We start from the raw sequence: 56,213 nt of genomic DNA, 5'->3' as shown, positions 1-56,213 counted from the left end.
ACCGAGACCGAATGGCTGGACGCGCTGGCCGGCGGGGTCGGCCTGGACGAGGCCGGCGCGCAGGCGTCCGAGGCGCTGCGCACCGAGGGCGCGGTGATCGTCGTAGGCGAGCGGCTGGCCTCGGTCGCGGGCGGACTCACCGCCGCCGCGCGGGCCGCTACCGCGACCGGCGCCGAACTGGTGTGGGTCCCGCGCCGGGCGGGGGAGCGGGCCGCCGTGGAGATGGGCGCGCTGCCGTCGCTGCTGCCGGGCGGACGTCCCGCGACCGACCCACGCGCGCGTGAGGAGGTCGCCGCCGTCTGGGGCCTGGCCGATCTGCCCCTGCGCTACGGCCGTGACACCGGCCAGATCGTCGAGGCCGCCGCGACCGGCGAACTCCAGGCCCTGCTGGTCGCGGGCGTCGAGGTCGTCGACCTGCCCGACCCGGCACGCGCGCGTGAGGCGCTCGGCGAGGTCGGCTTCGTGGTGTCGCTGGAACTGCGGCCAGGCGAGGTGACCGAGTTCGCCGATGTCGTGCTGCCGGTCGCCGCGGTCGCCGAGAAGGCCGGCACCTTCCTCAACTGGGAGGGCAGGGTGCGCTTCTTCGAGGCCGCGCTCAAGCCCGACCAGATGATCCGCCGACTGGCTCCGACCGACGCGCGCGTGCTGCAGATGCTGGCCGACGCCATGGACGTACACCTGGGCCTGCCGGATCTGCGCACCACGCGCGCGGAGATCGACCGGCTCGGATCGTGGGACGGACAGCGGGCTACCGAACCCCTGGAGATCGCGGCCCAGTTGCCGCGACCGGCCGTCGGTGAGGCCGTCCTCGCCGGGCACCGCCTGCTGCTCGACCAGGGCCTGCTCCAGCAGGGCGACGAGGCGCTCGCCGGGACCCGGCACGCAGCCCACGCGCGCGTGTCGGCCGCCACGGCCGCCGAGGTCGGTGTGAAGGACGGCGACCTGCTCGCCGTCACCGGACCCGCCGGAGTCGTCGAACTGCCACTCCGGATCACACAGATGCCCGACCGGGTGGTGTGGCTTCCGCTGAACTCCGTGGGCGGCGGCGTTGCCTCCGACGCCGGGGCGCTGCCCGGCTCACTCGTCCGTATCGGCCCGGCGACGCTCGCGTCCGAGGCCCCCGAGGAGGTGGAGGCATGAGCCCTTTCCTCGCCGCTGAAGACCTCTCGATGTTCGGCCGCGACCCCTGGTGGCTGGTCGTCATCAAGGCGGTGTTCTGCTTCGCCTTCCTGATGGTGACCGTACTGTTCTCCATCGTCTGGGAACGCAAGGTCGTCGCCTGGATGCAGCTGCGCATCGGGCCCAACCGGCACGGCCCCTGGGGCATGCTCCAGTCGCTCGCCGACGGCATCAAGCTGATGCTGAAGGAAGACGTCATCGTCAAACGCGCGGACAAGGTCGTCTACGTCCTCGCACCGATCGTCGCGGCCATCCCGGCCTTCATGGCGATCGCGGTGATCCCCTTCGGCCCGGCCGGCAACGAGATCTCGATCTTCGGCCAGCGCACCACGATGCAGCTCACCGACCTGCCGATCGCGATGCTCTACATCCTCGCGGTCGCCTCGGTCGGCATCTACGGCATCGTGCTGGCGGGTTGGAGTTCCGGATCGACGTATCCGCTGCTCGGCGGCCTGCGTTCGTGCGCGCAGATGATCTCCTACGAGATCGCGATGGGCGCCGCCTTCGCCTCGGTGTTCCTCTACTCCGGCTCGATGTCGACCTCGGCGATCGTCGAGGCGCAGCAGGACCGCTGGTACATCGTTCTGCTGCCGGTGTCCTTCCTGATCTACATCGTGACGATGGTCGGTGAGACCAACCGGGCCCCGTTCGACATGCCGGAGTCCGAGGGCGACCTGGTCGGTGGCTTCAACACCGAGTACTCGTCGATCAAGTTCGCGATGTTCATGCTCGCCGAGTACGTGAACATGGTGACGGTCTCGGCCGTGTCGGCGACGCTCTTCCTGGGCGGCTGGCGGGCCCCGTATCCGGTCAGCGCCTTCTGGGAGGGCGCGAACCACGGCTGGTGGCCGCTGCTCTGGTTCGTGATCAAGGTCCAGCTGCTGCTGTTCTTCTTCATCTGGCTGCGCGGCACCCTGCCTCGCGTCCGCTACGACCAGCTGATGAAGCTCGGCTGGAAGGTCCTCATCCCGGTCTCCGTCGTCTGGCTGATGCTCGTCGCGACCGTGCGGACCCTGCGCAACGAGAACTACGACTTCGCCGACATCGCCCTCTACGTCGGCGGCGGTGTCCTCGCGCTGCTCCTGCTCTCCTTCGTCGTCGACATGTTCCGCGAGAAGGCGAAGGGGGCCGAGAAGGCCGCCGAGGAACCGGCCGTGTTCGACGCGATGGCGGGCGGATTCCCCGTGCCGCCGCTGCCGGGACAGGAGTTGCCTCCGGTGCCGAGGCGCCGCTCGCACCGCGAGCGGGAGCTGATTGTCAGTGGCGGGCCCGATACTCAGAGTGACGGATCTCTGGATGGAAAGGAGGCGTCCGATGGCTGAGGAGCCCAAGGAGACCAAGCCCGGTTTCATGAACCCCGTCGCAGGCTTCGGCGTGACCTTCAAGGCCATGTTCAAGAAGCGGCTGACCGAGCAGTACCCGGAGCAGCAGAAGACCACCGCTCCCCGCTTCCACGGACGGCACCAGCTCAACCGCCATCCGGACGGCCTGGAGAAGTGCGTCGGCTGCGAGCTGTGCGCCTGGGCCTGCCCCGCCGACGCCATCTATGTGGAGGGCGCCGACAACACCGACGAGGAGCGCTACTCGCCGGGCGAGCGGTACGGGCGCGTGTACCAGATCAACTACGCCCGCTGCATCCTGTGCGGCCTGTGCATCGAGGCGTGCCCCACGCGCGCGCTCACGATGACCAACGAGTTCGAGCTGGCGGACTCCAGCCGCGCCAACCTCATCTACACCAAGGAACAGCTGCTCGCCGGTCTCGAGGACGGCATGGTCGACAGCCCCCATGCCATCTACCCGGGGACGGACGAGCAGGACTACTACCGGGGACTGGTGACGGAGGCCGCGCCGGGTACGACCCAGCAGGTGGCGCTCTCCAAGGGCGAGGTCCCGCAGGAGTCCGCCTCGACCTTCGGCGAGGACGAACCGGCGTCGGGGAAGGTGATCGACCGATGACCTCGCAGCTCGCCGCCTACTCCACCTCCACCGGAGAGGCCTTCCAGTTCTGGATCCTCGGCACCGTCGCCGTCATCGGCGCCCTGGGCACCGTCTTCATGAAGAGGGCCGTGCACAGCGCGCTCTGTCTGGCCGGGACCATGATCATCCTGGCCGTGTTCTACCTCGCCAACGGCGCCTATTTCCTGGGAATCGTGCAGATCGTCGTCTACACCGGCGCGATCATGATGCTGTTCCTGTTCGTGGTGATGCTCGTCGGCGTCACGGCCGCGGACTCACTGAAGGAGACCATCAAGGGCCAGCGCTGGCTGGCCCTTCTGTGCGGGCTCGGGTTCGGCATCCTGCTGATCGCGGGAATCGGCAATGCCTCCCTGCAGGAGTTCAACGGCCTCGCCCAGGCGAACGCCAACGGCAATGTGGAGGGCATCGCCGTCCTCCTCTTCACCAAGTACGTCTTCGCCTTCGAGATCACCGGCGCCCTGCTGATCACGGCCGCCATCGGCGCCATGGTCCTCACACACCGTGAGCGCACCGAGCGGGCCAAGACACAGCGCGAGCTGTCCGAGGAGCGCATCCGGGAAGGCAAGCACATCCCGCCGCTGCCGGCCCCCGGCGTGTACGCCCGGCACAACGCCGTGGACATCGCGGGCCTGCTGCCCGACGGCAGCCCGTCCGACCTCACGGTCAGCAAGACGCTGCGCGAGCGCGGCCAGATCCGTGATGTGTCCACCGAGGCGCTCAACGACCTGCGGGCGCTGGAACAGCGCGCGGAGGAGCGGCTGGAGCGGACCGCGATCGAGCCGTCGACCTTCAAGCGGCCCGAGGAGGCGTCGAAGTGAACCCGGTCAACTACCTCTATCTCGCGGCTCTGTTGTTCACGATCGGCGCCACCGGCGTGCTGATCAGGCGCAACGCGATCGTCGTCTTCATGTGCATCGAGCTGATGCTCAACGCGTGCAACCTCACGCTGGTCGCGTTCTCCCGGATGCACGGCAATCTCGACGGCCAGATCATCGCCTTCTTCACGATGGTCGTCGCCGCCGCGGAGGTCGTCGTCGGGCTCGCGATCATCGTGTCGCTGTTCCGTTCCCGCCACTCGGCCTCGGTCGACGACGCCAGCCTGATGAAGCTCTGAGGGGTCGGAAAACGTGGAGAACCTGATTGCGCTGCTGATCGCGGCGCCCTTGCTCGGAGCGGCCCTCCTGCTGTGCGGTGGCCGGCGTCTGGACGCCGCCGGCCAGTGGATCGGCACGCTCCTGTCCTTCGTGTCCTTCGTGTTCGGCGTGATCCTCTTCGCAGACCTGCTGGGCAAGGCCGCCGAACAGCGGACGCTCACACAGCACCTGTTCAGCTGGATCCAGGTCGAGGGCTTCCAGGCGGACGTCGCCTTCCGACTGGACCAGCTGTCGATGACGTTCGTGCTGCTGATCACCGGCGTCGGCTCGCTGATCCACCTGTACTCGGTCGGGTACATGGAGCACGACGAGCGGCGCCGCCGCTTCTTCGGCTATCTGAACCTGTTCCTCGCGGCGATGCTGCTGCTCGTCCTCGCCGACAACTACCTGCTGCTGTACGTCGGCTGGGAAGGCGTCGGTCTCGCGTCCTACCTGCTCATCGGCTTCTGGCAGCACAAGCCCAGCGCCGCCACGGCCGCGAAGAAGGCCTTCCTGGTCAACCGCGTCGGCGACATGGGTCTGTCGATCGCGATCATGCTGATGTTCTTCTGGTTCGGCACCTTCGCCTTCGGGCCGCTGCTCGGCGGCGAGGGGGAGCCCGGCCTGGTCGGTGAGGCGAGCGAGGGCAAGCTCACCGCGATCGGACTGATGCTGCTGCTCGCCGCCTGCGGCAAGTCCGCCCAGGTGCCGCTGCAGTCCTGGCTCGGGGACGCGATGGAGGGCCCGACCCCGGTCTCGGCCCTCATCCACGCCGCGACGATGGTGACCGCGGGCGTCTATCTGATCGTCCGCTCCGGAGCGATCTTCAACGCGGCGCCCGACGCACAGCTGGTCGTCACCATCGTCGGTGCCGTCACACTCCTCTTCGGTGCGATCGTCGGTTGCGCGAAGGACGACATCAAGAAGGCGCTGGCCGGCTCGACCATGTCGCAGATCGGCTACATGGTCCTCGCCGCGGGCCTCGGCCCCATCGGCTACGTCTTCGCGATCATGCACCTGGTGACGCACGGCTTCTTCAAGGCCGGTCTGTTCCTCGGCGCCGGCTCGGTGATGCACGGCATGAACGACGAGGTCGACATGCGCAAGTACGGCGGCCTGCGCAAGTACATGCCGATCACCTTCGTCACCTTCGGCCTCGGCTACCTCGCCATCATCGGCTTCCCGGGTCTGTCCGGCTTCTTCTCCAAGGACAAGATCATCGAGGCGGCGTTCGCCAAGGGCGGCACCGAGGGCTGGATCCTCGGCGGCTGCGCGCTGCTGGGCGCGGCCATCACGGCCTTCTACATGACGCGCGTGATGCTGATGACCTTCTTCGGCGAGGAGCGCTGGCGCCACACCGCGACCGCCTCACCGGCCGAGCCCAGTGTGGAGCCCGCCGCCGAGACCCACGGCGAGCACGCGGAGCCGCACCCGCACGAGTCGCCGAGGGTCATGACGATCCCGATGATCGTCCTGGCTGTCGGTTCGGTGGCCGGTGGCGCCTTCTTCAGCATCGGCGACCGCTTCCTGCACTGGCTGGACCCCATCACCGGGCACGACCACGGTCACGCGCCACTCAGCGCGGGAGCGATCACCGGCGCGACCGTCGCGTGCATGGTCATCGGCGTCGCCATCGCCTACGGCCAGTACGGCCGCCGCCCGGTCCCGGCTGTCGCCCCCCGCGGGTCGCTGCTCACCCGGGCTGCCCGCCGCGACCTGTACCAGGACGACTTCAATCACGTCGTCCTCGTCCGCGGCGGCGAGCACCTCACGCGCTCCCTGGTGTACGTCGATCACACCCTGGTCGACGGCGTCGTCAACGGCACGGCGGCCTCGGTGGGCGGCCTGTCCGGACGGATGCGCAGGCTGCAGAACGGCTTCGCGCGGTCGTACGCGGTCTCGATGTTCGGCGGTGCGGCGATCCTCATCGCCGCGACCCTGCTGATGAGGGCGGTCTGATACCGATGTCCTTTCCTCTGCTGACAGCCACGGCGGTGCTCCCGGCGATCGGGGCGATCGCCACGGCCGCCGTGCCGGCCGCGCAGCGCACCGTAGCCAAATGGCTGGCGCTGCTCGTCTCGCTCGCCACGCTGGGCCTCGCGATCACCGTCCTGGTCCGCTTCGACCCGGACGGTGACCGATACCAGCTCACCGAGTCCCACTCCTGGATCGCGGATTTCGGGGTCCGCTACGAACTCGGTGTGGACGGCATCGCGGTGGCGCTGATCGCGCTGACGGCGCTGCTGATCCCGTTCATCATCCTCGCGGGCTGGCACGACGCCGATCCGCTGGAGACCGGAAGCACGCGCTGGCGGCCGACGCAGGGCTTCTTCGCCCTGATCCTGGCCGTCGAGGCGATGGTGATCCTCTCCTTCGAGGCCACCGACGTCTTCCTCTTCTACATCTTCTTCGAAGCCATGCTCATCCCGATGTACTTCCTCATCGGCGGCTTCGGGGACCGTGCCCACGAGCACGGTGAGAAGGCGGCGTCGACGCAACGGTCGTACGCCGCCGTGAAGTTCCTGCTCTACAACCTGGTCGGCGGTCTGATCATGCTGGCCGCGGTGATCGGCCTCTATGTCGTCGCCGGAAACTTCAGCCTCCAGGAGATCGCCGAGGCACGCGCCAACGGCACGCTCGACATGGCGACGAACACCGAACGCTGGCTGTTCCTCGGCTTCTTCTTCGCCTTCGCGGTGAAGGCCCCGCTGTGGCCGCTGCACACCTGGCTGCCCAACGCGATGGGGGAGGCCACCGCACCGGTCGCCGTCCTCATCACGGCGGTGGTCGACAAGGTGGGCACCTTCGCGATGCTCCGCTTCTGCCTCCAGCTCTTCCCGGAGGCGAGCAAGTGGGCGACGCCGGTGATCCTCGTCCTGGCGTTGATCAGCATCGTCTACGGGGCGCTGCTCGCCGTCGGCCAGCGGGACATGAAGCGCCTGATCGCCTACGCCTCGATCTCGCACTTCGGCTTCATCATCATGGGCATCTTCGCGATGACCAGCCAGGGCCAGTCCGGCGCGACGCTCTACATGGTCAACCACGGCATCTCCACGGCCGCGTTGATGCTGGTGGCCGGATTCCTGATCTCGCGGCGCGGCTCGCGGCTCATCGCCGACTACGGCGGTGTGCAGAAGGTCGCCCCGGTGCTCGCCGGCACCTTCCTGATCGGCGGACTGGCGACCCTGTCGCTGCCTGGCCTCGCACCGTTCGTGAGTGAGTTCCTGGTCCTGGTCGGCACGTTCACGCGCTACCCGGTGATCGGCATCATCGCCACCTTCGGCATCGTGCTCGCCGCGCTCTACGTCCTCGTTCTCTACCAGCGGACGATGACGGGCCCGGTGAAGCCGGAGGTGTCCGCGATGCCCGACCTCAGGGTGCGCGAACTCGTGGTCGTCGCCCCGCTGGTCGCACTGCTGATCTTCCTGGGCGTCTACCCGAAGCCCGTCACGGACATCGTCAACCCGGCGGTCAAGCAGACCATGTCCGACGTACAGAAGAAGGATCCCCAGCCCGAGGTGGAGGCGGCCAAGTGAGCGCATCAGCTGTCCACAGCCTGTGGACAACCGCGGCCGACCCGATCTCGAAGATCGACACGCCGAAGATCGAGTACGCACAACTGTCGCCCACGCTGATCGTCGTCGGCGCGGCGATCATCGGGGTGCTGATCGAGGCGGTCGTGCCGCGCAAGGCGCGCTACTACGCGCAGGTGTTCGTCGCCGCCGTGGCACTCGTCGCGGCCTTCGCCGGGGTCGTGGCGCTGGCGGCCGACGGGTATGCCACGACCAAGTCGGGCATCGCCGCGATGGGCGCGATCGCCGTCGACGGACCGGCCCTGTTCCTTCAGGGCACGATCCTGCTGGCCGCCCTGGTCGGCCTGTTCACCTTCGCCGAACGGCGGCTCGACCCGGCCGCGCACGGCAACCGGGTCGACTCGTTCGCCGCTCAGGCCGCGTCCGTACCGGGCAGCGACAGCGAGAAGGCCGCGGTGAAGGCCGGGTTCACCACCACCGAGGTGTTCCCGCTGCTGATGTTCGCCGTCGCGGGCATGCTGATCTTCCCGTCGGCCAACGATCTGCTGACGTTGTTCATCGCCCTGGAAGTCTTCTCGCTGCCGCTGTACCTGATGTGCGCGCTGGCCCGCCGCAAGCGGCTGATGTCGCAGGAGGCCGCGGTCAAGTACTTCCTGCTGGGCGCCTTCGCCTCCGCGTTCACGTTGTTCGGCATCGCGCTGCTGTACGGGTACGCGGGCTCGGTGTCGTACGCGGCGATCGCGCAGGTCGTCGACGGCACGGTGCCGGAGGTCAGTCCGGCTCTCGCGGACACCATGGGCAACGACGCGCTGCTGCTCGTCGGCGCCGCGATGATCGTCATGGGCCTGCTGTTCAAGGTGGGCGCGGTCCCGTTCCACATGTGGACGCCGGACGTGTACCAGGGTGCTCCGACGCCGGTGACCGGCTTCATGGCCGCTGCGACGAAGGTGGCCGCATTCGGTGCCCTGCTCCGCATCCTGTACGTCGTGCTGCCCGGCCTGCGCTGGGACTGGCGGCCGGTCATGTGGGGCGTGGCGATCGTCACCATGCTGGGCGGTGCGATCGTCGCGATCACACAGACCGACATCAAGCGGCTGCTGGCGTACTCGTCGATCGCGCACGCCGGATTCATCCTCGCGGGTGTCATCGCGACGACGCCGGACGGGGTGTCCTCGGTCCTCTTCTACCTGGCCGCGTACTCGTTCGTGACGATCGGGGCGTTCGCGGTGGTGACGCTGGTGCGCGACGCCGGCGGCGAGGCTACGCATCTGTCCAAGTGGGCCGGTCTGGGCCGCCGTTCGCCGCTGGTCGCGGCCGTCTTCGCGGTGTTCCTGCTGGCCTTCGCCGGCATTCCGCTCACCTCCGGCTTCGCCGGTAAGTTCGCCGTGTTCAAGGCGGCGGCGGAGGGCGGGGCGGGTCCGCTGGTCGTGGTCGGTGTGATCTCGTCGGCGATCGCGGCGTTCTTCTACATCCGGGTCATCGTCCTGATGTTCTTCAGCGAGCCGAAGCCGGAGGGGCCGACGGTCGCCGTTCCGTCGCCGCTGACGATGACGGCGATCGGGGTGGGCGTGGCGGTCACGCTGGTGCTGGGTGTGGCGCCGCAGTACTTCCTGGATCTGGCGAGCGACGCGGGAGTCTTCGTGCGCTGACGCGGCGCTCCCCGGCACGGCGGCGGCCCGGCTTCTCTCGGAGGGAAGCCGGGCCGCTCTGATGTTGCGGGGCGCGAGCCTGTGGATAACTCCGGGGCTGTCGGTGCGGGCCCCTATCGTGGAGGCAGTGGTCGAGGGACGACATACGGGGGACACGGCGATGGGTGTGACGGGTGGGATCAGGGAGATGCCAGGGGTGACCGAGGCGACAGGCCCGGCGGGCAATGAGGCGCTGGCCGCGCTGAACCGGGTCTTCGGGTACGAGGCATTCCGGGGCGAGCAGGAAGCGGTCATCGAGCATGTGGTGGGCGGCGGCGATGCCGTCGTGCTCATGCCGACCGGTGGCGGGAAGTCGCTCTGCTACCAGATCCCGTCCCTGGTCAGACCGGGTACAGGAGTGGTCGTCTCGCCGCTCATCGCGCTGATGCAGGACCAGGTGGACGCGCTTCGGGCGCTCGGCGTGCGCGCCGGGTTCATGAACTCCACGCAGGACTTCGACGAGCGGCGGGTGGTGGAGGCGGAGTTCCTGGCGGGCGAGCTGGACCTGCTCTATCTCGCCCCGGAGCGGCTGCGGCTCGACTCGACGCTGGACCTCCTGTCGCGCGGCAAGATCGCCGTGTTCGCGATCGACGAGGCGCACTGTGTGTCGCAGTGGGGCCACGACTTCCGTCCCGACTATCTGGCCCTGTCGCTGCTCGGCGAGCGCTGGCCGGACGTCCCGCGGATCGCGCTGACGGCGACGGCCACACGTGCGACGCACCAGGAGATCACCCAGCGGCTGAACATGCCGACGGCCCGGCACTTCGTGGCGAGCTTCGACCGGCCCAACATCCAGTACCGGATCGTGCCGAAGGCGGACCCGAAGAAGCAGCTGCTGAGCTTCCTGCGGGAGGAGCACGCCGGCGACGCGGGCATCGTGTACTGCCTGTCGCGCAAGTCCGTCGACGCCACCGCCGAGTTCCTGACCCGCAACGGCATCGAGGCAGTGCCCTATCACGCTGGCCTGGACGCGGGCACGCGCGCGGCGCACCAGTCCCGGTTCCTGCGTGAGGAGGGGCTGGTCGTGGTGGCGACCATCGCCTTCGGGATGGGCATCGACAAGCCGGACGTGCGGTTCGTCGCCCACCTCGACCTACCCAAGTCGGTCGAGGGCTACTACCAGGAGACGGGCCGCGCCGGCCGTGACGGCCTGCCCTCCACGGCCTGGATGGCCTACGGCCTCAACGACGTCATACAGCAGCGCAAGCTGATCCAGTCGGGCGAGGGCGACGAGGCGTTCCGGCGCCGGGCGGCCTCGCACCTGGACGCGATGCTGGCGCTGTGCGAGACGGCCCAGTGCCGCCGCGGCCAGCTGCTCGCCTACTTCGGTCAGGACCCCGACCCGGTGGGCTGCGGCAACTGTGACACCTGCCTGACGCCGCCGGAGACCTGGGACGGCACGATCGCCGCGCAGAAGGCGCTGTCGACGGTGGTGCGGCTGCAGCGGGAGCGCGGGCAGAAGTTCGGCGCGGTGCAGATCGTCGACATCCTGCTGGGCAAGCGCACCGGCAAGGTGATCCAGTTCGACCATGACCAGCTGTCCGTTTTCGGCATCGGCCAGGAGCTGGACGAGGGCGAATGGCGGGGCGTCGTCCGGCAGTTGCTGGCGCAGGGGCTGCTCGCGGTCGAGGGGGAGTACGGGACTCTCGTGCTCACGGAGGCCAGCGGGTCGGTGTTGCGGCGGGAGCGGGAGGTGCCGCTGCGGAAGGAGCCGAAGAAGCCGGCGACCTCGCGGTCGGGGTCGGGTTCCTCGGGGTCCGGGCGCGGAGAGCGCAAGGCGAAGGCCGCGGTGGCCGAGCTGCCGGAGCAGCTGGTGCCGGCCTTCGAGGCGCTGCGGGCCTGGCGTGCCGAGCAGGCTCGGGAGCAGGGAGTCCCGGCGTATGTGATCTTCCACGACGCGACGCTGCGGGAGATCGTGACCGTGTGGCCCACGTCCGTGCGGGAGCTCGGGAGCGTCGGCGGGGTCGGGGAGAAGAAGCTGGCCACATACGGGGAAGGCGTGATCGGGGTGCTGGCCTCGGTGCGCGGGGAATCCGGTGCGGGGGCGGCGTCCGAAGCGGATCCCGGACCCGATCACGGGGTGGACGACTGGGCCGAGGCGGAGCCTGAGCCGGAGGACTGGGCCTAGGGGCGTCGTTCTAGGGGCGTCGTTCAGGGGCGAAACGGGGCCGGGGCCTGGAGTCCCGGTGCGACGGTCACGCCAATGCTGTCAGTCCCGGTGCGAAGGTGATCAGCAGCGGGAGCAGGGGAACCAGCGCGGCCAGTGTCGTCGTGAGCGCTCGGCGTCGGCGCCCCAGGCGTGGCGGGGGCTCTAGGAGGCGGTTGACGCGTTCGCCCAGGAGACGGTGGGTGGAGGCGCAGGACAGGACGCCTCGGTGCTGGTTGAGCTCGATCAGGGCCAGCGCCGTCGTCAGGTGACCGCAGCGGCGGGACGCCGTGTCGTCGGCGGCGAGTTCGACGAGGCGGTGGGTCTGGTCGCAGAAGTGGGCGAACAACGGGATGCGGGGGAATCCGGTGGCAAGCGCGGTGGACAGGTGCAGCAGCCAGTCGTGGCGGGCGCGGGCATGGCCACGTTCATGGGTGAGGACGGCGTCGAGCTGGTGGTCGGTCAGACGGTGCAGGGCGCCCGTGGTGACGATGAGCTGGGCCGGGCTGCCGGGCATCCACCAGGCGTCCGGGTACTCGTCCTCCAGCACCAGGAGCGGGCCGCGCGCCGCGCCCAGCCCCGCCGGCAGGTCGGGGGCGCGTTCGCGCAGGTGGGCCCTGGCCTGGCCGCGGCGCCGGCGCGCCTCGACGAGCTCGCGGGCCAGCATCGCGGTCGTCCAGGCGGCACCGCAGGCCAGCAGCAGGGTGAGGGCGGCTGCCCAGACGGGCGTGGCCGAGAGGTCGTACGCCTCCGTGACCGACGGCGGCGCCGGGGCGAAGAGCTGGGCGCGCACGGTGCCGAAGACGGCGGCGGTACCCAGGGAAAGGGCCGTAAGGCAGCACAGCAGGACGGTGGCGACCAGGCACTGCCACACCCAGAGCGAGACCACGGGTTCCCGTTCGGTCCAGGCGGCCCGGGTCAGCGCCTGGGGGACGGGTACGGCGGCCGTCAGGGCGACGATGCTCAGCAGGAGCATGCAGACGGTCATGCCAAGGTCTCCGGATCCTGGACGGGACGGGACGGTGCGGGACGGTGCGGTGGCTGCGGTGCGGTGGGGCGCGAAGGCCGTTCGCGGCTCGCTTCCCACCGCCAGCCAGTATGACGGTGACCGTCGACGGAGTCAGGAGGAAAGACTCGCCGAATGCACTGCCCGGGTCAGCCCCACGGCTGCTCTCACACCCGCCCGGAGCCGGTTCCGTGACCGTGAACCACCGCGCGGATCCGGTGAGTTGGACCGGATCCCGGCGTCACCCCGCCGCGATCCGCCCCGTGACCTCCCCGAGCCCCACCCGAACCCCACCGGGCCCCGGCGCCCAGGCGGACAGCGTCACCACATCGCCGTCCTCCAGGAACGTCCGCTTGCCGTCGGGGAGTTCGAGAGGATCCCGGCCGTTCCACGTCAGCTCCAGCAGCGAGCCGCGCTCGCGCTCCGTCGGGCCGCTGACCGTGCCGGAGCCGTACAGGTCGCCGGTGCGCAGCGAGGCGCCGTTCACGGTCATGTGGGCGAGTTGCTGGGCGGCGGTCCAGTACATGGTGGAGAAGGGGGGTTCGGAGATCACGTGGCCGTTGACGGCCACCGAGATACGCAGGTCGTAGCCGCCGGGTTCGGCCTCGGAGCCGGAGTCGTCCAGGTACGGCAGCAGGGGGTGCGTGCGCTGCGGCGGTGCCACGCGCGCCTCCTCCAGGGCGTCCAGCGGGGTGATCCACGCCGACACCGACGTGGTGAAGGACTTGCCGAGGAAGGGGCCGAGGGGGACGTACTCCCAGGCCTGGATGTCACGTGCCGACCAGTCGTTGAGCAGGCACAGGCCGAAGACGTGCTCCCGGAAGTCGCCGAGCGCCACCGGCTCGCCCATCCGCGACGGCGTCCCGACCACGAAGCCGACCTCGGCCTCGATGTCGAGGCGGACCGACGGACCGAAGACGGGCGCGGGGTCGGTGGGGGCCTTGCGCTGGCCCGACGGCCGTACGACATCCGTGCCGGACACGACCACCGTGCCGGAGCGGCCGTGGTAACCGATGGGCAGGTGCTTCCAGTTGGGGGTCAGGGAGTCCGCGGCGTCGGGGCGGAAGATCTGGCCGACGTTCCGGGCGTGGTTCTCGGAGGCGTAGAAGTCGACGTAGTCCGCGACCTCGAAGGGGAGGTGCAGGGTCACCGAGGACAGGGGGTGCAGGAGGTCTCGGATGGCCTCCTGGTGTGCGGGCACCGTCACCCAGGCCGTCAGTGCGCGCCGGACGTCGGACCAGGTGGTGCGGCCCGCGGCGAGCAGGGGGTTCAGGGAGTCCTGCGCGAGCAGCGGGGCGTACGGCGAGCCGAGTGCGTAGGCCGCCCTGCCCGCGTCGAGGACGTGGTCGCCGAGCCGGACGCCGACCCGTCGCGCGGAGTCCGAGCCGGGAAGGGAGAAGACGCCGTACGGAAGGTTGTGCGTGCCGAAGGGGTCGCCCTCGGGGAGATCGAAGGGGGGCATGGGGTGCTGCCTCACTCTCATACGCTCCGTATGCCATGTGGTCGGGCCACACGTTACGGGTGAGCCGCCGGTCTTGGGCAGTGCGAAAGTCGCGTCGTCGGCGCCGGCGAAACAGCTGGTCGCCCCGCCGGGCTGACGCTCCGGCGCACTCCGGCACCACGTGGGAGTGAAATCACCAGGGGTGGAGGGCAGTTGTGGGCGAGGAGGCAGAAGCGGAACCGGAACAGGTGTCAACACATGTGAACGCGGCAGCCGTCCGGTTCAGGTCGAGTCGATGGGGCTTCCTGTCCGTATTCTCTGATCATGGCCGCACCCATCGCATATTCACTCATCGCCACTGACCTGGACGGGACGCTGCTCCGAGGTGACGACACGCTCTCCGATCGGACCCTCGCAGCGCTCGCGCGGGTGGCGGCGGCCGGTGCCCAGCACCTCGTCGTGACGGGACGGCCGGCGCCCAGAGTGCGGCCGCTGCTCGACGACCTGGGCAGCAGGGGGCTCGCGGTGTGCGGACAGGGCGCGCAGTTGTACGACGCCGGCGCGGATCGTCTGCTGTGGTCCGTCACGTTGGACCGGGAGCTGGCGGAGACCGCGCTCGGCAAGATCGAGGCCGAGGCGGGGCAGGTGTACGCGGCCGTCGACCAGGACGGCGTGGACGGGCTCACGCTCATCGAGCCCGGGTATCTGATGCCGCACCCCACCCTGCCCGCCGTACGCGTCCGCCGCCGTGACGACCTGTGGTGCGAGCCGATCAGCAAGGTGCTGTTGCGCCATCCCAGCCTGTCGGACGACGAGTTGGCGACGACGGCGCGTTCGGTGGTCGGCTCCCTCGCGACGGTCACCATGTCGGGGCCCGGCACCGTCGAACTCCAGCCATGCGGCATCACCAAGGCGACGGGTCTCGCGCTGGCCGCCGAGCATCTCGGGCTCGGTCCGCGCGAGACCATCGCCTTCGGGGACATGCCCAACGACATCCCCATGTTCGACTGGGCCGCCCGGGGCGTCGCGATGGCCAACGCGCATCCCGAACTCAAGGCCGTCGCCGACGAGATCACCCTCTCGAACGAGGACGACGGCATCGCCGTCGTCCTTGAGAGGCTGTTCGCGGGGAGTCTGGCGCATATCGCTCAATAAGGGAGGATATGCGCCAGCGGCCTGGCCCGGTTACTTCTCCTAGTAGGGCCCGTTCACGTTGTCGATCGAGCCGTAGCGCGCGGCCGCGTAGTTGCACGCGGCCACGATGTTCGCGACCGGGTCGAAGGGGTCGTACACCGTCCCCGGGACGTGGTAGCTCGCGAAGGTGGGGTCGATGACTTGGAGAAGGCCCTTGGACGGGGTGCCGGCGGCGGCGTTGGAGTCCCAGTTGTTCATGGCCAGCGGGTTGCCGGACGACTCGCGCAGGATGTTGCGGTGAATGCCCTCGTAAGAACCCGGAATTCCGTTTTGGGACATGATGTCCAGCGCGTTGCGGATCCAGCCGTCGAGGTTGTTCGGGTACGTCTTCACCGAGGACTGCGTGGCCTGGGCGACGGAGGACTTCTTGGCGGGCGCGGACGCCTTGTCGGCCGTCGTGCTCGGCGCGGCAGCCTTCTTCGTCGCCCGGACCTTCAGGTCGAGGCCCGGGTGGATCAGGCGGGGGTTGTCGCCGATGGCCTCGCGGTTGTCCTTGTAGAGCTGCTTCCAGCCGCCCTGGGCGTCGTAGCGGTCCGCGATGCCGTAGAGCGAGTCGCCCTTCTTCGTGGTGTAGGTGAGGGACCCGACCTTCGCCGCTGCGGGCTCCGCGGCGCTCGCGGTGGTCGCGCTCAGGAGGGGAAGGGCGAGGGCCGCGGTGCCGGTTCCGGCGACGACGACACGGCGGGTGAGCGGGTTGGTGCGGGGGCGGCGGTGCTTGCCTCGGGGCATGGCGCTGTTCCTCTCCGGCGCCTGCGAGGTGAGCTGTCGGGTTCGGGCGGGAGATGCCCGGCCGCGCCGCCGGGTGGCGGTGCGACTTCACCCCTAGCCGTTCCGACGCGCCATCGAGGCGTCCGGTCCGGCGACTTACCTGGGTCCCCCGCTCCTGCCGCGCGTGTGTGTGAGTTACGTCGGGGATGACTCGGGCGGCGGCAGGATTCGGCGTCCGCCCGACGAGCGGGAACGTATGCGAGAGCACATGCCCGGAACAAGTGCCGTGGTCACCTGACGTGCCGGTTGACCATGGTCTGGGGTGAATGGGGCGCTTGATCCTTTGCGGTTGCCAAGCCTCAACTTACCTTCGGTGCAAGGAGGGAAGGGGGTGGGTGCGCTCGGGTCTCCGGGTGGGTCCGCGTGACCCAATTCACTGGCAGCGCAAGAGCGGCAAATCGGGCAATGGCTCCAACTCGCCTTTAATCGGCTGTTCGTGGAGTCCGTTTTTCCCGTGTCTGATGGAAAAGCACCTCTTCGCCCTTCGTGCAGATGATCTCGTTGGGGGGCACGAAGTACGGGGAGGAGACCGTGAGGCGGATGCGGTGGCCGGGTGGGAAGGCGTATCCGATGCCGTTCAGCTCGAAGGTCACGTCACCTCCGACGTCAGCCGCAGCCGCACCTTCGGCTGCCCCAACGCCCAGGACTCGTCGCCCACTTCGAGCTCGGGGTACGCCGACCGCGCGTGCATGTCGACCGCCAGGAATGGAACCCCCCATGTAGTGCACGTCGTTGTCATAGCGGTCGTCCGTGGAGCAGACCGTGACGATCGCCTTGAGCGGTTCGGGCGCGAGGGCCGCGATCTGGAGGGAGTTGAAGCCCCGGGAGATGCCGAACATCCCGGCCTTGCCGTCGCATCAGGGTTGGGTCACCGGCCAGTTGACGACCTCGGCCCCGTTGGCCAGTTCCGTCGCCGGGTACTCGTCCGTGCGAGGAGTGCCGGTACGGGCTCGTCCGTCACCGGGCGCCACGCGCGCGTAGGGCTGTGTTCCGTCCGGGAGCGGGATGCGCAGGTCGTGATGAGTCGTCTGGTAGGGGAAGGACGTACGGATGTGCATGAGCGGGATCCCCGTCTGGTCGGTGGACCGGGTGCATCGTGCGGCGCAGCCGGCGCGCGGCGAGCGGGGCGAAGCTTGGTCGTGGCCGGCATGCCGGGGGTCTCCACGGACATGGGGTGGTCGTCGGAGGAGTAGGCGACCGGCGCGAAATCGGCGGCGTGCTTCCGTCCGGCCAGGTGACGGTGGCCGGCCATGGTGGCGACGCTGGGCTTCAGCAGCCCCGTGCGCGTGCTGATCAGGCCGAGGCCCACCCAGGTCGGTACCGCCATGGCGTAGTGGCCGTAGATGATCATGATGCCGCCCCATCGGTCTCCCTCGCCGACGGCCGGCTCGCCGACCGCGTCCTCGGTTCGGGCCGCGTGGTGCAGATGGGCGACGGTGCCGTAGGCGGCGGAGACGGAGGCGGTGGTTCCGGCCGACATGCCCATATCGCCGGGGGCGACCGTGTCGGCGAACTACAGGACGAGGATGGCCTGTATGCCGAGGAACAAGACGCGTTCCCAGGCCTTGAGCACGGAGGCGTTCCAGGGGTCGATGCAGGCTTCGGTTCGGGATACGAGCCGGTACTTCCCTATAAGTCGATCGATATCCGGCCTTATCACGTGATCAAAAACATACCGCTCGTGATCCGATACCGCCCGTGGTGGACGGGTGGGCGGCATCGGTGATCGAAACGTGACCGGATACGCTGACTTGAGTGATGGCAGCGACCTATCGACAAACCGTGTAACCGCCAGTAGACACCAGCAGACAGGAGACCCCTCGTGACCGTCGTCGGGCCGTTCGGGCTGAGCGTGCGGGACCAGGCTCTGGAAGCCGATGTCCAGGCCGGAATGGCGGCTGTCGAGGAGGGATTGCTCGAAGCCACCAAGAGTGAGGTCCCCTTCATCACCGAGGCCGCCCAGCATCTGGTGCGGGCCGGTGGAAAGCGGTTCCGGCCGCTGCTCGTGATGCTCACTGCCCAGTTCGGGGATCCGTACGCGCCGGGGATTGTCCCGTCGGCCGTCGTGGTCGAGCTCACCCATCTGGCGACGCTGTACCACGACGACGTGATGGACGAGGCGGCGGTACGGCGCGGTGTCGACAGCGCGAACGCCCGCTGGGGGAACTCGGTTGCCGTACTGACCGGGGACTTCTTGTTCGCCCGTGCCTCGCACATACTGGCCGACCTCGGGCCCGAGGCGGTGCGGGTGCAGGCCGAGGCGTTCGAGCGGCTGGTCACCGGGCAGATCCTGGAGACGGCAGGGCCGCAGGACGGGCGGGATCCGATCGAGCACTACCTGGATGTGCTGAGCGGGAAGACCGGGTCGCTGGTGGCCGTGTCGTGCCGGTTCGGGGCGATGATGTCGGGCGCCGACGAGACGGTGGTCGATGTGCTGACCCAGTACGGGGAGCGGCTCGGGGTCGCCTTCCAGCTGGCGGACGACGTGCTGGACATCGCGAGCGAGTCCCGTGAGTCCGGGAAGACGCCGGGGACGGATCTCCGGGAGGGGATTCCCACGCTGCCGGTGCTGCGGCTGCGGGAGCGGGCCGAGCGGTTGGGGCTGGCGGAGGATGCCGCGCTCTGCGAGCTGCTGGACTCCGATCTGAGCGACGACGCGAGGCTTGCGGAGGCGTTGGCTCAGCTTCGGGTGCATCCGGCGCTGGAGCAGGCTCGGCGGGACACGGTGCGGTATGCGGAGGATGCGCGGGCTGCGTTGGCGCCGTTGCCGGACGTTTATGCGAAGGCCGCGTTGATGGAGTTGTGCGACGCGGTGGTGCATCGGGCCGGGTAGTTCCTCGCCCGCCGCCCCACCTGTGCCGCGCCGCCCCACCCGCGCCGCGGCGCCCCGCCCCCACCCGTCCTGTCCCTGGGGGCTGCCGCCGCAGCCCCCGACAGCCCCCGCTTCGGCCCTCAAAGGGCCCGGGCCCTGTCCTCAAGCGCCGGACGGGCGAAACATCGCATGTGACCCACGTCACAACTCTGGACTGAGTCCAAACTAAGATCCCCTCCGTATGAATGCCCAGAAGCTGACGCAGGGGGCGTCAGCTGCACTACGGGGAGAAAACAGAATCATGGGCATGAAGACGACGTTCGCGAAGCGCCGTAAGAGCCTGATCGTCACCGCTGTCGCGGTGGCCGCCGCCGGTGGTGTCGCCGCCGCGGTGATTCCCGCCTTCGCCGCCGGAGGCCACCGCGCTGACCACGCGGGCCACGCCGGGGGCGACGCGCAGGGGATCGTGAGCCAGAGTGGAGCTCTCGGTGGCGGCAGCGGGGGCACCATCCTCGCCGCCAGTCTTCGCGGGGCGAACGAGGTTCCGGTCGCGGGTGGGCCAGCCGTCGGGGACAAGGACGGTGCCGCCCTGCAGTTCGTGAAGGTCAAGGGCGACAAGGTGTCCGTCGCCATCACCTGGCGCGGTACCGGCAAGCCGACCGCCCTCCACCTCCACCAGGGCGCCAAAGGCACCAACGGTGGCATCAAGGTCGACTTCGGCGGCCTTCTCGGCAATGACAAGAGCAAGAGCAATGGCAACAGCAGTGGCAAGAGCAACAGCAGTGGCAAGAGCAAGAGCAAGGGCCACAGCGTCACGGGGACCGTCAAGGTGAAGGACCCCGCCCTGCTCAACGCCCTCAAGACCGACCCGAGTTCCTTCTACGCCAACCTCCACACCGCCGAGTTCCCGGGCGGCGCCGTGCGGGGGCAGCTCCACAAGGTCACCGTCGCCGAGTTCGACTTCCGCGACGCGCTCGACAACTTCCAGGCGTCCGTCATCAAGGGCAAGCAGATCTACGAGTGCAAGCCGGCCGAGGGCGGCGGGTACGCCTTCGCCCAGCGGGATGTCAGCGCCGTACTGGGCGGTCGTATCGCGCACTCCTTCGTGGCACCCAACTCCGGTACACCGCAGTGGATCGCGCGGGACGGCAGCGCGGTGACGGGGTCCGTCATCTCCAGGACCCCGAACGGCGACAAGAACATCCCCGAGCTCGACCTGAAGGCCACTCAGTCCGGCAGGCACCACGGCCTGCTGGCCGACACGGCCGAGATCCTGCGGCTGAACACCGTCGGCGGCGTGGCCCCGGCCGGCTCGTGCACACCTGGCGCGATCGTCGGCGTGCCCTACCAGGCGGACTACGTGTTCATCGACGGCTGATCCGCCTAATCCGCCTACTGCCGCGTCTGATCCGCTTCCCCGGCGGCGGGTTATTGCGCGGCGCACGGCGGCGTCTCCCCCGGCCCGACCCCTACGGGTCGGGGGAGGCGCCGCCTTCGCGTGTCATACCGCAGGTGTACGCGGAGTTGGCTCCGCAGGCTGACGAATCTCTCTGGCCGATTTGGTCAGATGGAGACAACGGAAAGCACCACTCCTCACCGATTCGGGTGAGAATGGCGGCTCAGGGGTGGGCGAGTGCGGGGTCGTAAGACTCGCGGGCGAGGCACGAGACGGGCAGCCGCCGCCGACGACGGAGGTAAGGCACACATGGCACCGTACGAATCCGACGACAGCACGACCGCCGGGGAGGTCGACGACCTGCGCGCGGGGCGCCGCAAGGCCACGCGGTATGTCGTCCCGGTCGCGGTCGTGGGAATCGCGGCGGCGACCATCGGGCTCGTCCCGGCGATCGCCGACTCCGGCGACCCGGACCTGCCGGAGATCACCGCGCAGCAACTCATCGAGAAGATCGCGAAGTCGGACGTGGAGCAGCTGTCCGGCACCTTCAAGATCAGCACCGATCTGGGCCTGCCCGACCTCGGTGGACTGGAGTCGAGCTTCGCCTCCGGCGCCATGGCGTCGGGGTCGGGTGACGGCTCGTCCGCCGACCCCTCGGCCAAGCTCACCGAGCTGGCGTCCGGCACACACACCCTGCGTCTCGCCGTCGACGGCGAGAACAGGCAGAAGCTCTCCCTGCTGGAGAACGCCTCCGAGTACAGCCTCATCCACAACGGCAAGGACATCTGGGGCTACGACAGCAAGTCGAACGAGGTCTACCACGGCACCGCCGAGGAGGCGCAGGAGGAGAAGGGGAAGGCCGAAGAGACCCCCGCCACTCCCAAGGAGTTCACCGAGGAAGCCCTGAAGGCGGTCGACGACACCACGTCCGTCACCGTCGACGGCACCGCGCAGGTCGCGGGCCGGGACGCCTACCGGCTGCTCATCAAGCCGAAGCAGTCCGGCACCACGGTCGGCGCGATCACCGTGGCCGTGGACGCCAAGACCGGTATGCCGCTGAAGTTCACGCTGACCCCGTCGAGCGGCGGCGCGGCGGTGATCGACGCGGGCTTCACCCAGGTCAGCTTCGCCAAGCCGGACGCCTCCACCTTCGACTTCACCCCGCCCAAGGGCGCGAAGGTCACCGAGGAGGGGGCGCCGGAGGGCGCGGCCGAGGAGCACGGCTCGGCGAAGTCCGAGGACGAGTTCCGCAAGGAGTTCGAGAAGGAGTTCGGCGGCCCGAAGTCCGAGGACGGGCTGGGCAAGGCGGCCGAGGGCGGTCCCGAGGTCATCGGCGAGGGCTGGAACTCCGTGGCCGTCTTCGACACCGGCGGCGAGGGCATCCCCTCCGGCGCCGAGGTCGGCGGCGAAATGGGTGGTTTCCTCGACTCCCTGGGCGGCAAGGTCACCGGTAAGTTCGGCTCGGGCACGGTCTTCAAGACCCGCCTGATCAACGCCCTGATGACGGACGACGGCAAGGTCTACGTCGGCGCGGTCGACAAGGACACGCTCGTGAAGGCGGCCGACTCGGGGAAGTGACCCCTGATCGACTCGGGGAAGTGGCCCGCCATCGACCGCTGACCCGACCCCGTAGCACGCACGGACCGAGGAGCCTGAGGAGCCTGTGGAGGAACTGACCGCCGCGGAGGTCGACGAGGTCGATCAGGCCGGTGAGCCCGGCCCGGTCGACGACATCGACGACATCGATGACATCGACGACATCGACCACGTCGACACGGTGATCGCCACCCGCGCGCTCACCAAGCGCTACCGCGGCGGACAGCTTGCCGTGGACGGTCTCGACCTGACCGTCCCGGCGGGCAGCGTCTTCGGCTTCCTCGGTCCGAACGGCTCGGGCAAGACCACCACGATCCGCATGCTGATGGGCCTGATCGAGCCCACCTCCGGTACGGCGCGCGTGCTCGGCCGCCCCATGCCCCGGGCCGCACGCGCCGTACTGCCACACGTCGGCGCGCTCATTGAGGGGCCCGCCCTGTACGGCTTTCTCTCCGGCCGCGACAACCTCCTGCGGTACGACGCCGCCGACCCGACCGCCGATCCACGCACCCGGCGCACCCGCGTCGCGGCCGCGCTGGACCGGGTGGGCCTGACGGCCGCCGGCGGCAAGAAGGCCAAGGCGTACTCGCTCGGCATGAAGCAGCGGCTCGGGCTCGCGGCCGCGCTGCTCCAGCCGCGCAGGCTCCTCGTCCTGGACGAGCCGACCAACGGGCTCGATCCGCAGGGCATGCGCGAAATACGGTCGCTGATCAGGGAGTTGGCGTCCGACGGCACGACCGTCTTCCTCTCCTCCCACCTCCTCGACGAGATCGAGCAGGTCTGCACCCACGCGGCCGTGATGGCCCAGGGCCGGCTGATCACCCAGGGCGCGGTGGCGGAGCTGGCGACCGGGGTGCGCGGGCGGCTCGTCGTGACCACCCCCGACACCGGCGACGCGGCCCGGGTGCTGAAGGAGCAGGGCGCCGGTGACGTCGTCATCACGGACGACCGGGTGACCGCGGACCCTCCGGACCGCGATCTCGCCGACGTCAACGCGGCGTTGGTGAAGGCCGGTGTCCGGGTCCGGGGCTTCGGTGTCGAGCGGGCCTCCCTGGAGGACGCGTTCGTGGCGCTCACGGGGGAGGGGTTCGATGTCGCGGGCTGAAGCGAACTCGCGGGCTGAAGCGATCTCGGGGGCTGAAGTGATCTCGGGGGAGGGCGCGGTCCCGGAGGCCGAAGCGATCCCGGGGACCGATGCGACCCCGGAGACCGAAGCGCCCCCGGAGACCGAAGCGCCCCGCAAGCCCAGCCCGCTGTGGACCTTCGGACTCCTCCGCAGCGAGCTGCTCACCACCTTCCGGCGCTGGCGCACCCTCGCGCTGCTCGCCGTCCTGGCCGCAGTGCCGATCCTGGTCGGGATCGCCGTGAAGATCGAGACCGGCGGCGGTTCATCGGCCGGAGGCGGTGGTCCGGAGGGCGGTGGCGGTCCGGCGTTCATCTCCCAGATCACCAACAACGGCCTGTTCCTGGTTTTCACCGCGCTGGCCGCGACGCTGCCGTTCTTCCTGCCGATGGCGATCGGCGTCATCGCGGGCGACGCGATAGCCGGCGAGGCGAACGCGGGCACCCTCCGCTACCTCCTGGTAGCCCCCGCCGGACGCACCCGCCTGCTCCTGACCAAGTACGCGACCACGATGGCCTTCTGCGTGGTGGCCACCCTCGTGGTCGCGGTCTCGGCACTCACCGTCGGGGCGCTGCTCTTCCCGCTCGGCGACCTCACGACCATCTCCGGCACCCGGATCAGCTTCGCCGAGGGGCTGGTCAGAGCCCTGCTGATCGCCCTCGTCGTCGCCGCGTCACTCATCGGCGTGGCCGCGCTCGGCCTGTTCGTCTCGACGCTGACCAACAGCGGCATCGCGGCGATGGCGACGACCGTCGGCCTGCTGATCACCGTCCAGATCCTCGACCAGATCCCCCAGCTCCACGCGATCCAGCCGTACTTCTTCTCGCACTACTGGCTGTCCTTCGCCGACCTCATGCGCGAACCCGTCTACTGGGACGACCTGGTCAAGAACCTCGGCATCCAGGCCCTCTACGCGGCGGTGTTCGGCTCGGCGGCGTGGGCGCGGTTCACGACGAAGGACATCACGGCCTAGGGTCCGCGGGCTTACGGCGTCTCGTACGGGAAGCGCGCGAGCGGCGCCTCCCGGGCGAGGAATGTCTTCGCCCGGGTCAGGGCCTCCGCGTCGTTGAGCACGTCACCGGGCTTGCTGCCGTTGCCGAGCAGCACCCCGCCGAAGCGCATCCCCATGTACGCGGCGGAGTTGCTGAGCGTCCCGACCAGCGGATCGGCGACCTCCTGCTCCGCGTGCGCGAGCGCGGTGACGCCCCACAGGGTGCGCCCGGCCATGGTCGCCTTGAAGTCGATGCCGGGTGTGCGCAGCCAGCCCGACCAGTAGTCGAGGTAGCGCTTGACGTGGGCGGACACCGAGTACCAGTACAGCGGCGAGGCGATCACGATGTCCGTCGCCGCGAGCGTCGCGTCGAGCAACAGTGCCACATCGCCCTCCGTGGGGCGCACATGGTCGCTGTCGTGCCGCAGGTCCTCGAAGTCGGGCAGCGGATGCTCGGCCAGATCGATCCACTGCTGTTCGACATCCTCGGGCAACTGCTCGGCGGCCCTGCGGGCGAGCAGCTCGGTGTTGCCGTCGGAGCGGCTGCTGCCGAGGACGAACAGGAAGCGGCGGGTCATGGGTCCCCCAAACGGTCGGCCGTCACAGGCCGTCACAGCGGGCCGGAAGGTCGGCGTACGACAACTAATAGCATGTGCATTATATGCGCACGCATGCAGAAGCCCAGGGTCCGGGTCCGGGTCCGGGTCCGGGTCCGGGTCGTCCGGGTCCGAGGTGTGCCTCGGCCGCTTTGGCCACTGCGAGCAACAGCGACTCCCCGCCGTGCGCCGCCACCAACTGGAGCCCGACCGGGCAACCGTCCGGCCCGAAGCCCGCCGGGATGCTGATCGCCGGATGCCCGCTCAGGTTGAACGCCCAGGTGAGCGCCGTGGAATAGCGCTCGCCCGGGCCGTCGTGGCCGTGCGGTGGGGTCGGTGCGGTCGGCGTCAGCAGCAGCTGGGCGTCGGCGAAGAGGGCGGCCAGGCGGCTGTCGTTCACGGCGCGGATGCGGTGCGCCTCGCGGGTGAGGGCGGGCCCGGCATCCGGGTTCCGCAGGGCGAGCCAGGCCGGGGCCGGGTCTTCGAGGCGGAGCGGAGTGTGTGGGAGTGGGTGCGCCGGGCGTATCGCGCCGGCCTCGGCGAGTCGTACGGCGGCGGCGTGGGCGACGGCGACGACGTCCGGGTCGGGCGAGTCGAAGCCGAGGTCGGGGGACCATACGGCGGTCGGGGCGTGGTTCGGGACGGCCGGCCTGGCGGAGTCGGACACGGACACGGACTCGCCGGGCTCGGGTGTCCCGTCCCTCGACACCACCCTCCAGTAGGCCGCCGCGTCCTCCACGCACCGCGCCAGCACCCCCGGCGCCATGAGCCCGGTGCGGTCGGCCGTCGGCAACCGTCCGTTGCCGACCTTCAGCCCGACGACCCCGCACCACGCCGCCGGAATCCGCACCGACCCGGCCCCGTCGTTCCCGGTCGCGAGCGGAACCAGCCCCGCGGCGACGGCCGCCGCGGAACCGGCCGAGGAGCCGCCCGGCGTACGGTCGTGCCGCCAGGGGTTGACCGTACGGCCGTGTCGGCCAAGTCCCCAGGTCTGCCAGGCGGTTCCCGGTCCCGGTACGGACGTCGCGCCCACGGCCACGCACCCCGCCGCGAGCAGCGGGCCCGCCGCGGTCAGCCCTCGGCGTCCCTTGACGCCGATCGGTACGCCGGCCAGCGGCAGATGTTCACCCGCCTCGACCCGTGCGTCGATATCGGCGGCCCGTCGAAGAGCCTCCTCTCCCCATACCTCGATGAAGGCACAGAGGAGTGGGTCGGCTCGCTCGATGAGGTCGAGGGTTCGCGTGACGACTTCGGCCGCGCGGAAGGTCCGGGAGCGTACGGCTGCGGCGATTTCCCCGGCGGAGAGGGCGGAGAGGGTGGAGAGCGTGGGGGGCCTCAGCGCGCACGACCGGTCAGTCGTGCCAGTGTCTCGGCCTCCCTGGGCGGCCGGCCGGCCAGATCGCCGAGTCGCCAAGCCGGTACCCATGGCACCCGGTACACGTCGATTACCGACTCGATGACCTTGACCCGCTCGGCGAGTGGGCGCGGAAGCCGGCCCGGCGCGTCCGCGACCAGGACCACGGCGTCGAGGTCGAGCCCGTGCGGTGCCTCACCGCGCCGGAAGACCTCCAGGGCGTTCAGGGCGGCGGCCAGTCCGGCCGCGTGCGTACGGCCCACGAGCAGCACCGACGGCGGAGCGGCCGGCCCCGGCCAGTCCCGGCCGCAGTCGTGGCCGCCGTAGACCGCGGCGAGTGTGGAGACACCGGCCCCGCCGTGCACGCCGACCCAGGAGAACCGCCGGGGCCCGCCGGCGGAGGGGGAGCGCGGCGGATCCTCCGGCAGGGCCACCGGCCCCCGGACCCAGATCTCCGGCCCCGGCTGCGGCCGCCCCTGCTGTACGTGCACGTCAGTCCGCATGCCCGCACTCCTCCCTCGTCACGCCATCGATCTTCGCGCCAGGCATGAGAACGCTGTGACGTGGCACAAGCTCCTGGAACGAGTCTGTGACGCCCCGGTGACGTCCGCACCGCGCGCGGCCGGAGAGACTCGAGAGTACGTGTACGACGTGTCCGGCCTGAGCGACGGACCTGGACGCCGGGGAAGCGGAACCCACGGGCGAGAGGGAGCACCATGGAACCCGAACGCGCCGTCCGCGAACTCCCCGGCGCATGCGAGTGAGGGAAGCGATGCCTCGACTGAGCCGCGCGAAGAAGCGGGACCAGAAACACGCCGCCGAGTCGGCCTCCGTGGCCGCGCCGATCGATGTGCACGTCCCTGCGGCCGGTCCGGGCGCGGGCGGCGCGTCGATCGGCGGTGTACCCGTCAGCGCGGCTCCTGGCGAGGAGATCCAGCACGTCGTCCTGACCCACCTCCAGCGCATCGCCCTCGCGGCCGGCCACCCCGTGCACGCCACCGTCCACGACGAGCGCATCGGCTACGTCGTCCCGCTGCTGGTGGAGCAGGACGGGTCCAGCCGCTACACCGCCGAGCCGGTGCGGACGGCCCCGCCCGCGCCCCCGGCACCGCTCGCGCTCCCCGCGCCGCCCGCCGCTGCTACGAGCGCCCCCGCGCCGGGTGCGGCGCCGCATCGGGACACCCCCACCCATGTCCTACGACCGCTGCCGGGCCCGGCGCAGGAAGCCCCGCCCACCTTCCGGCTGCGCTCGCTGCCCGACCCGGTGCGGGAGGCCGCGCCCGGCACGGTGGCGCCGCCGCTGGGGGAGTTCGGCCCACCGCCGCGCATGGACGCGGGGCCGGAGCCGACGGACGTAGCGCGGACAGCCGTACCGCAGACGGCCGTACCGCAAGGCGATCTGCTGCAGGACGCCGTACCGCGGACCGCCGCTCGGCAGGACGCCGTATCGCAGGCCGATCTGCCGCAAGGCGATCTGCCGCAGGACGCCGCACCGCAGCCCGACCGACCGGCTCCCGCCGCGCCCGAGGCCGATCAGCTGCCGGACTCCGCGAGTGAGCCCATCCCGCTGTCCGACCCGGCCCCCCTCCCCGTCTCGCCGCCGGCCTCCCGGGGACCCATCCTCGTGTCCGGCCCGGCCCCGGCCGCGGATCCGGAGCTCGATCTCGACCCCAAGCCCACCCCGCCGCGAGGCTTCGACGCGGTGGCCGAAGCCATGTTCGGCGATGCGCCGACCGCCGCCTCCACCACCGCCGACGCCTCCCCCTTCGCCGAACCGAGCGCGCGGATCAACGACGCCGTGAAGGCGGGGCGCACGGCTGAGGCGGCGGAACTCGCGGAGCGGACCGTGGCGGAGGCGTCGGCGGTGCTGGGGCCGGAGCACCCCGAGGTGCTGCGGATCCGTGAACTCACCGCGTACATTGCCTACTTGGCGGGAGACCCGGAGCGCGCCTTCGCCCTCGCCCTCGACGTGGCGCGCCGGCACCACCGCGCCCGGGACGCGGAGGCGGCGTACGGCAGCCTCCACGGCGCGGCCACGGCCTGGCGCGCCGTGCGGGACCCCGCGCTGGGTCTGCACCTCGGCCGTGACCTGCTCGATCTGTGGGCCGAGCTCACGGCGGAGGGCGGTCCGGCCGCCGACGACGTCGAGGAACTGGAGTCGGCCCGTGCGCGCATGGACCGACTCACCGCCCGAGCCGCCAAGTCGGCCGAACCGCCCGGGAACTGACTCAGGCTGAGTCCTCCTGAGTCAGGCCTGAAACAGGAGGACTCAGGCGGACTCAGGATTCGAGTCAGCTGCTCACTCCGACAGCTCCCACACCGCGTACGCCACGGCGTCGCTGTTGCGGTCGAGGGCGGTGTCGTTGATGTTGGACGTGGTGTCGCAGGACGAGTGGTAGCAGCGGTCGAAGGACTGCCCGGAGGTGCCGCCCCACTTGGCCACCTGCGCCGCCGTCTTCGTCCGGCTCGCCCCCGTGAACAGCCCGCCCACCGGCACGCCCGCGCTCTTGAACGGCGCGTGGTCGGAGCGGCCGTCGCCCTCGGTCTCGATCTCGGTCGCGATGCCGAGGCCGGCGTAGTAGTCCTTGAAGGTCTTCTCGATCGCGGGGTCGTCGTCGTAGACGAAGTAGCCCGGGTTGGGCGAGCCGATCATGTCGAAGTTCAGATAGCCGCCGATCTTCGCTCGGTTGGCGGAGGAGAGGTTGTTGACGTAGTAGCGGGAGCCGACGAGGCCCAGTTCCTCCGCGCCCCACCAGGCGAAGCGCAGATGCTTGGTGGGCTGGTAGCCGGCCCGCGACACGGCCAGCGCGGTCTCCAGGACCGCCGCCGAGCCGGAGCCGTTGTCGTTGATGCCGGGGCCGGAGGAGACACTGTCGAGGTGGGAGCCGGCCATGACGACCTGGTTGGTGTCGCCGCCGGGCCAGTCGGCGATCAGGTTGTAGCCGGTGCGGCCCGAGGACGTGAACTGCTGGATGCTCGTGGTGTATCCGGCCGCGTCCAGCTTTGCCTTTACATAGTCGAGGGAGGCCTTGTAGCCGGGGCGGCCGTGGGCGCGGTTGCCGCCGTTGGCGGTGGCTATGGACTGCAGCTGGGTGAGGTGGGCCTTGACGTTGGCCACGGGGATGTCGGGGGCGGCGGCCAGGGCCTCGGCTCTGGGCGTCGCGCCGGCTATGGACCCGCTGGTCAGAAGCGTGGCGGTCGCGACTGCGGCGGCCGCCGACGCACGCCAGGAGACGGGGAGCTTCATGTGGGGGGCTCCGAATTCCTAGGGAATCACGCGGATTCCTCAGTGAATGGGGTGCCTTGGATGGTCAGGGTGAGCCTGACTCTCCGTCAAGAGCGCTATTCGGACGGGGAGTTCGGATAGGGAAAACCCTATGGGTGCCGCGGACGCTACGTGCCTGCCTGACCCCGCCTAGTGCACGCAGAACTCGTTCCCCTCCGGATCCGCCATCACCACCCACTGCCCCGACGGCTCGTTCACCTGCCGCAGCGCACTCGCCCCCAGCCCCTCCAGCCGTTCGACCTCGCCCTCGCGTTCCCCGGCCGCCGGGTGCAGATCGAGGTGGAGCCGGTTCTTGACGGTCTTCTCCTCCGGCACCCGCTGGAACAGCAGCCGCCGACCCAGCCCGGTGCCGCTGTCCTTGTCGTACGGGTCGTCCGGATGCCGTACTGCCACGAGGTCCCGGAAGGCGAGCCGGGCGTGGAACTCGACGACGGCCTCCCGCGGCAGCGCGCCGAGTTCCAGCAGCCGCTCGATGAGGGCGTTGTTGTCCTCGACCTCGTAGTGCAGCGCGGCGGCCCAGAAGTCCGCCTGCGACTGGGGGTTGGCGCAGTCGATGACGAGCTTCCAGTGGAGGGGGGCGGGGGTGGTTGCGGATTCCTGTGTCATGCGACCACTCATAGGGGGTGGGGTGAGCGGGCCGCAATCGAAAAACGCCGATTCGGGCAACTCGGCCCGTCCGGCGTTTGAGGACGAGGTGCGTTCAGGGCCGAAGCGGGGTCTGGGGGCTTGGTCTGGGAGCTGGGTCTGAGGGCTGAGTCCGGGGCTGGGTCCGGGGCTTGGTCCGGGGGCTGGGTCTGGGGGCTGCCGCCCCCAGATCAGGCGTCCACTGCGGCGGACGCCGGCTTCTCGACCACCCGCGGCACGCTGATCTCGGCGGCCCTCAAGCGCCGCGCCGCACGCCACGCGTCCGCCGTCAGCAGCGTCAACGCCAGCCACACCAGCGCGAACCCGGCCCACCGCTCGGCCGGCATAGCCTCGTGGAAGTACAGGACGCCCAGCAGGAACTGGAAGACCGGCGCCAGGTACTGCAGCAGCCCCAGTGTCGACAACGGCACCCGTATCGCGGCCGCGCCGAAGCACACCAGCGGCAGTGCGGTGACGACTCCGGTGGCCGCCAGCAGCGCCACATGGCCGGGCCCCTCCGAGGTGAACGTCGACTTCCCTTGGGCCGACAGCCAGGCCAGATACGCCACGGCGGGCAGGAACTGGATCGCGGTCTCGGCGGCCAGCGACTCGATGCCGCCCAGATTGACCTTCTTCTTCACCAGCCCGTACGTGGCGAAGGAGAACGCGAGGACGAGAGAGATCCACGGGGGCTGGCCGTAGCCCACGGTCAGCACGATCACGGCCGCGAAGCCGACCCCGACCGCCGCCCACTGCACGGGCCGCAGCCGCTCCTTGAGGAGGAGCACGCCCATCGCGATCGTGACGAGCGGGTTGATGAAGTACCCGAGCGAGGCCTCCACCACATGGCCCGAGTTCACGGACCAGATGTAGACGCCCCAGTTGACGGTGATCACCCCGGCGGCCACGGCGATCAACGCCAGCCGCCGGGGCTGCCGTATCAGCTCACCCGCCCAGGCCCAGCGGCGTATGACGAGCAGCGCGACCACCACGAAGACGAGGGACCAGGCCATTCGGTGGGCGAGGATCTCGATCGCGCCGGCGGGCTTCAGCAGGGGCCAGAAGAGGGGGACGAGCCCCCACATGCCGTACGCCGCGAAGCCGTTCAGCAGCCCCATCCGCCGCTCACCCCTGGACGTCCCGGTCACGGCCCCTCCTTCACGCCCTCACATGGCCGCGTCCCTACGTCGGCCCGCACGAAGGTAACGCCGAAAGCCCCCGCGTGTCATGTCCGTATCGCCATACGGTCGTGACATGCGGGGGTCCGGTTCACCCGAGGGTGCGCCGGGGGCGTCGGCGCCCTGGATGACCTGCGGAAATCTCCCGGGAGGAACTCTCTGGAAGTCAGCCCTTGAGCGCGGCCGCGATCGACTCGGCGATCGGGGTGGTCGGACGGCCGGCCAGGCGGGACAGATCCCCGCTGTCCACGACCAGCTCGCCCTTCTCGACGGAGGCGTCCACCCCGGCGATGATCGCGGCCAACGGCTCCGGCAGCCCGGCGCCGGCCAGGATGCCGGTGAAGGCCTCGACGGAGACGGGGTTCTCGGCGATCTCCTTGCCGGTCTGCCGGCTCAGCTCGGCGGCGTACTCGGCAAAGCTCCAGGCGATGTCGCCACCCAGCTCGTACGTCTTGTTCTCGTGCCCCTCACCGGTCAGTACGGCGACCGCGGCGGCCGCGTAGTCGGCGCGGGAGGCGGAGGAGACGCGGCCCGCCCCGGCGGCGTGGGTGACCGCGCTGTACTCCAGGACGGGGGCGAGGTTCTCGGTGTAGTTCTCGTGGTACCAGCCGTTGCGCAGCAGCACATACGGCAGACCCGACTCCAGGAGCGCCTCCTCGGTGCCGCGGTGATCGTCGGCGAGGGCGGCCGTCAGGCTGCCGGGGGCGCTGGTGTAGGCGAGCAGGGCGACGCCGGCGGCCTTGGCGGCGTCGATGACGACCTTGTGCTGGCCGACGCGGTCGTTGCCGACCTCGCTGCCGGATATGAGCAGCACCTTGTCGCCCGCGGCGAAGAGTCCGTCGAAGGTCTCGGGGGTGTTGTAGTCGGCGACGGCGAGCCGCACACCGCGCTCGGCGAGGTCGGCGGCCTTCTCGGGGGAGCGGACGACGGCGGTCACCTGGTCGGCCGGAACCTTCTCCAGCAGCTGCTCCACGACATGACGGCCCAGTTGTCCGGTGGCTCCGGTGACGACGATGCTCATGATCAGAACTCCTTGTGGGGTGCGGTGGCACTAACCATAGGAGCCGCGCTAACTAAGCGAAAGTACCCACTTTGAAGTAAGGTACTGGCATGGTAGTAAGCGGCGTGGAGAGTGCGACGACCGGTAAGTACGACGTTGGGGTCGCCGTTGGCGTTGGCGTTGGCGTTGGCGTCGGCGTCGGCGAGAAGATGTGTCCGCACCGCCTGGTCCTGGAGCATGTCACCAGCCGCTGGGGCGTCCTTGTCCTGATCGAGCTGCTGGATCGCCCCTACCGCTTCAGCGAACTGCGCCGTGCGATCGGCCGGGTCAGCGAGAAGATGCTGACCCAGACCCTCCAGACCCTGGAACGCGACGGCCTGGTCCACCGTGACGCCAAGCCGGTGATCCCCCCGCGGGTCGACTACTCCCTCACCGAACTGGGCCGCGAGGCGGCGGAGCAGGTGCGGGGACTGGCGCTGTGGACCCAGGAGCGGATGGGGCAGGTGGAGAAGGCACGCGAGGTGTACGACGCGCGCAGGAACGGTGCCCAGCAGGCGTGACCTGGGCGCTTTCGGGCTGTGCGCTTAGGGCTGCGCCGGAGGGCCCGCCGACGGCGTGAGGGCCTGACCGCCGCAGCGCGTCCAGGCCCTCACCATGCCGTCGACTTCAGCCGTCGGGTCCAGCCGTCGGTCAGCCGACGACCGTCCAGGTGTCCCCGCCCGCCAGCAGCGCCGCCAGATCTCCCTTGCCGTTCTGCTCGATCGCCGTGTCCAGCTGGTCGGCCATCTGGGTGTCGTACACCGGACGCTCCACCGAGCGGAACACACCGATCGGAGTGTGGTGCAGGGTGTCCGGGTCGGCCAGGCGGGACAGGGCGAAGGCCGTGGTCGGGGACGCGGAGTGGGCGTCGTGGACCAGGATCTCCGACTCGTTCTCCGGGGTCACAGTGACGACCTTCAGATCGCCCGTCCGAGCGTCCCGTGCGACACCGCGCGAACCGTCCGTGCCGAAGCGGATCGGCTGCCCGTGCTCCAGCCGGATCACCGCCTCCTCCGCCTGCTGCTTGTCCTTGAGGACCTCGAAGGCGCCGTCGTTGAAGATGTTGCAGTTCTGGTAGATCTCGATCAGCGCCGTGCCCTTGTGAGCGGCCGCCTCGCGCAGCACCTGGGTGAGGTGCTTGCGGTCGGAGTCCACCGTGCGGGCCACGAAGGACGCCTCCGCGCCGATCGCGAGCGACACCGGGTTGAAGGGCGCGTCCAGGGAGCCCATCGGCGTCGACTTGGTGATCTTGCCGACCTCGGAGGTCGGGGAGTACTGGCCCTTCGTCAGGCCGTAGATCCGGTTGTTGAACAGCAGGATCTTGAGGTTGACGTTGCGCCGCAGGGCGTGGATCAGATGGTTGCCGCCGATCGACAGCGCGTCACCGTCGCCCGTGACCACCCACACCGACAGGTCCCGGCGCGACGTGGCCAGGCCCGTCGCGATGGCCGGGGCGCGGCCGTGGATGGAGTGCATCCCATAGGTGTTCATGTAGTACGGGAAGCGTGACGAACAGCCGATGCCCGAGACGAAGACGATGTTCTCCTTGGCCAGACCCAGCTCCGGCATGAAGCCCTGGACCGCCGCGAGGATCGCGTAGTCACCGCAGCCGGGGCACCAGCGCACTTCCTGATCGGACTTGAAGTCCTTCATGGACTGCCGGGCCACGGCCTTGGGGACGAGCGAGAGCGCCTCGATCGTGCCCGTGCCTTCCGCGGACGTCTCAGGCATCGATGGCCTCCTTGAGAGCCTTGGCAAGCTGTTCCGCCTTGAACGGCATGCCATTGACCTGGTTGTACGAGTGGGCGTCCACCAGGTACTTCGCCCGGACCAGAGTGGCGAGCTGACCGAGGTTCATCTCGGGGATCACCACCTTCTCGTAGTGCCCGAGTACCACGCCCAGGTTGCTCGGGAACGGGTTCAGATGACGCAGATGCGCCTGCGCGATCGACTCGCCCGCGGTACGCAGTCGGCGCACCGCCGCCGTGATCGGGCCGTACGTCGATCCCCAGCCCAGCACCAGCGTCTTCGCCTCGTGCGGGTCGTCGACCTCCAGGTCCGGCACCTCGATGCCGTCGATCTTGGCCTGGCGGGTGCGCACCATGAAGTCGTGGTTGGCCGGGGCGTACGAGATGTTGCCCGTGCCGTCCTCCTTCTCGATGCCGCCGATGCGGTGCTCCAGGCCCGGCGTGCCCGGGATCGCCCACGGCCGGGCGAGGGTCTGCGGGTCGCGCTTGTACGGCCAGAAGACCTCGCTGCCGTCCTCAAGGGTGTGGTTCGGGCCCTGCGCGAACTGCACGGTCAGATCCGGCAGCTCGTCCAGCTCCGGGATCCGCCAGGGCTCGGAGCCGTTGGCGAGATAGCCGTCCGACAGCAGCATCACCGGAGTGCGGTACGTCAGCGCGATCCGCGCCGCCTCCAGAGCCGCGTCGAAGCAGTCGGCCGGTGTGCACGGGGCGACGATCGGCACCGGCGCCTCGCCGTTGCGGCCGAACATCGCCTGCAGCAGGTCCGCCTGCTCGGTCTTGGTCGGCAGACCCGTCGACGGGCCGCCGCGCTGGATGTCGATCACCAGCAGCGGCAGTTCGAGAGAGACCGCGAGCCCGATGGTCTCCGACTTCAGTGCCACTCCGGGACCCGAGGTCGTGGTCACCGCGAGCGAGCCGCCGAAGGCCGCCCCCAGCGCCGCGCCGATGCCGGCGATCTCGTCCTCGGCCTGGAAGGTCCGTACGCCGAAGTTCTTGTGCCGGCTCAGCTCGTGCAGGATGTCCGAGGCCGGGGTGATCGGGTACGAGCCCAGATACAGCGGCAGGTCCGCCTGGCGAGACGCGGCGATCAGCCCGTAGGACAGCGCGAGGTTGCCGGAGATGTTCCGGTAGGTGCCCACCGGGAACGCCGTCGTCGCCGGGGCGATCTCGTAGGAGACCGCGAAGTCCTCGGTCGTCTCGCCGAAGTTCCAGCCCGCGCGGAACGCGGCGATGTTGGCGGCGGCGATGTCGGGTTTCTTGGCGAACTTCGCCTTCAGGAATCTCTCGGTGCCCTCGGTCGGGCGGTGGTACATCCAGCTCAGCAGGCCCAGCGCGAACATGTTCTTGCTGCGCTCGGCCTCCTTGCGCGTGAGGTCGAATTCCTTCAGCGCCTCCACCGTCAGGGTCGTCAGCGGCACCGGGTGGAGGCTGTAGCCGTCGAGCGAGCCGTCCTCCAGCGGCGAGGCGTCGTAACCCACCTTCTGCATCGCCCGCTTGCTGAACTCGTCCGTGTTGACGATGATCTCCGCGCCGCGCGGCAGATCGGAGATGTTGGCCTTCAGGGCCGCCGGGTTCATCGCCACCAGCACGTTCGGCGCGTCGCCCGGCGTCAGGATGTCGTGGTCGGCGAAGTGCAGCTGGAAGGAGGACACACCCGGCAGGGTCCCGGCGGGGGCGCGGATCTCGGCGGGGAAGTTCGGCAGTGTCGAAAGGTCGTTGCCGAAGGACGCCGTCTCCGAGGTGAAGCGGTCGCCGGTGAGCTGCATACCGTCGCCCGAGTCCCCCGCGAAACGAATGATCACCCGGTCCAGCCGGCGGACGTCCTTCGTCGTCCCTGCCGGTTTGCGCTGCTCTCCCACGACGGCTTCGTCGGCCTGCTCCGCTGGGCTACTGACCTGGCTGGTCACTGAACTGGACCTCCTTCGAGGCGGCTGTCTGGGCATGGCCTTCCCGCAAGCCTTCCCAGGATCAACCCTACGTCCGCAAAGGTCGCCCTCCCCGGGCCATTCGCATGACGGACATGGATTTGAGACGGTTCGCCACTCTGACTTGTCATGGTTCACACACCCCCCGGCGCTGCTTTAGAAGACGCTCCCCGCTCTTCGTTCGGTTGCTGTGCGGGCGCCCGCGCGGTGGATGCCGCGGGAGCGGTCACCCACTCGACTGACACGGGGTCGGCCGGTCAGGAGTTCAGGTAGGTGAGCACCGCGAGCACCCGCCGGTGATCCCCGTCGCTCTGGGACAGCCCGAGCTTCAGGAAGATGTTGCTGACGTGCTTCTCTACGGCACCGTCGCTCACCACCAACTGCCGGGCGATGGCGGAGTTGGTCCGCCCCTCGGCCATCAGCCCCAGGACCTCCCGCTCGCGCGGGGTGAGCCCCGCGAGCACGTCCTGCTTACGGCTGCGGCCCAGCAGCTGGGCGACGACCTCCGGGTCGAGGGCCGTGCCCCCTTGTGCCACGCGCACGACCGCGTCCACGAACTCCCGGACCTCCGCCACGCGGTCCTTCAGCAGATAGCCGACTCCGCGGCTGGAACCGGCCAGCAGCTCCGTGGCGTACCGCTCCTCCACGTACTGCGACAGCACGAGTACCCCGAGTCCGGGATGTGCCTTGCGCAGCAGCACCGCCGCCCGGACCCCTTCGTCGGTGTGCGTCGGCGGCATCCGTACGTCCGCGACCACCACGTCCGGCAGCTCGCCCTGTCCGTCCAGCTCCGTGATGGTCTTGACCAGCGCGTCGCCGTCCCCCACCCCCGCCACGACCTCGTGCCCACGGTCGGTCAACAGCCGGGTCAATCCCTCCCTGAGCAGCACCGAGTCCTCGGCGATGACCACCCGCACCCTGTCCTCCACGATCCTCGGCCCCCCGAGCCTTGGCATTCCGGCCGAGCGTGCCCCGGCCCTGTCGTCCTCGCGACCTCAGTATCCCGCGATCGGCTCTTCCGCACCGGGCCTGTGGATAACCTGCCGGCCGCAGTTCGGATCGCGTGGGACCGGGGAGCGATCGCGTCGGACCGGGGGAGCGGCCGCGTGGGACCGAGGGAGCGGCCATGGGACCCGGGGGAGCGACCGCGTGGGACCGGGGAAACGATCACGTGGACCCGGGGGAACGATCACGTGGAACCGGGGGAGCGACCGCGTGGAACTGAGGGAACCATCGCGTGGAACAAGGGGGCGTCTTCGGGGCGCACGCTCGTGAATCTGCTCAGGGAGTGCTTGCGAACACACGGAATTCCGACTCCGAACCAACCGGAGCCGGATCCCGCCCACCGTGGGCCGGACGGCCCACCCGAACTACACGGTCCGCCAGGGCAGCTCCGCCGTCACCCGGGTCGGCCCCCCGACCGGCGAGTCCACCACCAGAATCCCGTCCACCGCGTCCAGCCGCTCGGCCAGCCCCGCCAGCCCCGAGCCGCCGGAGGCGTCCGCACCGCCGATGCCGTTGTCCACGACCTGCAGCATCAGCCGGTTCTCCACCCGCCACACATCCACGGCCGCCCACGTCGCCCGCGAGTGCTTGCTGATGTTCTGCAGCAGCTCCGACACCGTGAAGTAAGCGATCCCCTCGATCGCCGGCACCGGCCGCTCCTCCAGATCGACCTGGACCTCCACCGGCACAGTGCACCGCGAGGCCACCGCCGACATGGCCGCGTCCAGCCCCCGGTCGGTCAGGACCGCCGGATGGATCCCGCGTGCCAGGTCGCGCAGTTCCTGAAGCGCCGTCTTCACCTCGCCGTGCGCCTCGTCGACCATCCGCGCCGCGGCCTGCGGGTCCTCCGACAGCTTCTCCTTCGCGAGGCCGAGATCCATGGCCAGGGCCACCAGGCGGGCCTGGGCGCCGTCGTGCAGGTCGCGCTCGATGCGCCGCAGGTCGGCGGCGGCCGTATCGACCACGACACCACGGTCGGACTCCAGCTCCACCACGCGCGTGGCCAGCCGCGACGGGCCGAGCAGGCCGTGCACCAGCAGCCGGTCCACCGTCGTCAGCGCCCGCACCATCCAGGGCGTGGCCAGCGTGAACAGCAGGCCCACCAGCGCGGTGACCGTGATCTCGAAGGGGTTGTCGAGGTAGATGTGGTGGGTCTCGTCGCCGTACAGCTGAATGCCGTCCTGACCGGTCCACAACGGGAAGACCCAGAACCAGAAGGGATACGTCAGCAGCGCCCAGCCGTACGCCCAGACGTTCACGGCGACGACGAAGGAGAAGGTCGCCCACGGCAGATGCAGCACGGCGTACAGCAGGGACCGCCACGACGTCCCGCTCTTCAGTACGGCGCCCATCCACCCCATGAAGCCGCGCCTACGCATCCGCAGCGGCTCCGGGTCGGCCACCTCCAGGTGCAGCAGCGCACGCGCGCGCGCCCGCTCCAGCGCCCCGAAGCCCCGGCAGCCGGCCAGGCCCGCCGCCAGCACCGGGATGCCGAGGAACGTCACCAGCAGGCCCACGCCCAGCGACACCATCGTCACGGCGTACACGAAGAGCAGCACGCTGATCGGGAAGCCGAGCAGCACATAGCCGAACTCGCGCCAGCTGCGTGCCTCGAACGGCGCCCGCAGCCCGGCGGGCAGCCGGTGCCGTCGCTCTCCGCCGTGCTCGGGGAGGCCGCGCTCGGGGAAACCGAGCCCGTGCCCGTAGCCCTGTCCGTAGTCCGTGGCCATCGGTGTCGTCCGTTCTCCTCGTCCCGTCAGCCCCGCGGGGGCTGTGCCGTCGTACCTCCACCCTCCTCGACCACAGGTCCACGGAACATGGAGGCCGTCGGCCTCTTGAACGGGGGGTTTTCCCTACCCCTGCCCGGGGGCGCGGTCCCGCCAGGGCAGCTCGGCCGTCACGGTCGTGGGGCCGCCGCGCGGTGACTCGATGACGAAGAGTCCGTCCACCGCGTCCAGCCGGTCGGCGAGCCCGCGCATGCCCGTACCGCCGTCGAGGCGGGCGCCGCCGCGCCCGTCGTCCCACACCTGGATCAGCAGCCGGTCGTCCGACCGCCACACATCCACCGAGGCCGACTTCGCCCCGCTGTGCTTGCTGACGTTCTGCAGCAGCTCGGAGACGGTGAAGTAGGCGATCCCCTCGATGGCCGCCACCGGTCTGGCCGGCAGGTCGACGGTCACCTTCACCGGCACCGTGCAGCGCGAGGCGACCGCCGACAGGGCGGCGTCCAGGCCGCGGTCGGTCAGTACGGCCGGATGGATGCCGCGCGCCAGATCGCGCAACTCCTGAAGCGCGAGCTTCACCTCGCCGTGCGCCTCCTCGACCATCGAGGCCGCCGTGTCCGGGTCCTCCAGGAGTTTCTCCTTGGCCAGACCCAGCCCCATGGCGAGGTTGACCAGCCGGGCCTGGGCGCCGTCGTGCAGATCGCGTTCGATGCGACGCAGATCGGCGGCCGCCGTGTCCACGACGACCCCACGGTCCGACTCCAGTTCGGCGATACGGCGCTCCAGCTCGTCGGAGGGCGACAGCAGACCGCGCACCATCGCCCGGTCCGCGTTCGCCAGGCCCCGCGCGATGAACGGCAGCACCGGCCACAGCACGAACAACGAGGTCAGCGCGATGACGAAGGTGAGGATGCCCCAGGGCAGCCGGATGAAGTCGTACAGGATCGTGCGCCAGCCGACCGGGTCCTTCAGCGCCTGCCACAGCTGCGGGAAGAAGCCGTCCCTGCCACCGCGCAACGGCAGCGGACTCGGCTCGTCCACCCGCACCCCGAGCAGCGCACGCGCGCGTGCGCGCTCCATCTTGCCCAGCTGCCGCGCGCCCACCAGCCCGGCCGCGAGCAACGGGAACCCGATCACCGTCACGGTCAGCAGGGCACCGGTGAACAGCACCACCGCGACATAGGTGAATCCGAGCAGCGACAGCGGAAGGTTCGCCAGGAGGTGCGCGATCTCCTTCCAGGTGTGCCGGTCGTAGGCGAAACGGGCCGGTGGCAGCGCTGGCTGCTCGCTGTCGGAGCGCCGGGAGGCGTCCCACGAAGGGCTGGGGCGTTCGGTCATATGGGCCAGCGTGCCGCGCGGTGCGCCGCAGCGCCATGGAGCGGACCGCCGCGAGCTCCGGGGGAAAACCCCACCCCCGCGGCCGACCGCGCACCGTACTCCCAGGTTCTCCCGCGTCTCGACGAGATCTCAACGCGTGACGGGCTGCTTACGGTCTCTTTAGCAGGGCCTAGACTCCCGTGCGTACAGATCATCGTCGAACAGTGCTGTTTCACGGGAAACAGGGGTGTTCACGGGATCACACATCGCAGGACACTGGTCCCAGGGCTTGTTCCTGGGGCATCGGTCACGAGGTCGTCACGAGGTCAGGGAGCGAGGGGCGGACGTGTCGGAACAGACCGTCGTCGTCGCGGCGGATGTGCACAACGTCGTCGTCTCGGCGGACTACTTCCAGTCCTACTCGGTCGTCGGACTGCTGGCCGTCGTCGGCGTGCTGTTCGTCGCCGTCGCCTTCGGGGCGGGCCGCCTGCTGCGCCCCGTGGTCCCCACACCCGAGAAGCTCATGACGTACGAGTGCGGCGTCGACCCCGTCGGCGAGGGCTGGGCCCACACGCAGGTCCGCTACTACGTCTACGCCTTCCTGTACGTGATCTTCGCCATCGACTCGATCTTCCTGTTCCCCTGGGCCACGGTCTTCGCCGACCCGGGCTACGGCGCGACCACGCTCGTCGAGATGTTCGTCTTCCTCGGCTTCCTGGCCGTGGGCCTGCTCTACGCATACAAGAAGGGCGTTCTGGCATGGACGTGACGCCAGACACCAACGAGCAGCCGGTTCTGCTCCCGGAGCCGCAGCGGCTGGGCGCGCTGGCCCGCCTCGCGCCCGAGCCGATGAAGGTCATCCTCAACTGGGGCCGCCGCTACTCGCTCTGGGTCTTCAACTTCGGCCTCGCCTGCTGCGCGATCGAGTTCATCGCCGCGTCGATGGCCCGCCACGACTTCATCCGCCTCGGCGTGATCCCCTTCGCACCAGGCCCCCGCCAGGCCGACCTCATGGTCGTCTCGGGCACGGTGACGGACAAGATGGCCCCGGCCGTCAAACGCCTCTACGAGCAGATGCCCGAGCCGAAGTACGTCATCTCCTTCGGGGCGTGCTCGAACTGCGGCGGCCCGTACTGGGACTCCTACTCCGTCACCAAGGGCGTCGACCAGATCATCCCCGTCGACGTCTACGTCCCCGGCTGCCCGCCCCGCCCCGAGGCACTCCTCCAGGGGATCCTGAAGCTCCAGGAGAAGATCGCACGCGAGTCCCTGGGCGAGCGATACGGCACGGCACGGCCGTCCGCGGCCGCGTTGCAGAGCGGGTTGGTGCGGGGACCGGAAGTGGCTGGTGCCGGAGGTGCTACCGGTACTGGTGGCATTGAGGGTGGTGCTGCGGGTGCCACCGGTACTGGTGGTGCCGGAACTGGGGAGGGCTCCCGATGACGACGATCGGCTGGCTGCCCGCCCCCGTCGAGGACCTCTTCGGCCCGGAGGCCACGGCCGAGGAGTCGTACGAGGTCCTGACCGTCGACGTGCCCCCGGCCTCCTGGATCGCGGCGCTGGAGGCGGCCCGTGACGCCCTGGGCTGCACCTACTTCGACTGGCTGAGCGCGGTCGACGAACCGGGCACGGGCTTCCGTGTCGCGGCCCACGTCGCCGCCCTGTCCCCGGTACGGCGTCTGCTGGTCCGTACGACGGTCCCGCACGAGGCGCCGACGCTGCCCTCGGCCGTCGGCGTCTACGCGGGCGCGGCCTGGCACGAGCGCGAGACGCACGAGATGTTCGGCGTGGTGTTCACCGACCACCCGGCCCTGGACCACCTGCTTCTCCCGGAGAACTTCGAGGGCCACCCCCTCCGCAAGGACTTCGTCCTGGCAGCCCGCGTCGCCAAGGCCTGGCCCGGCGCCAAGGAACCCGGCGAATCCGAACACGGCGGCCCGAAACGCCGCCAGATGCTGCCCCCGGGCGTCCCCGACCCGAACGAATGGGGCCCCCTGAAGGGCCAACTCCCCCCTGCCCCAACCCGCCCGACCAGGGGCGCGGCACGCACGGCCGGCGATCGGCCGACACGGGCTGCGGGCGAGCGACCGGCACGGGCTGCGGGGGAGCGGCCGGCACGGGCTGCGGGGGAGCGGCCGGCACGGGCTGCGGGGGAGCGGCCGGTGCGCCGTGCGCGTACGGCGGCGGAGGGTTCGGCGAGTCAGGCGGCGGAGGCCTCTGCGGGCGGGGCTGCTGTGGAAGGTGCTGCGCAGAGGCGTGCGCGTACGGCGGCGGAGGGTTCGGCGAGTCAGGCCGCGGAGGCCTCCGCGGGCGCGACTCCTGCGGAGGGTGCGGTGCGGCGTGCTCGTAAGGCGTCGGAAGGGTCGGTCGGTCAGCAGGCGGCGGATTCGGCTGGGGAGGCTGAGGCCTCGAGTTCGGCGGCCGAGACCCCCGCTGCCGGATCCGGAACCTCGACGGACGCGGATGCTTCTCCGGCGGGCACCGACGCGTCGTCCACCACGGCAGATACACCATCGACCACGCCCGGCAGGCCGGCAGGACCTCGTCGCGCGCGTAGCGCCAGTGAGGGCTCCGCGAGCCAGCGGGCCTTGGACGCTTCCGATACAGAGCCTTCAGGCGCTTCGGACGCAGCGGCTTCCGATGCGGCAGCTCCCGGCACGGCAGCCTCCGATACGGCTGCGCAGGACACAGCCGCATCCGGCGCCCCGGCGCCCGCCGCGTCCGACGAAGCCGCAGCACCGTCACCGCCCTCGGCCCCTCCGAGGGCCCCCACGACCCCCCGCAGCCCGGACGCGCCCTGGCACCACGCCCGCCCGGCATTCGACGAGTCGGAACCGAAGCGGCCAGCCGAGCCCGAGCCCGAGCCCGAGCCGCAACCCGAGCCCGCTCCACAACCCGAGCCCGCGCCGCAACCCGAGCCGGCCCCTGAGCAGCCCGACCCCGGCGAGGCCACGACCGCCTCGCCCGCGCCACAGACCGACCCCGCAGCTACTCCCGACCAGTCCCCGGAACCCGAAGCCGAATCCGACGGCGAATCCGACGGCGCGTCCAACGACGACCGCACCGACCCCGCAGGAGGCCCGCAGTGAACGACGTGCTTGACGTCACCCTGCGACTCCTGATCGTCTTCGTCGTCTTCCTCACCTTCCCTCTGATCATCGGCCAGACGGAGCACAAGGTCATGGCCCATATGCAGGGCCGCCTCGGCCCGATGTACGCCGGGGGCTTCCACGGCTGGGCCCAACTCGTCGCCGACGGCGTGAAGTTCGCGCAGAAGGAAGACGTCGTCCCGGCCGGCGCGGACCGCCGTATCTTCCAGCTCGCCCCGGCCGTGGCCCTCCTCCCGTATCTGCTCGTCCTTCTCGCCATCCCCATCGGGCCGGGCGAGGGCGCGGTCGGCGAGGTCGTCGACGCGGGCATCTTCTTCGTGCTGGCGGTCATGGGCGTCGGCGTGCTCGGCTCGCTCATGGCCGGCTGGGCCTCCGCCAACAAGTTCTCCCTCCTCGGCGGCCTGCGCACCGCCGCCCAGCTCCTCGCCTACGAACTCCCGATGCTGCTCACCGCCGCCTCCGTCGCGATGGCGGCCGGCACGGTCTCCCTTCCGGGCATCGTCGACGCCTTCGAGTGGTGGTGGCTGCCCTGGCAGATCGTCGGCGCGATCGTCTTCTTCGTCGCCGGCCTCGCCGAACTCCAGCGCCCGCCCTTCGACATGCCCGTCGCCGACTCGGAGATCATCTTCGGCGCCTACACCGAGTACACCGGTCTCCGCTTCGCCCTGTTCCTCCTCGCCGAATACGCCGGAATCGTCGTCCTGTGCGGCCTGACCACCGTCCTCTTCCTGGGCGGCTGGCACGGTCCCTGGGGCGCCGACGGCCTGGGCTGGGTCTGGACCCTGCTGAAGGCGGCCGTCCTCGCCTTCATCGTGATCTGGCTCCGCGTCACCTACCCCCGCCTGCGCGAGGACCAGCTCCAGAAGCTCTCCTGGACCCTCCTCGTCCCCCTCTCCCTCGCCCAGATCGCCCTCACCGGCGTCGTCAAGGTGGTGATCCAGTAACCATGGCCCCCATCCCCGGCTCTGGGCTCGCCAAGGGCCTGGCCGTCACCCTCCGCACGATGACGAGGAAGTCCGTCACCGCCCAGTACCCGGACGCCCAGCCCGACCTTCCGCCCCGCACCCGCGGTGTGATCGGTCTGTTCGAGGAGAACTGCACGGTCTGCATGCTTTGCGCCCGCGAGTGCCCGGACTGGTGCATCTACATCGACTCCCACAAGGAGACCGTCCCGGCGGCGACCCCCGGCGGTCGCGAGCGCAGCCGCAACGTCCTCGACCGCTTCGCCATCGACTTCTCCCTGTGCATGTACTGCGGTATCTGCATCGAGGTATGTCCTTTCGACGCCCTGTTCTGGTCCCCGGAGTTCGAGTACGCCGAGACCGACATCCGCGAACTCACCCACGAGCGCGACAAGCTCCGCGAGTGGATGTGGACCGTCCCGGCCCCGCCCGCCCTGGACCCCGGCGCGGAGGAGCCCAAGGAGATCGCCGCCGCCCGCAAGACCGCCGAGAAGCTGGCCGCCGCACAGGCGGAATCGCAGGAGGGAGGAGAGTCGTGAGCCTCGCCGCCGACACCCACGGCTTCCTCTCACCGACCGGCGTCGAGATCGTCTTCCTCCTCGTCGGCCTCGTCACCTTCGGCGCCGCGCTGGTCACCGTCACCACCCGGCAGCTGGTGCACGCCGCCCTGTGGCTGGTGGCCACGCTAGGCGGCCTCGCCGTCGAGTACCTCCTGCTCACCGCCGAGTTCATCGCCTGGGTGCAGGTCCTCATCTACGTCGGTTCCGTAGTCGTCCTCCTTCTGTTCGGTCTGATGCTCACCAAGGCCCCCATCGGCCGCTCCCCGGACGCCGATTCCGGCAACCGCTGGGCCGCCCTCACCGTGGCCGTCGTCGCCGCGGCCACCCTGGTCTGGGTGGTCGTCGACGCCTTCCGCACGACCTGGATCGACCTGGACGGCCCCGCCGCCGGCTCCACCAAGGCCACCGGCGAGAGCCTCTTCCAGAACTGGGTCCTCCCCTTCGAGGCCCTCTCCGTCCTCCTCCTCGCCGCCCTGGTCGGCGCCATCGTCCTGTCCCGCAAAGCGAAGGCGGAGTCGAGCTCTCCCTCTGTGAACTCCCGGGCCAGGACCGGTAGTTCCCCATCCGTCCCGGATTCCCGCAACAACACGAACGGGCGAAACAAGCCCGTCAAGGGAACCGATCAGGCCGAGGAAACCGATCAAGCCGGGGAAACCGATCAGGCCGAGCAGGAAGGCGCCCGCTGATGCACCTCGCCTATCCCGCCGTACTCTCCGCTCTCCTGTTCTGCACCGGCCTCTACGGCGTCCTGGCCCGCCGCAACGCGATCCTGGTGCTGATGTCCGTCGAGCTGATGCTCAACGCCGTCAACCTCAACCTGGTCGCCTTCGACGTCTGGCTCAGCAAGGCCGCCGAGGAGACCCTGCACTCCGGCCAGGCACTGACCCTGTTCACCATCACCATCGCCGCCGCCGAGATCGGCATCGGCCTGGCGATCGTGCTCGCCGTCCACCGCAACCGCGGCACCTCGGACATCGACAAGCTCCGCGACACCGCCGAGAGCCACGACACCGACGGCCCCGACCACGACGCCCTCACGGCCGCGCCGGGCGAGAAGGCTGAGGCCACCGCGTGACCACGACCACCCTCGCCGTACTCGTCCCCCTCCTTCCGTTCCTGGGCGCCGCGGCCGGTCTGCTCTTCGGCCGCACCGCACCCGGCTTCGTCCGCCCACTCGCCATCCTGCCGACGCTCACGTCCCTCGTGCTCGCCGCGGTGGTCGCCGTGCGCCAGGGCGGCGACCAGGCGATCAACGCCGCCACCGAGCTCACGCCCACCGGCTCGGTCCCGATCGAACTAGCCCTGTACATCGACGGCTTCGCCGCCCTCGTCGCCGTCCTTGTCGGCGTCGTCGCCACCTGCGTACAGATCTACTCGACCGGCTACCTGCGCGATGACCCGCGCTACCCCTCGTACGCCGCGCTCGTCTCCCTGTTCACCTCCGCGATGCTGCTCGTCGTCTACTCCGGCGACCTGATGGTGCTGCTGGTCGGCTGGGAGGTCATGGGCATCTGCTCGTACTTCCTGGTCGGTCACTACTGGGAGACCCCGGAGGCCCGCGCCGCCTCCATCAAGGCTTTCCTGGTGACCAAGCTCGGTGACGTCCCCTTCCTCATTGGCCTGTTCGCGCTGGCCACCGACGCAGGGTCGTTCCGCATCACGAAGGTCCTCGACACCGTCACGAGCGGCGGCCTCGACCACCCGACCCTGATCGCCCTGCTGCTCCTCGCGGGCGTGGCGGGCAAGTCGGCGCAGTTCCCGCTGCACACCTGGCTCCCGGACGCGATGGCGGGTCCGACGCCCGTCTCCGCGCTGATCCACGCCGCGACGATGGTCGCCGCCGGTGTCTACTTCGTCGCCCGACTCCTTCCGGTCTTCGAGGCATCCCAGGCCGCGATGATCGTCCTCGCAGTGATGGCCGCCGTCACGATGATCGGCTCCGGCCTCGCCGCGCTCGCCCAGGACGACATCAAGCGCGTGCTCGCCTACTCGACGATCGGCCAGCTCGGCTACATGACCGGCGCCCTCGCCGTCGCCGACCGCGGTGCCGCCGTCTTCCACCTCCTGTCCCACGGCGCCTTCAAGGCGCTGCTGTTCCTCGCGGCCGGCGTGATCATCCACGCCTCCGGCACCAACTCGCTCGCCGCCATGGCCCGCATGAGCCACCTGCGCGACCGAGTCCCCGACGCCTACTGGACGATGACCGTGGCGCTGCTCGCGCTCGCCGCGATCCCGCCGTTCAGCGGCTTCTTCTCCAAGGAGTCCGTCCTCGGCGCCGCCGAGCACGTCGCCACCGGCCACACCGAGCACGCCCCTGGTGCCACCGGCTGGGTCGTCCTCGTCGCCGGCCTGCTCACGGCCCTGCTCACCGCCGCCTACGCGATGCGCCTGTGGCTGCTGGCCTTCCGCGGCCGGGGCGCCGAAGCCCCCGACCACGGCAGGCAGCCGCTGACCATGACCGTGGTGCTGTGGGTGCTCGCCGTGCCGTCCCTCGCCGTCGGCGCGCTCGCCTACCGCGTGCTGCCCGACTGGTTCGACGGCCGTGACCTCGCCCCGACCCTGACCACCTCCGTCGTCGGCACGGGCGTGGCCCTTGTCGGCGGCATCGTCATGTACGGGGCCTGGCGCCACACCACCTCGCTGGCCGCCCGCGTCCCGCTGGGTGCGGTCGCGGCCCACCCGGAGGGCGACGCCGGGGTCGTCGAGTCCGAGGCCATCGCCAGCCACGCCCCCGTGTACGGGGGAGTGGCCTACGCGCCCGACCCCGCCGACCCCGGCCGGCTGCTGCTCGGCCCGCTGCACCGCCCCGCGGCCGTCGGCTTCCACCTCGACGCCGTGTACCGGGCGCTGTTCGTCCGCCCGGTACAGGCCGGCGCGAGTCTCGTCCGGTTCCTCGACCGCGAGGTCGTCGACACCTATCTACGTGGCGCGGGCGCCCTACCCCGCTGGCTCGGCATCGCCGTACGGCGCGCCCAGACCGGCAATGTGCAGACCTATGTGAGCGCGCTGCTCGCCGGCACCGTCATCCTCGCGGTCGCCGCCGTCCTCGTCGCCACGGGAGCGTGAGCAGGCGTGATCGATATCAACGAGTCCGTGATGCAGTTCCTTCTGGCGTTCGTCGTCGTGGGTCCGCTCCTCGGGGCGGCCGCCGCTCTGCTGCCCGCCCCGCCCGGGCTGAAGGGGAAGTCGCCCGAGCAGGCCGTGCTCCGGCACGGCGTCACCGTCACCGGCGTCGTGCTCATCGCGGCGATCGTCCTCGCGCTCGGCTTCGACCACGACCACCCGTCGAAGATGCAGGCCAGCACGGACATCAGCTGGATCCCCGCACTCGACGTGCGCATCCACCTCGGCGTCGACGGCATTTCCCTCCCCCTTGTGGTCCTGACCGCGCTGCTGACCTTCCTCTGCGCGCTCTACTCGTACTTCAAGATGCCCTCGGGCCCGACCCCGAAGGCCTTCGTCGCACTGCTGCTCGTCCTGGAGTCCGGCACCCTCGCCACCTTCGCCGTCCTCGATCTGCTGCTCTTCTTCCTCGCCTTCGAGATGGTCCTGATCCCGATGTACTTCCTCATCGCCCGGTGGGGCGGCGAGGGCCGGGCCGCGGCCGCCTGGAAATTCATCCTCTACACGCTGCTCGGCTCCGTGGTCATGCTGCTCGGCCTGCTCCTGATCGGAATCAAGGCGGGCACATTCGACATGGTGGCACTCGCCACTGACAACGGCCGGTCACTGACCGCATCCGTGCAGGTCATCGCCGTTTTGTCGATCGGGCTCGGGCTCGCGGTCAAGACCCCGATGTGGCCGCTGCACAGCTGGCTGCCCGACGCCCACACCGCCGCCCCGACCGTCGGCTCGGTGCTGCTGGCCGGCGTCCTGCTCAAGATGGGCACGTACGGGTTCGTACGAATCCTGCTGCCGATCACCCCCGACGGCTTCGCCGACTTCGCGCCGTACCTTGCCGCCTTCGCCGTCGTCGGGATCATCTACGGATCCCTGGCCTGCCTCGCCCTGGCCAAGCAGGGCGCTAAGGGCGACCTCAAGCGCCTCATCGCCTACTCCTCCGTCGGCCACATGGGCTTCGTCCTGCTCGGCATCGCCACGATGACCCCGACCGGCGTGAACGGCGCCCTATTCGCCAACATCGCCCACGGCCTCATCACCGGCCTGCTCTTCTTCCTGGTCGGCGCGCTGAAGGACCGTACGGGCACGACCGACCTCGACGCCCTCGCCGAACAGACCGGCGCCGCGTTGTACGGCAAGGCCCCGCGTCTCGGCGGCCTGCTCGCCTTCGCGGCGGTCGCCTCGCTCGGGCTGCCGGGTCTCGCCGGGTTCTGGGGCGAGATGCTCGCGCTGTTCGGCGCGTTCGAACCCGCGCCCGAGCTCAGCCGCCCGGCGTTCCTCACCTTCATGGCGATCGGCGCCTTCGGCACCCTGCTCACAGCCGCGTACCTACTCGTCGTGGTCCGCCGGGTCTGCATGGGCGCCGTACCGCAGGAAGCTCCGAGGCTCGCCGACGTCCAGAGTTACGAGTTCGCGGCCTGGACGCCGCTCGTCGCCCTCACCGTCGTCGCCGGACTGTGGCCGAAAACCCTCCTCGGCCTCACCGACCCGGCCGTGCAGCAGCTCCTCGCAGGAGGCACCCGATGAGTTCCCTGGCCCAGCCGCTGGCCGAGAACCTCGTCCAGTCCGTCGACTGGCTCGCCATCGCGCCGCCCACCGTCGCGGCGGCCGTCGCACTCGTGGTCCTCGTCGCCGACCTGTTCATCGCGGAGGGCAAGAAGGCGGTGCTCGGCTGGACGTCCGTGGCCGGCCTGGCCGCCTCCGCGCTCCTGCTGCTGCCTCTCCTGGACGGCGACCGCTCCACCTTCTGCCTGTCCGGCGACGCCGACCTGTGCAGCTACACGGCCGACCGCTTCACCCTCGTCATCCAGTTCCTCGTCCTTGGCGGGGCCCTCCTCACGGCTCTCCTGTCCGTCACCGCCCTCAAGGACGCGGACAAGCAACTCCCCGAAGGGGAGTTCTGGTTCCTGCTGCTCTCCTCCGCCGCCGGAGCAGCCTTGCTGCCCGCATCCCGGGACCTGGCGACCCTCATCGTCGCCCTGGAAGTGGCCTCGCTCCCCGCCTTCGCGCTCGTCGGCCTGCGCTACGGCGACCGCAAGTCCTCGGAAGCGGCACTGAAGTTCTTCCTGTCCTCGGTCACCGCGACCGCGGTCAGCCTCATGGGCATCAGCTTCGTGTACGCCTCCACAGGCACCCTTTACCTCACGCAGATCGCCGACCGCATCCAGAACGTCGACGGACAGCTCCAGACCCTCGCCCAGACCGGAGTCGTCCTCACCCTGGTCGGCTTCGCGTTCAAGACGGCTGCCGTGCCCTTCCACTTCTGGGTGCCGGACACCTACGTAGGGGCGCCGCTGCCGATCGCCGCCTATCTGTCGGTCGTCGGCAAGGCCGTCGGATTCACCGGCCTGATCCTCGTCACGGTCATCGCCCTGCCGTCGTACGCCGACGTCTGGGGCCCGGCCCTCGCCGCACTGGCCGCCCTCACCATGACCGTCGGCAACGTCGGCGCCCTGCGACAGCAGGCCACGCGCGCGTACAGCGCGGTACGCCTGCTCGCCTGGTCGTCCGTCGGACAGGCCGGCTACCTCCTGGTGCCGATCGCCGCCGCCGCGTACTCCGACGACGCCGAGCGGTCCATCGGCTCCACTGTCGCCTACGCCCTCATGTACGCCGCCGTGAACCTCGGCGCCTTCGCGGTGGCCGCTCTCGTCGGCCGTACGAAGACCCTCAACCGCATCAGCGACTACCGCGGCCTGTATGCGCGCAACCCCCTGGCCGCCCTGACCCTGGCCTTCTTCCTGCTCTGCCTCGCAGGGCTCCCGCCGGGCATCATCGGCCTCTTCGCCAAGGTCACCGTCTTCTCCGCAGCCGTCGACGCGGGCCTCGGCTGGCTGGCCGTGGTCATGGCCGTGAACGTCGTGATCGCGCTGTTCTACTACCTGCAGTGGACGGCCCTGCTGTTCCGCGCCCCAGAGGGCGAGCCGGTCAGGCACCTGGCCCCCGTGCCGGTCACGGCCGCGATGGCGCTCACCGGAGTCGTCGGCATCACCCTGTCCGGAGCACCCCAGCTGATCCTGCGTTTCGCCGACACCGGGCTTTTCTGAGCCCAGGGCGAGCATTCCGTACGCGCGCGTGAGAGAGGACCGGACCCCACGCGCGCGGGCGCACTCACCCGTACGGCCCACGCCTGCCGCCGTACGCACAAGGGAACCCGTGGCCTTCGCCTGGCGTTGACCAGTACGGAAGGGTCCACTGGGGACGTGACACCACGGCACCAGTGGCATCGGACATCGACCAGCAAAGGGTTCCCCTGCCGCACCACTTGGAGGGCGTACCGTGCACCGCCGGCACAACGGGCTCAGGACCGCAGTCCTCCTCGGGGGACTGTCCGCACTCATCATCGTCATCGGCAGCTTTTTCGGCCGCATGGGGCTCGTCGTCGCGGTAGTGATCGCGCTGGGCACGAACGCGTACGCGTACTGGAACAGCGACAAGCTGGCGCTACGCGCGATGCGTGCCCGTCCGGTCAGCGAGTTCGAGGCCCCGGGGCTGTACCGCATGGTCCGCGAGCTCTCCACCCAGGCTCGCCAGCCGATGCCGCGCCTCTACATCTCCCCGACGGAGGCGCCGAACGCGTTCGCGACGGGCCGCAACCCGCGCAACGCCGCCGTGTGCTGCACCGACGGAATCCTGCGCCTGCTGAACGAGCGCGAACTGCGCGGTGTCATCGGCCACGAGTTGAGCCACGTCTACAACCGCGACATCCTGATCTCGTCGGTCGCCGGCGCCCTCGCGTCGGTGATCATGTTCCTGGTCAACTTCGCCTGGCTGATCCCGATCGGCCGGTCCGATGACGACGACGGCCCCGGAATCCTCGGCCTGCTGCTGATCATGATCCTCGGGCCGCTCGCCGCCACGGTCATCCAACTGGCGATCAGCAGGTCCAGAGAGTACGAGGCCGACGCGTCCGGCGCCCAGCTCACCGGCGACCCGGCTGCCCTCGCCAGCGCCCTGCGCAAGCTCGACGCCGGCACCAAGCAGCTTCCGCTGCCACCCGAGCCGCGCATCGAGACCGCCAGCCACATGATGATCGCGAACCCGTTCCGTCCAGGTCAGGGGTTCTCCAAGATGTTTTCCACCCACCCGCCCATGGCGGAGCGTATTTCCCGGCTCGAGAGGATGGCAGGCCCCAAGTGAAAACCATCCTGAACGTCATCTGGCTCGTCCTGAGCGGCTTCTGGCTGTTCCTCGCCTACCTGCTCGCGGGCCTGCTGCTGTGCATCACCATCATCGGAATCCCGTTCGGCATCGCGGCCTTCCGCATCGGCGTCTACGCCCTGTGGCCCTTCGGGTACACCACGATCGAGCGCCGCGACGCCGGAGCCCCCTCCTGCGTCGGCAACGTCCTGTGGCTGGTCCTCGCGGGCTGGTGGCTCGCCATCGGCCATATCGTCACCGGCCTGGTCCTCTGTGTCACGATCATCGGAATCCCGTTCGGGATCGCCAACTTCAAGCTGATCCCGGTGTCGCTGTTCCCGCTGGGCCGCGAAATCGTGCCGACGAACCAGCCGTTCGCGGCTGGCTGGTAGCCGAGCGGAGCGAGGACGGCAGGTCCTGGCCCGACCGGGAGTTTTCCACAACCCGGTGGTTGTCCACAGGCCGGACCGATTGTCAGTGGCGGCTTGCATCATGAACGCATGACCGAGATCGAGCAGTTGTTGACGAGGGTGGCGGACAAGGCCCACAACGCCCGACCGTGGGGCTGGACTTCACTCCCCGAGCCCGTGGACACGGCCACCGTGGCCCGTGCCGAGGCCACCCTCGGCTTCCGCCTGCCGTCGCTGCTCGCCGAGCTCTACCTGCGTATAGGAGACGGCGGATTCGGACCGGAGTACGGTCTGTTGCCCCTGCTCGACAGCCCTCCGTCCGGCGAACCCGCCGCTGTCACGCAGTACCTCGCCAATCGCGAGAGCGCCCGCAAGGACCCCGACTGGCCCTGGCCCGGGGGAGTCCTGCCGATATCCCACTGGGGCTGTGCGATGTACGCGTGTGTGGACTGCCGCAGCCCGCAGGCCACCGTCCTGCTCTTCGAACCGAACGCCGACGAAGCCGACCACGCGTGGTACGTGGACGCCCCCAGCCTCACTGACTGGCTGCGCGCGTGGGTCGACGGCCGGGGGTGGTACGAGGAGATGAACGAGGAGCTGGAGATGGCACCTTGGGCCGACTTCCGCATACGTTCGGCGGCGCCACAGGTGTCCTGACCGGTCCGGGCCTGCCCTGCGGCCAGGGAGCCGTCCCGCCCGGCCCGTCGCAAGCGCCAACCGCAACACCTACCGTCGTCCGGCCTACGCGTCCTTCGCCCAACACGCCTCTTGGCCCACGTGCCCATGGACTGTCGCGTTCGTTGGCACGCGCGTCCCGCGGCCTGCCATCGCTGCGACCGACAGCCGCCGACCACCGCCGCGCCCCGCTGCGACCTGCAGCCGCCGGCCCACCGCACCTCGCTGCCCACCACAATCGCCGGCCACTGCACCCCGCACCCCGCACCCCGCGCCCGCGCCCCAACGACGGTGACCTACCCGCCCCGCACTCCCCGCCGCGCCGCCCCCCACCGCCGCACGCCATATGCCCCCACGCCCACCGCCAGCACACCCGCACCGACAGCAACCGAGATTCCCGGAAGGGAGAACGCCAACACCACGCACCCGAGAAGCCCCACCGCAGGCACGATCCGCGAAGTCACTGCGGAGTCGAGCGTCCAGGCCGACGCGTTGGCCACCGCGTAGTACGCCAGCACACCGAAGGAGGAGAACCCGATCGCGCCTCGCACGTCCACCGTGGCGGCCAGGACCGCGACCACCGCGCCCACGGCGAGTTCGGCCCGGTGGGGTACCTGGAAACGCGGATGCACGACTGCCAGCGCGCCGGGCAGATGCCGGTCGCGGGCCATGGCCAGGGTCGTCCGCGAGACGCCCAGGATCAGAGCGAGCAACGAGCCGAGCGCGGCGACGGCCGCACCCACCCGCACCACGGGCGCCAGCCCCGGCACGCCGGCCGCCCGTACCGCGTCGGCCAGCGGCGCGCTCGCATCCCCCAGACCGTCCGAGCCCAGAACAGAAAGGACAGCGATCGCCACACAGGCGTACACCGCCAGCGCGATGCCCAGGGCCAGCGGAATCGCCCGGGGGATGGTGCGGGCAGGGTGCCGTACTTCCTCCCCGAGTGTCGCGATCCGCGCGTACCCGGCGAACGCGAAGAACAGTAGCCCCGCCGCTTGAAGCACCCCGTCCACGCCCCCGGAGGCCCCGACGTCCAGGCGTCCGGCATCGGACTCCCCGGACCCCAGGCACACGACCACCACACAAGCGAGGACAGCCAGGACAACCGCCACGATCGCCCTTGTCAGCCAGGCGGACTTCTGGACGCCGCCGTAGTTCACCGCGGTCAGCGCCACCACGGCCGCGACCGCCACCGCGTGCGCCTGCCCCGGCCAGACGTACGTACCCACAGTGAGCGCCATCGCCGCACAGGAGGCCGTCTTACCGACCACGAACGACCAGCCCGCGAGATAGCCCCAGAACTCCCCGAGCCGTTCGCGTCCGTAGACATACGTGCCGCCCGAGGCCGGATACAGGGCGGCCAGTCGCGCCGACGACGTGGCGTTGCAGTAGGCGACCACGGCCGCGACCGCCAGCCCGAGCAGCAGCCCGGACCCTGCCGCGCGCGCCGCGGGGCCGAGTGCGGCGAAGATCCCTGCCCCGATCATCGAGCCGAGCCCGATCATCACGGCGTCCCCGACCCCCAGGGTGCGCCGCAGCTCGGAGGAGGCGGAGCTGGAGCGTGTCATGGCCGGAACCTTACTGATCGCTGCAACCGAGGCCTGCCCCCGCGACGTCCTGCTCATCAACAGAGCACGAACAAACGCGCCCGAAATCACAGTGCCGGAACAGTGCGGGCACAGCGCGGAGGGGCAGGTTCAGGGCATGACGATCATCAGCTGGATGATTCTGGGGCTGTTGGCCGGGGCCATCGCCAAGTTCCTGCTGCCGGGCCGCGACCCGGGCGGCTTCATCGGCACGACGCTCATCGGCATCGCGGGCGCGTTCATCGGCGGCTGGATCTCGTCCCGCTGGCTGGACCACCCGATCACCAAGGACTTCTACGACGGTGCGACATGGGCTTCGGCGATCGGTGGCTCTCTCGTGCTTCTGATCGCCTACCGCCTCCTGTTCGGCCACTCGCGCAACTGACCTCCGGACTGCGGCCAGCAGGCGAGAAGGGTGGGCACCCACACCGGGCGCCCACCCTTCCTCGTGGATCTGAACCAGCCGGACAGTTCGCCGGGGACCAGCCGCTCGGCCGATCAGCTGATCACCGGTAGTTCACGAACTGCAGCGCGAAGTCGAAGTCCTTGCCCTTGAGCAGGGCGATCACGGCCTGAAGGTCGTCCCGGCTCTTGGAGCTGACCCGCAGTTCGTCGCCCTGCACCTGGGCCTTGATGCCCTTCGGACCCTCGTCGCGAATGATCTTCGCCACCTTCTTCGCGTTGTCCTGGGAGATGCCCTCCTCGATCGACGCGAAGATCTTGTACTCCTTGCCCGAGAGCTGGGGCTCGCCCGCGTCCAGGGCCTTCAGGGAGATCCCGCGCTTGATCAGCTTGGACTGGAAGACGTCGAGGACAGCGTTGACCCGGTCCTCGGAGTTCGCCTCCATCAGGATCTTGTCACCGGACCACGAGATCGAGGCACCCACGCCCTTGAAGTCGTAGCGCTGCGAGATCTCCTTGGCGGCCTGGTTGAGGGCGTTGTCGACCTCCTGCCGCTCGACCTTCGAGACGATGTCGAAACTGGAGTCGGCCATGTCCTGTGGCTCCTTGTATCGGGGTGCGTATGGGGTGCGTATCGGCGGGCGTGGGGGAGGCCGCCGAGCCCGGGGAAGGCCCCGGTCCGCATCCGGACAAGCCTAGCCACCCCTCGTCCCCTGGGAGGCGATCAATCGGGTGGCGAAGCACCCCTCCACATCGGGTATTGTTTACGTCGTTGCCAGGGAGCACCGCCGAAGCGCGGTTCGAACGGCAGCAAACCCCGGCGGTGTGCCCGAGCGGCCAAAGGGAGCAGACTGTAAATCTGCCGGCTCAGCCTTCCCAGGTTCGAATCCTGGCGCCGCCACACTGGGGAAACCCCTCCGATCTACGGAAACGTAGCGCGGAGGGGTTTTCGCGTTCCAGGGACGTGCCCGGGGCACACTGGCTCCATGAGCACGCGTCGCAGAAGTTGCCCCGAGTGCCGGCGCGAGATCGCCGTCGTCGCCGGTCGGTTCGCACGGCACGACCCGCCGGGCGCGCGGGGGAGCGGGGAGCTCGTGTCGTGTCCCGGATCGCGGCGACTGGCAGAACTCGGCGCCGTGCAGCCCGCGTTGGACGGGTACGTCGTGCCTGAGTTCCCCGGGCAGCTGCCGCTGTTCTGAACGCCCTAGTGAGCTGGTTCGGAGATGCGTGAGCAGTAGCGGCAGATGCGGTCGATGATCTGGTCGGCGGTCTTGGTCCACTTGAACGGCCGGGCCTCGTCGTTCCAGACCTTGATCCAGTCCTCGAGTGCGGTCTTGAGGCTGTCGAGGGAGCAGAACACGCCGCGTTCCAGGCAGCGTCGTTCCAGCTCGGCGAACCACCGTTCGACCTGGTTGATCCATGACGAGTAGGTCGGGGTGAAGTGGAGGTGGACGCGGGGATGCGCGAGC

The 56,213-nt window shown here is 70.0% G+C and carries 50 protein-coding genes, 1 tRNA gene, 3 pseudogenes and 1 riboswitch (1 of these 55 running past the window's edge); of the genes and pseudogenes, 33 read left to right on the top strand and 21 right to left on the bottom strand.

Going from position 1 to position 56,213, the window contains the following annotated elements; all coding sequences use genetic code 11:
- The 9 genes from ACZ7NC_RS24850 to recQ form a co-directional block, all read left to right on the top strand.
- Nucleotides 1-1,140: the 3' portion of an NADH-quinone oxidoreductase subunit G gene (locus tag ACZ7NC_RS24850; RefSeq protein WP_471491323.1), read on the top strand. The gene continues 1,365 nt to the left of window position 1, outside the view; only the last 1,140 of its 2,505 coding nucleotides appear in the window; its start codon lies off the left edge, out of view; the stop codon is at nt 1,138-1,140.
- Nucleotides 1,137-2,501, top strand: a complete 1,365-nt coding sequence (gene nuoH, locus ACZ7NC_RS24845; RefSeq protein ID WP_471491321.1) for an NADH-quinone oxidoreductase subunit NuoH — start codon at nt 1,137-1,139, stop codon at nt 2,499-2,501. Before ACZ7NC_RS24850 ends, nuoH begins: the two co-directional genes overlap by 4 nt.
- Nucleotides 2,494-3,135: an NADH-quinone oxidoreductase subunit NuoI gene (gene nuoI, locus ACZ7NC_RS24840; protein ID WP_471491320.1), complete on the top strand. Its 642-nt coding sequence runs from the start codon at nt 2,494-2,496 to the stop codon at nt 3,133-3,135. The genes nuoH and nuoI overlap by 8 nt, the downstream gene beginning before the upstream one ends.
- The gene (locus tag ACZ7NC_RS24835) at nt 3,132-3,974 is read left to right on the top strand and encodes an NADH-quinone oxidoreductase subunit J (protein WP_471491318.1); all 843 of its coding nucleotides are present in this window, start codon (nt 3,132-3,134) and stop codon (nt 3,972-3,974) included. The genes nuoI and ACZ7NC_RS24835 overlap by 4 nt, the downstream gene beginning before the upstream one ends.
- Complete coding sequence (gene nuoK / locus ACZ7NC_RS24830) at nt 3,971-4,270, top strand: NADH-quinone oxidoreductase subunit NuoK (protein WP_003998919.1); 300 nt, start codon at nt 3,971-3,973, stop codon at nt 4,268-4,270. The genes ACZ7NC_RS24835 and nuoK (ACZ7NC_RS24830) overlap by 4 nt, the downstream gene beginning before the upstream one ends.
- 13 nt (nt 4,271-4,283) lie before the next feature.
- Entirely contained in the window at nt 4,284-6,248 is a 1,965-nt protein-coding gene (nuoL, locus tag ACZ7NC_RS24825) for an NADH-quinone oxidoreductase subunit L (protein ID WP_471491316.1), read from the top strand.
- Between the two features lie 5 nt (nt 6,249-6,253).
- A complete protein-coding gene (locus tag ACZ7NC_RS24820) occupies nt 6,254-7,825 on the top strand; it encodes an NADH-quinone oxidoreductase subunit M (RefSeq protein ID WP_471491315.1) in 1,572 nt (523 codons plus the stop codon).
- Nucleotides 7,822-9,471: an NADH-quinone oxidoreductase subunit NuoN gene (gene nuoN, locus ACZ7NC_RS24815; RefSeq protein WP_471491314.1), complete on the top strand. Its 1,650-nt coding sequence runs from the start codon at nt 7,822-7,824 to the stop codon at nt 9,469-9,471. The genes ACZ7NC_RS24820 and nuoN overlap by 4 nt, the downstream gene beginning before the upstream one ends.
- A 160-nt stretch (nt 9,472-9,631) precedes the next feature.
- Entirely contained in the window at nt 9,632-11,638 is a 2,007-nt protein-coding gene (gene recQ / locus ACZ7NC_RS24810) for a DNA helicase RecQ (RefSeq protein ID WP_471491491.1), read from the top strand.
- A gap of 67 nt (nt 11,639-11,705) precedes the next feature.
- On the opposite strand, the gene ACZ7NC_RS24805 is transcribed toward recQ, so the two are convergent.
- A complete protein-coding gene (locus ACZ7NC_RS24805; protein ID WP_471491312.1) occupies nt 11,706-12,644 on the bottom strand; it encodes a M56 family metallopeptidase in 939 nt (312 codons plus the stop codon).
- 259 nt (nt 12,645-12,903) lie between these two features.
- Nucleotides 12,904-14,124: a fumarylacetoacetase gene (fahA, locus tag ACZ7NC_RS24800; protein ID WP_471491311.1), complete on the bottom strand. Its 1,221-nt coding sequence runs from the start codon at nt 14,122-14,124 to the stop codon at nt 12,904-12,906.
- A gap of 303 nt (nt 14,125-14,427) precedes the next feature.
- Between fahA and ACZ7NC_RS24795 the strand changes: the two genes are divergently transcribed.
- Complete coding sequence (locus ACZ7NC_RS24795; protein WP_471491309.1) at nt 14,428-15,258, top strand: HAD family hydrolase; 831 nt, start codon at nt 14,428-14,430, stop codon at nt 15,256-15,258.
- A 39-nt stretch (nt 15,259-15,297) separates the two neighbouring features.
- Here ACZ7NC_RS24795 and ACZ7NC_RS24790 read toward each other — a convergent pair whose 3' ends face one another.
- The 4 genes and pseudogenes from ACZ7NC_RS24790 to ACZ7NC_RS24775 all read right to left on the bottom strand — a co-directional run.
- The gene (locus ACZ7NC_RS24790) at nt 15,298-16,026 is read right to left on the bottom strand and encodes a transglycosylase SLT domain-containing protein (RefSeq protein ID WP_471491307.1); all 729 of its coding nucleotides are present in this window, start codon (nt 16,024-16,026) and stop codon (nt 15,298-15,300) included.
- Nucleotides 16,027-16,031: 5 nt separating this feature from the next.
- Nucleotides 16,032-16,206, bottom strand: a riboswitch (cyclic di-AMP (ydaO/yuaA leader).
- A 281-nt stretch (nt 16,207-16,487) separates the two neighbouring features.
- Nucleotides 16,488-16,649: pseudogene (locus tag ACZ7NC_RS24785) on the bottom strand (hypothetical protein); the annotation flags it as partial.
- Between the two features lie 89 nt (nt 16,650-16,738).
- Nucleotides 16,739-17,123 (bottom strand): annotated as a pseudogene (locus tag ACZ7NC_RS24780) (CocE/NonD family hydrolase); the annotation flags it as partial.
- Nucleotides 17,124-17,308: 185 nt separating this feature from the next.
- A pseudogene (locus ACZ7NC_RS24775) lies at nt 17,309-17,641 on the bottom strand (peptide MFS transporter); the annotation flags it as partial.
- Nucleotides 17,642-17,887: 246 nt separating this feature from the next.
- Here ACZ7NC_RS24775 and ACZ7NC_RS24770 point away from each other — a divergent pair.
- The 5 genes from ACZ7NC_RS24770 to ACZ7NC_RS24750 all read left to right on the top strand — a co-directional run bounded on the left by ACZ7NC_RS24770 (nt 17,888) and on the right by ACZ7NC_RS24750 (nt 23,965).
- Entirely contained in the window at nt 17,888-18,898 is a 1,011-nt protein-coding gene (locus tag ACZ7NC_RS24770) for a polyprenyl synthetase family protein (protein ID WP_471491306.1), read from the top strand.
- Between the two features lie 280 nt (nt 18,899-19,178).
- Entirely contained in the window at nt 19,179-20,255 is a 1,077-nt protein-coding gene (locus ACZ7NC_RS24765) for a CHRD domain-containing protein (RefSeq protein WP_471491305.1), read from the top strand.
- Nucleotides 20,256-20,582: 327 nt separating this feature from the next.
- A complete protein-coding gene (locus ACZ7NC_RS24760; RefSeq protein ID WP_471491303.1) occupies nt 20,583-21,851 on the top strand; it encodes a LolA family protein in 1,269 nt (422 codons plus the stop codon).
- Nucleotides 21,852-22,005: 154 nt separating this feature from the next.
- Nucleotides 22,006-22,974: an ABC transporter ATP-binding protein gene (locus ACZ7NC_RS24755; RefSeq protein WP_471491489.1), complete on the top strand. Its 969-nt coding sequence runs from the start codon at nt 22,006-22,008 to the stop codon at nt 22,972-22,974.
- On the top strand, nt 22,961-23,965 hold the full coding sequence (locus tag ACZ7NC_RS24750; protein WP_471491301.1) for an ABC transporter permease: 1,005 nt from the start codon (nt 22,961-22,963) through the stop codon (nt 23,963-23,965). Before ACZ7NC_RS24755 ends, ACZ7NC_RS24750 begins: the two co-directional genes overlap by 14 nt.
- 11 nt (nt 23,966-23,976) lie before the next feature.
- Here ACZ7NC_RS24750 and ACZ7NC_RS24745 read toward each other — a convergent pair whose 3' ends face one another.
- The 3 genes from ACZ7NC_RS24745 to ACZ7NC_RS24735 all read right to left on the bottom strand — a co-directional run bounded on the left by ACZ7NC_RS24745 (nt 23,977) and on the right by ACZ7NC_RS24735 (nt 26,436).
- Nucleotides 23,977-24,561, bottom strand: coding sequence for a flavodoxin family protein (locus ACZ7NC_RS24745; RefSeq protein ID WP_471491300.1), 585 nt, complete (start codon nt 24,559-24,561; stop codon nt 23,977-23,979).
- A 79-nt stretch (nt 24,562-24,640) separates the two neighbouring features.
- A complete protein-coding gene (locus ACZ7NC_RS24740) occupies nt 24,641-26,005 on the bottom strand; it encodes an amidase (protein WP_471491298.1) in 1,365 nt (454 codons plus the stop codon).
- Nucleotides 25,915-26,436 (bottom strand): DUF6668 family protein, encoded by a 522-nt coding sequence (locus tag ACZ7NC_RS24735; RefSeq protein ID WP_471491297.1) that lies wholly within the window; start codon nt 26,434-26,436, stop codon nt 25,915-25,917. The genes ACZ7NC_RS24740 and ACZ7NC_RS24735 overlap by 91 nt, the downstream gene beginning before the upstream one ends.
- Nucleotides 26,437-26,705: 269 nt before the next feature.
- Between ACZ7NC_RS24735 and ACZ7NC_RS24730 the strand changes: the two genes are divergently transcribed.
- The gene (locus ACZ7NC_RS24730; RefSeq protein WP_471491296.1) at nt 26,706-28,160 is read left to right on the top strand and encodes a tetratricopeptide repeat protein; all 1,455 of its coding nucleotides are present in this window, start codon (nt 26,706-26,708) and stop codon (nt 28,158-28,160) included.
- Nucleotides 28,161-28,232: 72 nt separating this feature from the next.
- Here the strand turns inward: ACZ7NC_RS24730 and ACZ7NC_RS24725 are convergent, their stop codons facing one another.
- From ACZ7NC_RS24725 to ACZ7NC_RS24710, 4 genes are all read right to left on the bottom strand, one after another.
- Nucleotides 28,233-29,180: a M28 family metallopeptidase gene (locus ACZ7NC_RS24725; RefSeq protein ID WP_471491294.1), complete on the bottom strand. Its 948-nt coding sequence runs from the start codon at nt 29,178-29,180 to the stop codon at nt 28,233-28,235.
- A gap of 168 nt (nt 29,181-29,348) precedes the next feature.
- Complete coding sequence (locus ACZ7NC_RS24720) at nt 29,349-29,825, bottom strand: VOC family protein (protein WP_471491293.1); 477 nt, start codon at nt 29,823-29,825, stop codon at nt 29,349-29,351.
- 209 nt (nt 29,826-30,034) lie between these two features.
- Nucleotides 30,035-30,991, bottom strand: a complete 957-nt coding sequence (gene rarD, locus ACZ7NC_RS24715) for an EamA family transporter RarD (RefSeq protein ID WP_471491291.1) — start codon at nt 30,989-30,991, stop codon at nt 30,035-30,037.
- A gap of 196 nt (nt 30,992-31,187) precedes the next feature.
- Nucleotides 31,188-32,042, bottom strand: a complete 855-nt coding sequence (locus ACZ7NC_RS24710; protein ID WP_471491290.1) for an SDR family oxidoreductase — start codon at nt 32,040-32,042, stop codon at nt 31,188-31,190.
- A gap of 188 nt (nt 32,043-32,230) precedes the next feature.
- Between ACZ7NC_RS24710 and ACZ7NC_RS24705 the strand changes: the two genes are divergently transcribed.
- Nucleotides 32,231-32,581 carry a winged helix-turn-helix transcriptional regulator gene (locus ACZ7NC_RS24705; RefSeq protein WP_471491288.1) on the top strand — a complete coding sequence of 117 codons (351 nt, stop codon included), beginning with the start codon at nt 32,231-32,233 and terminating at the stop codon, nt 32,579-32,581.
- Between the two features lie 130 nt (nt 32,582-32,711).
- On the opposite strand, the gene ACZ7NC_RS24700 is transcribed toward ACZ7NC_RS24705, so the two are convergent.
- The 5 genes from ACZ7NC_RS24700 to ACZ7NC_RS24680 form a co-directional block, all read right to left on the bottom strand.
- Nucleotides 32,712-33,791 carry a 2-oxoacid:ferredoxin oxidoreductase subunit beta gene (locus ACZ7NC_RS24700; RefSeq protein WP_471491287.1) on the bottom strand — a complete coding sequence of 360 codons (1,080 nt, stop codon included), beginning with the start codon at nt 33,789-33,791 and terminating at the stop codon, nt 32,712-32,714.
- On the bottom strand, nt 33,784-35,715 hold the full coding sequence (locus tag ACZ7NC_RS24695; RefSeq protein WP_471491285.1) for a 2-oxoacid:acceptor oxidoreductase subunit alpha: 1,932 nt from the start codon (nt 35,713-35,715) through the stop codon (nt 33,784-33,786). The genes ACZ7NC_RS24700 and ACZ7NC_RS24695 overlap by 8 nt, the downstream gene beginning before the upstream one ends.
- A 275-nt stretch (nt 35,716-35,990) precedes the next feature.
- Nucleotides 35,991-36,689 carry a LuxR C-terminal-related transcriptional regulator gene (locus tag ACZ7NC_RS24690; protein WP_471491284.1) on the bottom strand — a complete coding sequence of 233 codons (699 nt, stop codon included), beginning with the start codon at nt 36,687-36,689 and terminating at the stop codon, nt 35,991-35,993.
- Between the two features lie 414 nt (nt 36,690-37,103).
- Nucleotides 37,104-38,468 (bottom strand): sensor histidine kinase, encoded by a 1,365-nt coding sequence (locus ACZ7NC_RS24685; protein ID WP_471491282.1) that lies wholly within the window; start codon nt 38,466-38,468, stop codon nt 37,104-37,106.
- Between the two features lie 123 nt (nt 38,469-38,591).
- Complete coding sequence (locus ACZ7NC_RS24680) at nt 38,592-39,800, bottom strand: sensor histidine kinase (protein ID WP_471491280.1); 1,209 nt, start codon at nt 39,798-39,800, stop codon at nt 38,592-38,594.
- A gap of 325 nt (nt 39,801-40,125) precedes the next feature.
- On the opposite strand from ACZ7NC_RS24680, the gene ACZ7NC_RS24675 reads away from it, so the two are divergent.
- From ACZ7NC_RS24675 to ACZ7NC_RS24615, 13 genes are all read left to right on the top strand, one after another.
- Complete coding sequence (locus ACZ7NC_RS24675) at nt 40,126-40,548, top strand: NADH-quinone oxidoreductase subunit A (protein WP_471491279.1); 423 nt, start codon at nt 40,126-40,128, stop codon at nt 40,546-40,548.
- Nucleotides 40,539-41,222: an NADH-quinone oxidoreductase subunit B gene (locus ACZ7NC_RS24670; RefSeq protein WP_471491277.1), complete on the top strand. Its 684-nt coding sequence runs from the start codon at nt 40,539-40,541 to the stop codon at nt 41,220-41,222. The genes ACZ7NC_RS24675 and ACZ7NC_RS24670 overlap by 10 nt, the downstream gene beginning before the upstream one ends.
- Nucleotides 41,219-42,868, top strand: a complete 1,650-nt coding sequence (locus tag ACZ7NC_RS24665) for an NADH-quinone oxidoreductase subunit C (RefSeq protein WP_471491276.1) — start codon at nt 41,219-41,221, stop codon at nt 42,866-42,868. The genes ACZ7NC_RS24670 and ACZ7NC_RS24665 overlap by 4 nt, the downstream gene beginning before the upstream one ends.
- The gene (locus ACZ7NC_RS24660; protein ID WP_471491274.1) at nt 42,865-43,833 is read left to right on the top strand and encodes a complex I subunit 1/NuoH family protein; all 969 of its coding nucleotides are present in this window, start codon (nt 42,865-42,867) and stop codon (nt 43,831-43,833) included. Before ACZ7NC_RS24665 ends, ACZ7NC_RS24660 begins: the two co-directional genes overlap by 4 nt.
- A 2-nt stretch (nt 43,834-43,835) precedes the next feature.
- Entirely contained in the window at nt 43,836-44,390 is a 555-nt protein-coding gene (locus ACZ7NC_RS24655) for a NuoI/complex I 23 kDa subunit family protein (protein WP_471491273.1), read from the top strand.
- Nucleotides 44,387-45,097, top strand: a complete 711-nt coding sequence (locus ACZ7NC_RS24650) for an NADH-quinone oxidoreductase subunit J family protein (protein WP_471491272.1) — start codon at nt 44,387-44,389, stop codon at nt 45,095-45,097. The genes ACZ7NC_RS24655 and ACZ7NC_RS24650 overlap by 4 nt, the downstream gene beginning before the upstream one ends.
- A complete protein-coding gene (nuoK, locus tag ACZ7NC_RS24645; protein WP_471491270.1) occupies nt 45,097-45,486 on the top strand; it encodes an NADH-quinone oxidoreductase subunit NuoK in 390 nt (129 codons plus the stop codon). The genes ACZ7NC_RS24650 and nuoK (ACZ7NC_RS24645) overlap by 1 nt, the downstream gene beginning before the upstream one ends.
- The gene (locus ACZ7NC_RS24640; RefSeq protein WP_471491268.1) at nt 45,483-47,477 is read left to right on the top strand and encodes an NADH-quinone oxidoreductase subunit 5 family protein; all 1,995 of its coding nucleotides are present in this window, start codon (nt 45,483-45,485) and stop codon (nt 47,475-47,477) included. The genes nuoK (ACZ7NC_RS24645) and ACZ7NC_RS24640 overlap by 4 nt, the downstream gene beginning before the upstream one ends.
- Nucleotides 47,478-47,483: 6 nt before the next feature.
- Nucleotides 47,484-49,058 carry a complex I subunit 4 family protein gene (locus tag ACZ7NC_RS24635; protein ID WP_471491267.1) on the top strand — a complete coding sequence of 525 codons (1,575 nt, stop codon included), beginning with the start codon at nt 47,484-47,486 and terminating at the stop codon, nt 49,056-49,058.
- Nucleotides 49,055-50,578, top strand: coding sequence for an NADH-quinone oxidoreductase subunit N (locus ACZ7NC_RS24630; protein ID WP_471491265.1), 1,524 nt, complete (start codon nt 49,055-49,057; stop codon nt 50,576-50,578). The genes ACZ7NC_RS24635 and ACZ7NC_RS24630 overlap by 4 nt, the downstream gene beginning before the upstream one ends.
- A 232-nt stretch (nt 50,579-50,810) precedes the next feature.
- Nucleotides 50,811-51,671: a zinc metalloprotease HtpX gene (gene htpX, locus ACZ7NC_RS24625; protein ID WP_471491263.1), complete on the top strand. Its 861-nt coding sequence runs from the start codon at nt 50,811-50,813 to the stop codon at nt 51,669-51,671.
- Nucleotides 51,668-52,063 (top strand): YccF domain-containing protein, encoded by a 396-nt coding sequence (locus ACZ7NC_RS24620; protein WP_471491262.1) that lies wholly within the window; start codon nt 51,668-51,670, stop codon nt 52,061-52,063. Before htpX ends, ACZ7NC_RS24620 begins: the two co-directional genes overlap by 4 nt.
- Before the next feature lie 108 nt (nt 52,064-52,171).
- Entirely contained in the window at nt 52,172-52,738 is a 567-nt protein-coding gene (locus ACZ7NC_RS24615) for an SMI1/KNR4 family protein (RefSeq protein ID WP_471491261.1), read from the top strand.
- Nucleotides 52,739-53,052: 314 nt separating this feature from the next.
- On the opposite strand, the gene ACZ7NC_RS24610 is transcribed toward ACZ7NC_RS24615, so the two are convergent.
- Nucleotides 53,053-54,324 carry an APC family permease gene (locus tag ACZ7NC_RS24610; RefSeq protein WP_471491259.1) on the bottom strand — a complete coding sequence of 424 codons (1,272 nt, stop codon included), beginning with the start codon at nt 54,322-54,324 and terminating at the stop codon, nt 53,053-53,055.
- A gap of 136 nt (nt 54,325-54,460) precedes the next feature.
- Between ACZ7NC_RS24610 and ACZ7NC_RS24605 the strand changes: the two genes are divergently transcribed.
- On the top strand, nt 54,461-54,727 hold the full coding sequence (locus ACZ7NC_RS24605; RefSeq protein WP_471491487.1) for a GlsB/YeaQ/YmgE family stress response membrane protein: 267 nt from the start codon (nt 54,461-54,463) through the stop codon (nt 54,725-54,727).
- 121 nt (nt 54,728-54,848) lie between these two features.
- On the opposite strand, the gene ACZ7NC_RS24600 is transcribed toward ACZ7NC_RS24605, so the two are convergent.
- Nucleotides 54,849-55,337 (bottom strand): YajQ family cyclic di-GMP-binding protein, encoded by a 489-nt coding sequence (locus ACZ7NC_RS24600; protein ID WP_383420566.1) that lies wholly within the window; start codon nt 55,335-55,337, stop codon nt 54,849-54,851.
- A gap of 226 nt (nt 55,338-55,563) precedes the next feature.
- Between ACZ7NC_RS24600 and ACZ7NC_RS24595 the strand changes: the two genes are divergently transcribed.
- Nucleotides 55,564-55,645: transfer RNA gene (locus tag ACZ7NC_RS24595), tRNA-Tyr, on the top strand.
- 85 nt (nt 55,646-55,730) lie between these two features.
- Nucleotides 55,731-55,943 carry a hypothetical protein gene (locus ACZ7NC_RS24590; protein ID WP_471491256.1) on the top strand — a complete coding sequence of 71 codons (213 nt, stop codon included), beginning with the start codon at nt 55,731-55,733 and terminating at the stop codon, nt 55,941-55,943.
- Between the two features lie 5 nt (nt 55,944-55,948).
- Here ACZ7NC_RS24590 and ACZ7NC_RS24585 read toward each other — a convergent pair.
- A partial coding sequence (locus tag ACZ7NC_RS24585; RefSeq protein WP_471491254.1) for a transposase occupies nt 55,949-56,213 on the bottom strand: 265 nt, incomplete at its 5' end.

The organism is Streptomyces sp. NPDC111802, from assembly GCF_055634335.1.
This window is presented reverse-complemented; position numbering and strand designations above follow the sequence as displayed.

Excerpts from the sequence above, each read along its gene's own strand:
- nuoH (WP_471491321.1), top strand. The coding sequence starts at position 1,137 with ATGAGCCCTTTCCTCGCCGCTGAAGACCTCTCGATGTTCGGCCGCGAC.
- nuoI (WP_471491320.1), top strand. The coding sequence starts at position 2,494 with ATGGCTGAGGAGCCCAAGGAGACCAAGCCCGGTTTCATGAACCCCGTC.
- ACZ7NC_RS24835 (WP_471491318.1), top strand. The coding sequence starts at position 3,132 with ATGACCTCGCAGCTCGCCGCCTACTCCACCTCCACCGGAGAGGCCTTC.
- ACZ7NC_RS24820 (WP_471491315.1), top strand. The coding sequence starts at position 6,254 with ATGTCCTTTCCTCTGCTGACAGCCACGGCGGTGCTCCCGGCGATCGGG.
- recQ (WP_471491491.1), top strand. The coding sequence starts at position 9,632 with ATGGGTGTGACGGGTGGGATCAGGGAGATGCCAGGGGTGACCGAGGCG.
- ACZ7NC_RS24805 (WP_471491312.1), bottom strand. The coding sequence starts at position 12,644 with ATGACCGTCTGCATGCTCCTGCTGAGCATCGTCGCCCTGACGGCCGCC.
- fahA (WP_471491311.1), bottom strand. The coding sequence starts at position 14,124 with ATGCCCCCCTTCGATCTCCCCGAGGGCGACCCCTTCGGCACGCACAAC.
- ACZ7NC_RS24795 (WP_471491309.1), top strand. The coding sequence starts at position 14,428 with ATGGCCGCACCCATCGCATATTCACTCATCGCCACTGACCTGGACGGG.
- ACZ7NC_RS24790 (WP_471491307.1), bottom strand. The coding sequence starts at position 16,026 with ATGCCCCGAGGCAAGCACCGCCGCCCCCGCACCAACCCGCTCACCCGC.
- ACZ7NC_RS24765 (WP_471491305.1), top strand. The coding sequence starts at position 19,179 with ATGGGCATGAAGACGACGTTCGCGAAGCGCCGTAAGAGCCTGATCGTC.
- ACZ7NC_RS24760 (WP_471491303.1), top strand. The coding sequence starts at position 20,583 with ATGGCACCGTACGAATCCGACGACAGCACGACCGCCGGGGAGGTCGAC.
- ACZ7NC_RS24750 (WP_471491301.1), top strand. The coding sequence starts at position 22,961 with ATGTCGCGGGCTGAAGCGAACTCGCGGGCTGAAGCGATCTCGGGGGCT.
- ACZ7NC_RS24745 (WP_471491300.1), bottom strand. The coding sequence starts at position 24,561 with ATGACCCGCCGCTTCCTGTTCGTCCTCGGCAGCAGCCGCTCCGACGGC.
- ACZ7NC_RS24740 (WP_471491298.1), bottom strand. The coding sequence starts at position 26,005 with ATGGGTACCGGCTTGGCGACTCGGCGATCTGGCCGGCCGGCCGCCCAG.
- ACZ7NC_RS24735 (WP_471491297.1), bottom strand. The coding sequence starts at position 26,436 with ATGCGGACTGACGTGCACGTACAGCAGGGGCGGCCGCAGCCGGGGCCG.
- ACZ7NC_RS24730 (WP_471491296.1), top strand. The coding sequence starts at position 26,706 with ATGCCTCGACTGAGCCGCGCGAAGAAGCGGGACCAGAAACACGCCGCC.
- ACZ7NC_RS24725 (WP_471491294.1), bottom strand. The coding sequence starts at position 29,180 with ATGAAGCTCCCCGTCTCCTGGCGTGCGTCGGCGGCCGCCGCAGTCGCG.
- ACZ7NC_RS24720 (WP_471491293.1), bottom strand. The coding sequence starts at position 29,825 with ATGACACAGGAATCCGCAACCACCCCCGCCCCCCTCCACTGGAAGCTC.
- ACZ7NC_RS24710 (WP_471491290.1), bottom strand. The coding sequence starts at position 32,042 with ATGAGCATCGTCGTCACCGGAGCCACCGGACAACTGGGCCGTCATGTC.
- ACZ7NC_RS24705 (WP_471491288.1), top strand. The coding sequence starts at position 32,231 with ATGTGTCCGCACCGCCTGGTCCTGGAGCATGTCACCAGCCGCTGGGGC.
- ACZ7NC_RS24700 (WP_471491287.1), bottom strand. The coding sequence starts at position 33,791 with ATGCCTGAGACGTCCGCGGAAGGCACGGGCACGATCGAGGCGCTCTCG.
- ACZ7NC_RS24690 (WP_471491284.1), bottom strand. The coding sequence starts at position 36,689 with ATGCCAAGGCTCGGGGGGCCGAGGATCGTGGAGGACAGGGTGCGGGTG.
- ACZ7NC_RS24685 (WP_471491282.1), bottom strand. The coding sequence starts at position 38,468 with ATGGCCACGGACTACGGACAGGGCTACGGGCACGGGCTCGGTTTCCCC.
- ACZ7NC_RS24680 (WP_471491280.1), bottom strand. The coding sequence starts at position 39,800 with ATGACCGAACGCCCCAGCCCTTCGTGGGACGCCTCCCGGCGCTCCGAC.
- ACZ7NC_RS24670 (WP_471491277.1), top strand. The coding sequence starts at position 40,539 with ATGGACGTGACGCCAGACACCAACGAGCAGCCGGTTCTGCTCCCGGAG.
- ACZ7NC_RS24665 (WP_471491276.1), top strand. The coding sequence starts at position 41,219 with ATGACGACGATCGGCTGGCTGCCCGCCCCCGTCGAGGACCTCTTCGGC.
- ACZ7NC_RS24655 (WP_471491273.1), top strand. The coding sequence starts at position 43,836 with ATGGCCCCCATCCCCGGCTCTGGGCTCGCCAAGGGCCTGGCCGTCACC.
- nuoK (WP_471491270.1), top strand. The coding sequence starts at position 45,097 with ATGCACCTCGCCTATCCCGCCGTACTCTCCGCTCTCCTGTTCTGCACC.
- ACZ7NC_RS24630 (WP_471491265.1), top strand. The coding sequence starts at position 49,055 with ATGAGTTCCCTGGCCCAGCCGCTGGCCGAGAACCTCGTCCAGTCCGTC.
- ACZ7NC_RS24615 (WP_471491261.1), top strand. The coding sequence starts at position 52,172 with ATGACCGAGATCGAGCAGTTGTTGACGAGGGTGGCGGACAAGGCCCAC.
- ACZ7NC_RS24610 (WP_471491259.1), bottom strand. The coding sequence starts at position 54,324 with ATGACACGCTCCAGCTCCGCCTCCTCCGAGCTGCGGCGCACCCTGGGG.
- ACZ7NC_RS24605 (WP_471491487.1), top strand. The coding sequence starts at position 54,461 with ATGACGATCATCAGCTGGATGATTCTGGGGCTGTTGGCCGGGGCCATC.
- ACZ7NC_RS24600 (WP_383420566.1), bottom strand. The coding sequence starts at position 55,337 with ATGGCCGACTCCAGTTTCGACATCGTCTCGAAGGTCGAGCGGCAGGAG.
- ACZ7NC_RS24590 (WP_471491256.1), top strand. The coding sequence starts at position 55,731 with ATGAGCACGCGTCGCAGAAGTTGCCCCGAGTGCCGGCGCGAGATCGCC.